The organism is Arthrobacter celericrescens, assembly GCF_003614925.1.
GTDB classification, from domain to species: domain Bacteria; phylum Actinomycetota; class Actinomycetes; order Actinomycetales; family Micrococcaceae; genus Arthrobacter; species Arthrobacter celericrescens.
In genome coordinates this window covers 1-45,801 of sequence record NZ_QYLP01000089.1, presented here as the reverse complement: position 1 = coordinate 45,801, position 45,801 = coordinate 1, and the positions used below count along the sequence as shown (strand labels likewise).

Genomic DNA, 45,801 nt, shown 5'->3' with positions numbered 1-45,801 from the left:
CCACTGCTCATCAGTCAGCTGCGCAAAACGAGACACCCAACAAGCATGCCAAAGAGCGCCGGGCCGAATTTAGAGACACGCCCTAGCAGGCCCTCGGGTCCTCGGATGTACGCCAGGCGGTAGACGTCTTGGTAATTCACGAGCTCCCGGACCAGCTCGTAGCCGGCGTCGCGGGCCCGGGCAATGACGGCGTCGACATCGTCCACTTGGTAGCAGACATGGCTGAAGCCGAAGGAGTTCACCGGCTTGTCCATTTCCCCTACGGGTTCCGGCGAGATGAACCGGGTGAGCTCCAGCTTGGTGCCGCCGCCCGGCGGCTTCACCATCGCCATGTCGACGCGCGTTCCGTCGAGGCCGTTGACCCTGTCCGCCCAGGGCCCGCCGATCTCCGAACGCCCCTCCACTTCGAAGCCCAGAGCCTGGAAGAAGGCCAGGGCCTTGTCGAGATCCTGCACGGTGACACCTACGTGGTCCATCCGGAAATCAGTCATGCGATCAGCCTACGCGCGGGCGGCAAGAGCCGCGCCGTGGAATCCGGGCCGTGCCGCCCACGTAGAATTGTCCGGTGATGCAATCCCCCCTTCCCGTGCGCGACGGCGTGAACGCCACCCGCCTGCGCCTTCCGGACGAAGGGCCGTGGAGCACGGCAATGGACTACATGATGCACCGCTGGGGCCACATCGACCCCAGCGGCATTGAGGACCGCTTCGACGCCGGCGAGATCGTGGGCGAAGGCGGAGTACCCCTGAGCCGGCACACGAAGCTCGAGGACCACACCTTCATCTGGTACTACCGGACCCTCCCGCAGGAGACGCCGCTGCCGGTGGAGATCAACATCCTGCACCAGGACGAGCATCTGCTGGTGGTGGACAAGCCACACTTCCTGCCCACCACCCCGGGCGGCACCTACATCCAGGAAACCGCCCTGGTCCGCCTGCGGAACCAGCTGGGCCTGCCCGACCTTATCCCGATGCACCGCCTCGACCGCATGACCGCCGGCGTCCTGCTGCTCTCCACCAACCCGGAAACCCGCGGCAAGTACCAGGTGCTGTTCGAGAAGCGGCAGGTGCAGAAGGAGTACGAGTGCGTCTCCGCCGCCGCGCCCGCGCCGGGACATCCCGCCGTCGTCTTCCCCGCGCTGGTGCGCAACCGGATGGTGAAGTCGCGCGACTACCTGCTTGCCAAGGTGGTCGAGGGTGAGCCGAACACCGAGACGCGGATCGAGCAGCTGAAAGCGTTCGACGGCGGAGCGGCCGGCCGCCGCGCCCTGTACCGTTTGGAGCCGCACACCGGCAAGACGCACCAGCTGCGCGTGCACATGGCGTCGCTGGGTTTGGGGATCGTGAACGATGCGTTCTATCCCGAGCTCCTGGACAAGGCGCCGGACAACTACGACAAGCCGCTGCAGCTCCTGGCCCGCGGCATCCGCTTCGTGGACCCGATCAGCAAGCAGCCGGTGGAATACCGCAGCCGGCTGGAGCTCAGCGAGGCACGGTAGGCGGAGGAGGATTCCAATGGCCACCACTCGACTTGTCACCTTGGAAGACGCCCCGGTCTTCGCCAAGGTTCTTACCGAAAATCGCGACTTCCTCGCTCCGTGGGATCCGCTGCGCGACGACGAATTCTTCACTGCGGAGACCCAACACCGCCTCGTCAGTGAAGCCCTGCAGGCCTTTGATGCCGGCACCATGGTTCCGCTGGCAATCACCACCCCCGACGGCGGACTGGCAGGGCGGATCAACATCGGCGGCATCGTCAGAGGTGCTTTGAAGTCGGGTGGGATCGGGTACTGGGTGAGTCAGGAGCACAACGGACGCGGCCTGGCCACCATGGCCGTTGCCGAAATACCTCAACATCGCAGGCCGCTGGCAGGACCATCTGATGTTCCAGGTCCTTGCGGACTAAGCCCCGGCGCCCCTGCCCCGGGGCAGCCCGCGGGAATACCATTGGACTGCTGGGGCCATTTCATCGCTTTGCGGCCAGCGCCGCCCTGGATTCCAAGGAGGATCCATGAAGCACCACAGCCGTGAGCAGCTACCCGAACTTCCCGGCGACCACATGGCCTCGGCCTTCGCTTACACCGCCGCCGCGACCGGGGTGGCCGGCGTCGCCACCCTCGCCGCAATGTACGCGATTGAGGTCCCCAAGGGCGGCCCGTACGTCTTCGGCACCACCAACGATGCCCTCGGCGGCATCTTCAATCTCCTCGCCATCCCAGTGATCCTTCAGGTCCATCGCAGGCTCCCGGCCGGAAGCGGCAACGAAGCCTTGAAATGGGTGGTGGTAGCCGCCAGCGTGGCGGGCTCGGCCAGTTCCTTCCTGCTGGTCTTCCGGGTGCTCGAATTCGCGCCCTCCACCATCGCCTCGGTCTCGGCGATGGCTGTCCAGGCCCTGTGGTTCCTCCTGGCCCACCGACAGTTCCTGAAGCGCCAAGACTTCCCGCGGAGTCTCGGCCGCCTGGGCAAGTTCATCGGCGCCGCACTGCTGGTCGGCCTGCCCCTGTCCGGGCTGGGATACGTCCTGCCCGGCCCGGACGCGCTTCGTTGGACAGTCGCAGGCATCGGAATCGCGCTTGGCGCCACCGGCTGGGTGCTGTGGCCCTACTGGTACTTCCGTGCGGGCCGGGTTCTGGGACATGCCCACGAGATGACGACGACGGCGGGCACCACAGCGCCGCAGGCGGGGTGAGGTCCGCGACAGTCAGCCACGGTTCCGCCGCGCGACGATCGCACCGTGCGGCCGGTGTCCCGAGTCAGTCCGGGTGTGGCTCTCAACCAGGGAGAATCCTGCCGCGCCAAGCAGCTCTACGAGCTCGCCGACAGGCCAGGAGTAGGCATCTGTCACGGCATGGGGAAACCGGCGAAGCTCCGGCGATACGAAGAAGCCCACGAGTAGTCCGCCGCCGGGCGCGAGTGCGCGGGCGAACTCCCGCAGGACCACCGTCAAGTCCTCCGGCTCCAAATGGATCAGGGAGTACCACGCGAGGATGCCCGCCAAGCGGCCCTCGGAAACGCCAAGATTCCGCAGCGATCCTACACGGAACGGCACCTCGGGAAACCGCGCCCGTGCATGGGTGATGAACGCGCGAACCAGGTCAATCCCCTCAACCTCCGCCCCGTTATCCGCCATGTAACCGCTCCAGTGCCCTGGGCCGCAGCCGGCATCGAGAACGGGCCCGTCGATAGTCCGGGCCCACTCACCGATGAGCCGACGGTCCTCGGCATGTGCAGCCTCGACGGAGCCGAACAGGTCCACATACTCGGGAGCCCGCTCTCCGTAGGCGTCCCGCACGACCGGATCTACCCCCACGCAGGACCGCCTTCCCGCACCTGCCGGAAGACCTCCACCATCTCCGTGCTGAACAGCACGAACTCCACCACTTCCACCCCGACGTCCTCGCCGCGTTCCTCGCGCGAGGCAGCAAAGGCGGTCACGGCGTCGAACGCTGTTTCGGCGACCTCACGGGCGTCCCAGCCGTAGATTCCGGCGCTGACCGCGGGGAACGCCACCGACGCCGCCCCCAGCGAGTCAGCAACCAAAAGGCTCTCCCGGAAGCAGGACGCGAGCAGCGCGGGATCGGTCTGCCCGGCGTGCCGGTTCGGGCCCACGGTATGGATCACCCAGCGCGCGGGGAGCCGGAACCCGGGGGTCGCGACGGCGGCGCCCACCGGCAGCCCGTCCGGCAGTTCCGTGCGCCGCAGTTCTTTGCAGGCCGCCAGGAGTTCCGGCCCGGCGGCGCGGTGGATGGCGCCGTCCACTCCCCCGCCGCCGAGCAGCGACGAGTTGGCGGCGTTGACGATGGCGTCCACGGTGCGAGTAGTGATGTCGCCCTGTACAAGTTCAATCCGCATGGTCCCAGTCTTGCACCGCAAGCCACGAAGCGAACCGGCAGCAGATGACCTTTGCGCGCGGATTTAAGGTCAACAGCTGCCAGTTCGCGCGGGGCCAGCGCCCCGGAAGTGCGGTAATTTGTGCGCATGGACTTGAGCACGGCCGAGGGCTGGGGCGCCGCGATCTATCTCTGGATCATCCCCATGGTCCTGGGCGACGCCGTGTTCCCGCCCGTGCCGTCGGAGATGGCGGTCATCACCGGGGGCGCGCTGGCCGCCCAGGGAACGGTCAACCCCTGGCTGGTCGGCCTCGTGGCCGCGAGTGCCTCCTGGCTGGGCGACATCGTGGTGTTCCAGCTCTTCAAGCGCCGCCTCAGCCACGTGCTGGACCGCTGGAAGTGGGGCCGCCGGGTGCACCGGGGCATCCACGAAGCCATCGCCAAGGCCGGCCGCTCCTCCACCTACGGTGCGATCATCGGCGCCCGTTTCATCCCCGGAGGACGGCTCGCGACGTCGGCCGCTGCCGGGATTGCCGACGTCTCCGCCCGCGGGTTCAGCCTGTGTGCCGCGCTCGGCGGCGTGCTATGGGCGGTCTGGCAGACGGGGCTGGGCTACTTCGCTGGTTCCACCACCAAGCTGCCGTTCTGGGCGAGTTCACTGATCGGCGTCGGCGCGGGCCTCGTGATCGGCCTCCTGGTCGGCGTGATCGTCACGCGCAGGCGCGGCAACCGCTCGCCCGTGGACGAACCGCTGGACACTCCCCCGGACCCCTAGAAGGGAACCCTAGAAGGCCGGCTTCCAGACCTCGACGCCGTCCGCGCCCACCGCGATCACCTCGCGCCAGCGGTCGAACACCGAGCAGGGGTGGGAGATGCCGAGGTCCACCGTGTCCCCGACCTCGAAGCCCTCGGCGTCGTCGACGATCGCGTGGTGGTCGAACAGCTTGGTGAGGGTGGCTGCCGAAGCCGCCCCGCCGGAAAGCAGCGCCCCGCCGCGGTGGTGTGCCACGATCACCGGCAGCCCGGCGTCGTACGCAAGTTCGCGCTTGCCGGCATTCAGGATCACGCGGCCCGGCTCGGGCGCGGACACCACCAGCGCGCGAACCACCGCGGCGGCCTCCAGGCCGGGCACCGGGGAGACGCCGGCGTAGGTGCCGTGGTCGTGCACCACGTAGCAGCCAGAACGCAGCACGTTCACGGCGCCGGCCGGCAGGAACATCGCGGCGCGGTCCTGGAACGCGGAGCCGCCCACCGTGAACACCGGCTGCTCCACTTCATACTCAAGCGACTCGAAGACATCCCGCGCCAGGCGGCAGTGCGAGTCGACCACGGCCAGGTTCTCCTCCGTGCGCACGTTCGGAGCCACGCCCTCGTACGCGCTGACACCGGCCAGCAGCAGCCCGTCGGCTGCGGACACCAGCGCCGCCAGCGGCCCGGCCTCGTCCGCCGTGCGGATACCGGTGCGCCCGCCGGTGATCCCGACGTCGATGAGCACCCGGAGCGTCCGGCCCGCCCCCTCGAAGGCGTCCGCCGCCGCGGCAACTCCCGCGGCCGAGTCCACCAGCGCGTAAATCTCCAGTTCCGGCGACTCCGTGAGCATGGAGCGCAGCTGTTCGAGGTGGCTGCGGAACAGCACCTCGTTGGCGATCAGGATCCGGGTGGCGCCCCATTCCACGGCCTGCGCGGCCTGGGCAGTGGTGGCCACGGTGACGCCCCAGCAACCGGGCAGCTGCCGGCGCACGATCTCCTCGGTCATGGTGGTCTTGATGTGCGGGGCCAGGACCATCCCGTGGTCGCGGGTCCAGGCCTCCTTGATGGCGATGTTGCGCTCGATCGCGCCCACGTCGAGGAGCATCTGGGGCAGGGTGTCCAGCACGAGGGCAGGGTCAAGGAAGGTCATGGCGTTCGCTCTTTCTCAGACGGGCATCCACTTGCCGCGGCTGCGGCGCAGCACGGACAGGGAAGCGGTCATCGCAACGCGTTCGACGGCGTCGCGCATCATCTCAGCCGAGAGGCGGGCTTCGCTGTTCTCGCCCTGGTAGTCGCGCGCCTCCACGAGGAAGCGCAGGACGATCTGCGGAACCCCGCCCACAATGCCCAGCTGGTCTGATTCCACATGGTGCCGCGTCTCCAAAGCCTCGACGGCCGAGGCCATGACGGACTCAGGCTCATTGCCGGGCCGCAACCCGGTGATCTTCAACTTGGCTTGGAAAGACGGCACCCATCAACCCTAGCGGCACTTACCCCGTGTTCCGCAGGCCGGCAGCTACGCCGTTGACGGTGATGAGCATGGCGCGCTGCAGGCGTTCGTCGATCTCGGCCCCGGAGATGGAGGCTTCGCGGACGCGGCGCAGCAACTCCACCTGCAGGTAGCTGATGGGGTCCAGGTACTGGTCGCGGATTTCGAGCGAGCGCTTGAGCGTGGGCTGGGCTTCGAGCAGCTCGGACTCGCCGGTGAGCCGCTCCACCTCGGCCACGGTGAGCTCGTACTCGGCGCGGATGGCCTTGAACAGGTGGTGCAGTTCGGCCGGGACCAAGGAGGAGACGTAGTGGCCGGCGATGTCCATGTCCGTCTTGGCCAGCGTCATCTCCACGTTCGAGATCACCGAGCGGAAGAAGTGCCAGCCGTCCATCATCTCGGCGAGTTCGGCGCCGCGGCCGGCGTCGCGGGCGGCCTTCAGGCCGGAGCCCACGCCGAACCAGCCCGGCACGATCTGGCGCGACTGGGTCCAGCCGAACACCCACGGGATGGCGCGCAGGCCGCCCAGCCCCGCGCCGGAGTCGGGGCGCTTGGACGGGCGCGAGCCGATGTTCAGCGAGCCGAGCTGCTCCACCGGCGTCGAGGCCAGGAAGTAGGCGGGCAGCTCGGGGTCGTCGATCAGGGAGCGGTAGCGGTCGAACGCGGCGTCGGAGATGGTCTCCATGACCTCGCCGTAGCGTTCGCGCTGGTCCTCGGAGGTGCGCGGGGTGCGGTGCAGCGCGGAGCCCTGCATGACGGCGGCCAGCGACAGCTCCAGGTTCTCCCGCGCCAGTTCCGGCAGGGAGTACTTGTCCGAGATGACTTCGCCCTGTTCGGTGAACTTGATGGCGCCTTCGAGGACGCCGTTGGGCTGGGCCATGATGGCGTCGTAGGTGGGTCCACCGCCGCGGCCCACGGAACCGCCACGGCCGTGGAACAGCCGGACGCTCACGCCGTGCTTTGCGGCGACGTCGCGCAGCTTGCGCTGGGTCTTGTGGATCTCCCACTGGCTGGTGATCACGCCGGACTCCTTATTGGAATCCGAGTAACCCAGCATGATTTCCTGCACGTCCCCGCGCAGGCGCACCAGTTCGCGGTACGAGGGGTCCGAGAGCAACTGGTCCACGATTTCGGCCGAGGCCCGCAGTTCCTCCACGGTTTCCAGCAGCGGCGCGAAGCCGATCTTTGCGTGCGGAGCGACTCCGAACAGGTCCACGAGGCCGGCTTCACGGGCCAGCACTGCGGCCGCGAGCACGTCGTCCGCGCCGCGGGTCATGGAGATGATGTAGGTCTCGACGACGTCCGGGCCGTAGGTCTGCAAGGCCTGGCGGATGCTGCGGAAGACGTCGTACGTGCCGTCCGCGGCGCCGTCGAGCTTGATCGGGTGGCCGGACAGCGGACGGCGGGACGCCAGCTCGACGCTCAGTCGCTTGAAGCGCTCCTCCCGGCTGAGCTCCGCGTACGGGCCCTCGGTGCCGAGCCGGTCGATGAGCTGCCCGACGGCGTCGTGGTGGTGGTCTGCATGCTCGCGGATGTCCAGGGTGGCCAGGTGCAGGCCGAAGGAGGCGAGGGTGCGGCGGGCCCGGGCCAGCGCGCCGTCCGCAACGAGCGACGCCGAGTGCTTCCTGAGCGAGGTTTCCAGCAGTTCGAGTTCGCCGAGCATCTCGGAGGTGGTGGCGTAATCGCGGCCGGGCTCGTGGTAGCTGCCGGAGGCCACACGGCGGCCGGTGTTGATCAGCTTGGCCTTGATGCAGGTCAATTTGAGTCGGTACGGCTCCTGGGCGTTGAGTTCCAGGACGCGCTTGTCCAAGCCGGGAAGCTTCTTGAGGTCGACGGCGATCGAGTCCAGGAGCTCCTGCTCGGCACCCACCAACGCGGTGGAGTTGGACAGCACGGAGATGAGCTCGTCCACCAGGGAGATGCTGAGGCGGACTGCGTGCTGGTTCTGCAGCTGCAGGATTTCGCGGGTGACGGCGGCGGTGACGTTGGGGTTGCCGTCGCGGTCGCCGCCGATCCAGGAACCGAAGCGCAGCGGGGCGCCCTGCGCGGGCAGGGTGACGCCGTGCTCGGCGAGCAGTTCGGAGAGGTCCGTGAGCATTTCCGGCATGGCGTCGCCGAGGATGCTGTTGAGGTAGTAGATCGCGTTGCGGGCCTCGTCCACCGGCGTGGGGCGGACCTGGCGCAGTTCGTCGGTCTGCCACATCTGGTCGATGATTTCGGAGAGCTGGCGGTCCTGGCGGCGGCGGGCGGAGGTGCCGTCCGCCGTGGGCTCGGCCAGGACGTCCGAGAGCTTGCGGATCTTGTCCAGTACCGAGCGGCGCGAGGCTTCGGTGGGGTGGGCGGTGAAGATGGGGCGCACGTCCAGGCCGTTGACGACGTCCTGCAGCACGCCGGGGCCGGCCTCGCCGGCGATGTCGGCCACGGCCTGGGCCAGCCAGCCGTCCTTTTCCTTGCGGGTACGCAGCCCGCGGACGCGGTGGACCTGCTCGGCGGCGTTGGCGAGGTGGAAGTAGAACGCGAAGGCGCGGACCAGTTCCGTGGCTTCGTCCAGCGGCAGGGAGGCGAGCAGTTCGCGGACCTGGGCGACGACGTCGTGCGCGCTCCAGGGACCGGTGGCGTCGGCACCGCCGCGGGCGGCTTCCTTGGATTCCTTGGTGAGCAAACGGACCTGCTCCACGAGGGCAAGCAGCTCCGGGCCGTGCTGGCGGACCAGCGATTCGCCGAGGAGCGTGGACACCCGGCGGACGTCCGCCCGGAGTTCCGCGGCGAGATCGGCGCTTGAATGTGCAGTGTCAACCATAAGAAAAACAACCTCTGGACATGGTGGTGGCCCGTACACTGCGCTGGATACTGTGAGCCGGATTACTGGTTCCAGAAAATCCTACCCGCAGGGCCTGCGGCCCGCCGCATTGTTTCTTACTAAGGCAGCTTGCTATCGGGTTTCGGCAGCCTCACCTTTCCACCGATGAGGTCCACGCCGTGCCCGCCCGGACCTTCCGAGTAGACCTCGTGCCGTTGCTGTTTCATTTCCTCCCGTGCGGCCGCGGCCTCGACCTTCGTCGGCGCGCCGGTGGCCGGATCGATCATGCCCAGCACACTCCCGAACGTGCCGGTGGCGCCCTTCGCCATGCCGCCGCGCGACACCATCCGGGTTCCGGCCCAGATCGCCGCCAACACCACGCCCACGCAGACCAGCACGGTCACCACCGCATCAATCCCCATGAAGCGAGCGTACGCCGGGGCCGGACCGCAGCACCACGGCTCTGTTCCCCGGCCCCCGGGAATGCCGCCGGCCGGTGCAGGGTTGTAGGCAGCAGACAGCACCGCAGAACCGGAGGAACAATGACCGCAGCAGCGCCCGCCATTGATGCCCAGATCGAACGTTGGCAGCGCTTCCGCAGCAGCCGCAACACGGCCCTCGCACGTCCGCACGGCTGGCTGACCCTCACGTCGTTCCAGTGGCTGGAGTCCCAGCCGTCCGCCGTCGAGCTCGTTCCGGGGCTGTGGTCAACCGACGGTACGACGGCGACCCTCACCGCACATGCGGCCGACGGGCTCACGCTCGTGGAGACCGGCGAGCCGGTGGACGGCACCATCACGGCCGTCCTGCAGGACGAGGAGTCCCTGATGTGGGTGCAGTACGGCGGCCCGGACGGCACCGACGTGATGGTGGAGCTGGCGATGCGCGCGGACAAGTACGCCATCCGCACCCGGGATGACTCCTCGCCCGTGCTGACGGAGTTCGACGGCGTCCCCACCTACGACTACAACCCGGACTGGGTGGTCACCGGCCGTTACGAGGCCTACCCGGAACCGGTGGACGTGCCGATCGGCACCGCGAATCCCCTGGTGGACGGCGTGCACCGCTCGGTGGGCGAGATCGTGTTCCGGATGCCGGGCCTGCCGCACGAGGTCCGCCTGCACGCCGAGGAGGAGAAGCTGGGCGCCCTCAACGTGACCTTCCACGACGAGACGAACGGCAACACCACGGACGAATGGCGCAAGGTCTTCGTGCCGCGCCCCCGCCCGGACGGTTCCGTGGTGGTCGACTTCAACCGTGCCATCAACTACCCGAGCGCCTTCACGCCGTACGGCACCTGCCCCATGCCGGTGTCCGGGAACTCGATCGACGTGGCCGTGGAAGCGGGCGAAAAGCTGCCGTCCGGGCGGGTGATCTGAGGCCCCTATCCTTGGAGGGTGACGCTACAGGAATCCCTTCTCGGCTACGCGGCGCTCGCCGCCCTCATCACCATCATTCCGGGCACGGACACCGCGCTGGTGCTGCGGTATTCGATCGCCCAGGGCCGCCGCCATGCTTACATGGCGGCCTTCGGGATGATCGCCGGCGCCTTCGTATGGGGCGCCGCCGCAGCCACCGGGGTTTCGGCCCTGCTCACCGTCTCCACCGTTGCCTACGACGTGCTGCGCCTGGGCGGCGCCGCGTACATGCTGTGGCTGGGCATCGGGCTCTGGCGCGCCTCCCTGAAGAAGTCCGACGCCGACCTCCCGCCGGGCGCCCTCCCTCACCTGAGCCTGGAGCCGCTGCGCCGCACCTGGCTGAAGGGCTTCGTGTCCAACCTGCTCAACCCGAAGTACGGCATGTTCTGCATCGCGGTCATCCCGCAGTTCCTGGTGCCCGAGGTGCCCGCCGTCTGGATGGGTCTGCTGCTCTCCGTGGTGAGCAACATCGAGGCCGTCATGTGGTTCGTGGCCATCATCTCGGCGGCCCAGTTCTTCCGGAAGTGGCTGCAGGGCGCATCGTTCCGCCGCTGGATCGACCGCGTCACCGGCACCGTGCTGGGAACCTTCGGCGTGGTGGCCGTCGTGGAGACGTTCGCCCCGCGGCACTCCTGAGGTTCCTCGGCGCCTGAGCTTCTCAGGCATCGGACCCGGCGCTACACGATCGCCGACACCCCCGTCACGTTGCGGCCCACGATCAGCGAGTTGATCTCGAAGGATCCCTCGTACGTGTAAATAGCCTCGGCGTCGGCGAAGATCTTCGCCATGCGGTAGTCGGTGACGATCCCGTTGCCGCCCAGGATGGACCGGCCCATCGCCACCGTTTCGCGCATCCGGGCACTGCAGTAAGACTTGGCCAGCGCCACCTGCGCCATGCTCGCTCCGCCGTGCCGTTCCCCCTTCGCGTCAACGTAGGCGTCCTCCTGGAGCTGGGCGATCCGGGCCATCATGCCCATGCTTGCGACCGCGTTGCCGAGCATGTCCACCAGTTGCTGCTGGATCAGCTGGAACTTCGCCAGCGGCCTGCCGAACTGCAGGCGTTCCAGCGCGTACTGCCGCGCGACGTCGAACGCCGCCAACTGCTGGCCCACCGCCTGCCAGGCCACCATGAGGCGCGAACCACGCAGCAGGTAGTTGGTGTCCGTGAAGCTGTTGATCCCGGCGAAGCGGTCCGACTCGGCGATCCGCACGTCCGTGAACGTGATGTTGGCGTTCTGCACCGTGCGCAGGGCGATCTTGTTCTCGATCCGGCTCCGCGCCACCCCCGGCAGGTTTCCGTCCACGATGAAGGCCCTGATCACCTTGCGGCCGGCTTCGAGTTCGGACTCGTCCAGAGCCCAGACCAGCATGTGGTCGCAGAACGTCCCGTTCCCGATCCAGCGCTTGGCGCCGTTCAGCACCCACTGGTCGCCAACCCGCCGCGCGGTGGTTTGCAGACCGCCGGCCACATCCGATCCGTGCTCCGGTTCGGTCAGCGCGAAGGCGCCGGTGGTGCGGAGGTTGGAGGCGTCGTCGAGGTAGCGGTCCTGCTGCTCTTTGGAACCGAACTCGAAAAGCGATTCCACGAAGAGGTCGTGGTGGACCATGAAGAAGGTGGCGATCGACGTGTCCACGCGGGTCATTTCGGCGATCACCAGGCCGGCGAAGAGGTTACTGTAGCCGCGGTGGGTGGGGGTGCTGAGCCGGAGCCCGCCGAGCTTGGGCAGCAGCTGCGCGGGGAACTCGGCCTTGTCCCACCAGTCCTTGGCGTAGGGGGCCACCTCACCGGCCAGGAACTCGCGCACCTCCTGGAGTTTGCGCTGTTCCTGGACGCTGAGCAGCGACCCGAAGTCGAAGAAATCGGCCGTGGGCAGCTCGGCTGCGTCCGGGGTGCTTCCCGGCACGGTGTCCGGGCTCATTTCGGCGCCATCCGGATGGCGCCGTCAAGGCGGATGGTTTCGCCGTTGAGCATGGCGTTCTCCACGATGTGCGCCACCAGGCTGGCGTATTCGGCGGGGCGGCCAAGCCGTGCGGGGTGCGGGACCTGCTGGCCCAGGGAGTCCTGGGCGTCCTGCGGCAGCCCGGCGAGCATGGGTGTTTCGAAAATGCCCGGGGCGATGGCCATGACCCGGATCAGGGAGCGCGCCAGTTCCCGCGCCACCGGAAGCGTCATGGCGGCCACCGCACCCTTGGACGCCGCGTAGGCGGGCTGGCCGATCTGGCCGTCGAACGCGGCCACGGAGGCGGTGTTGATGATGACGCCGCGCTCGGACCCGCCGAGTTCGGTGGTCACGGGCTCGGTGGCGGCCATCGCTGCCGCAGCCAGCCGGATGACGTTGAAGGTGCCCACGAGGTTGATCTGGACGACCCGGGTGAAGCTTTCCAGCGGCAGCACGCCGTCGCGACCCAGCACCTTGCCGGGGGTGGCGACGCCGGCGCAGTTCACCACGATGCGCAGCGGGCCGAGAGTCGCGGCAGCGTCGACGGCGGCCTGCACCTGCTCCTCGTCGGTAACGTCCGCGGGGACGAAGACAGCCTTTGGATTGGACGCGGAAGCGGAGCCGGATGCGTTCAGTTCCGCGGTAAAAGCCTCGCCCGCCGGGGACGGAAGGTCGAGCAGCACCACGGAAGCTCCGGCGTCGAACAGTCTCCTGGCCGTTGCGGCCCCCAAACCTGACGCCCCGCCGGTGACCAGTGCCACCGTTCCCCTGATGTCCATCCGTCCTCCTTGATGCCAGCCATTGCGTTAATGCATGTTAACTGAATCACATGGATTGCGCAGCGTTTTGCAGGCCGGATGACTACCCTTTGACCATGCCCACCGAAGACACCCAGGACCTGGTAGCCCGCGCCGACACCGCCGCCCGTTCCGTCACCCGGGCCTTCGGCAAGAGGCTCCTTTGCCTCCCCGGAACCCACCTCGGCGCGTCCGTCCGGCCGCAGAATTCCTTCCGGGCCCTCTTGGAGCCGTGGAATTACTGGTGGCAGGCGCAGTACGTGGACTGCCTGGTGGATGCCGGGCGCCGTGAGCTCACCTCGGGCGTGAAGTTCGACGGCGTCTCCCGCCCGAGTGCCGGCCGTCTGGCCTCGCGGCTGGTCACCACCGTCCGGCTGCGGAATTTCCTGCGCTTCGAGAACGACTATTTCGACGACATGGCCTGGCTCGCCCTGGCCACCCTGCGCCTGGACGGCCTTGCCGAAGCTACCCGGAGCCCCTGCCGACGCCGGAACGCCCGGGTCCGCGAAAGCCTCACCCTCCAGTTCGACTCCGCCTCCACCGACGACCTCGGCGGCGGCACCTTCTGGAACACCAAGCGTGACTTCAAGAACACCCCGGCCACGGCCCCCGTCGCCCTGTTCTACGCCCGCACCGGCCGCCCCGAAAGCGCCCAACGGCTCCTGGACTGGCTCAAGGCCCGCCTCCTCGACCCGGAAACCGGCCTCTACCTGGACGGCCTGCGCATCAACGGCACGGACACCGCACTCGTGGCCGACATCTATACCTACAACCAGGGCCCGGTGCTCGGCGCCATGCTGGAACTCGGCGGCAAAGAGAACCTCCAGAGGGCGTCCGCGCTCGTCGAAGCCGTCTCCCGGCGCCTGACCCTGGACCGAACCAACGTTGTGAAATGCCACGGCGACGGCGACGGCGGCCTCTTCACCGGAATCCTGCTCCGATACCTGGCCCTCGCCGCAGCCGACGCCCGGCTCCCCCGAAATGCAAAGGACACGGCACGCGCGATGGTGTTCGACACAGCGGATGCTTTCTGGACCGGGCGGACCGAATCCGCGCACGGAACGCTGATCTTCTCCAGTAACCCCGTGCGGCCCGCCGCGGAGACGTATCCGCTGGGCTCCGCCGTCGAGCTTTCCACCCAGCTGCAGGCGTGGATGGCGCTCGAGGCGGCAACCAGCCTGAAGTAGCTAGCCGCGCGGCGGCGTGTCCGGCATCTTCTTCTGCGGGTAGGGCGCCTCGTGCCGGGCCAGCATGTCCACGAAGCCGGCGATCTTCCGGGCCCGCGTCTCGGCGCGTTTGACGGAGGTGGTCCGGTAGATGAGGGCGAAGCGGTTGGTGCCGGTGAGGACGTCGAACATGGCCTGCGCCTCCGGGACGGCGGCGATCGCCGCGGCTAGGTCATCGGGAACCTCCGCGCCTGCCTGCCCCGTGTAGGCCCGGTCCCAGCGGCCGTCGGCTTTGGCGGCGTCGACGGCGGCCCGGCCGGCGTCGTGCATCTTCCCGGCGGCTTCCAGCCGGGCGATGTGGCCGGTGTTCCGCTCCGACCAGGGGCTGCGCGGGCCCCGGCGGGTCATCCGCTGGAACATGCTCTCCGCGTCCCGCCGCCTCGCCTGCCCGTCGATCCAGCCGAAGCAGAGGGCCTCGTCCAAGGCGGCGTCGTAGTCGAGCTCGGTGACGTTGCCGCCCTTCTTGTGCAGCACCAGCCAGACGCCGGGGCTGCTGCTGTGGTTCGCCTCCAGCCAGGCCCGCCATTCCGCAGCGTCCTTGACCAGCAGTTCTTCGAGTTCAACGGCCATGTGCCCATTCTGCCGCCGACCGCCGACATCCGGGCAGGTGACATCCGGGCGCGTAGGCTGGAGCCATGCTGCGAGTCCGACCCATCGTTTTCACGTCCCGCCCCGAGGCCTGGGAACCCCTGCTGGCTGCCCTGGGCATGATCAAGACCGTGGACGACGGCGGCCGCCGGGAGTTCGACGCCGGCTCCGGGCGCCTCGCCCTGCAGCAGGTTTCGCCGGGCGCGGCGGAGGACGGCAGCACCGTGTTCGGCGTCGAGATCGGCGACCCGGCGGAGTTCGCCCGCCGCACCGTGGCCGACGGCACCCGGGCCGACGTCGTCGACACCCCGCACGGGGCCACCGTGCAGGTCACTGCGGAGGACGGTTTCAGCTTCTTCGCGGACAAAGCCGCCCACGGCGCCGTGTGCGCGGACGCCGATACGGCGCTGGCCGTCGTCGGGGTCTGGCTGACGCCCGGCGTCGAACGGGCCGCGCAGGAACTGCGCAACATTGGCGCCCGGCCCCGCCGGGAAACCCCGGACGGGGCGGACTTCAACGCCAAGAACGGCGGCGTCCTGGCCGTGCGGGCCGGTGACCGGCCGGCGGGCGGCGGCCTCGAGTGCGAGTACGACGGCGAATTGGACGGCTTGCGGGAAAGGCTCGCCTCGGCCGGGGTTGCGGTCCGTTCGGAGGACGGCGTGCTGCTGCTCGCGACCCCGGACGGCGGCGAACTGGTGGTGCGGCGGGCCTGAGCCTTGGACTTGGTCGCCCCTGTTTGTACGTGGATAAATTGTCGTAGCCCCTTGCTTGAATTAGTGCATGGAGAACAGCACGGGGTTTGCCCAGGCAGCGGGGAAGCAGGTCCGTCCTGTCGATGCGCTGGCCGATCTCGTGTCCTCGCTGGAGTCGCTGGAGCGAGTGCAGTCGCGTTTGCACGCGGTGCGTGAAGGGCTGCTGGTTATGGCCTCGCAGTTGGCGGAGGCGATGGAGGACGACGGCGGCGGGCCGGGTTCCGGGTGGCGGGCGCCTGCGAGGGAGCTGGCTCAGCGGTCGGTGGCCGCGGAGATCGCGGCGGCGACTCGGATGAGTGATCGGACGGTGCAGCGGCAGATAGGCCAGGCCGTGGAGCTGGCCGCCCGGTTCCCAGCAACGTACCAGGCGCTTTCCGATGGTCGGATCAGCCTGGCCCACGCCCGGGTGATCCAGGAAGCCGGGGCCACTCTGATGGATGACGACGCCCGGGGCCGTTACGAGGCTGCGGTGGTGGGCTGCGCCGAGCAGCAGGCACCCGGGCGGGTGCGGCGCCTGGCGGTGCGGGAAGCAGAGAAAGCCCAGGCCGAGCCCTTGGTCGCCCGGCACGAACGGGCTGTCGCCGGCCGCTGCGTCCGGGTCATACCGCTGCCGGACGGGATGGCGGAACTCGCCGCGACCTTGCCCGCGGCGGTGGCCTACGGGATCCACGACCGGCTCACGCAGATGGCCAAGACGCACATTGAGCTGGCGGCCGTTGAACACGCTGCCTCCGGCGGAATCAGTGAAGGCGGTGCCACCGCAGAGCCAGGCACCGGCGCCGGGGAAATCCGTTGCATGGACCAGCTGCGTGCCGACCTTTTAGCTGACCTGTTGTTGTGTGGTGCGCCGACCGGGCACGACACCCCGGACGGGCTGCTTTCAGCCATCACCGCCCGGGTTGATGTCACCGTCCCCATCCTGACTTTGATCAACGAGGCGGGCCCGGGCCACCGCGAACCAACGTCGAAGGGCAGCGGACAGGCCTCAGCACACGGGTCGGAGACTGCGGGCAACCGTGCGCAGGAGAACGCCGTCGGGAATGCCCGGATCGCCGCCGAGCTGGATGGGCGCCACCCGATCGACCCCGACACCGCCAGGATCCTTGCCGGACGAGCCTCGGGCTGGAACCGGGTCCTTACCGACCCCATCTCCGGTGCCGTGCTTGCGGTGGACCGGTACCGCCCCGGGGAGGACCTCAAGCGACTTCTTACTGCCCGCGATGCCAGGTGCCGATTCCCCGGCTGCGGCATACCCGCGCGCGACCTGGATCTGGACCACACCCACGACGCGGCACTGGGCGGTGCCACCGACGCCGGGAATCTTTCCGGGCTATGCCGGCGCCACCACGTGCTCAAACACCACAGCCGATGGACTACCAGGCAAACGGGAAACGGAAACCTGGAATGGACCAGTCCCACCGGCCGGAGCTACACCGACCGGCCGCCCACGCCGCCGGCAACCACCGCACGGACCGGAAAATCACCCGCTTCCTGGCCACCCCGGGAGTGGTCTCCCAGGGGGTCCAAGCCGCCGCCCTTCTAACACGGAACGGGATCACCACGAGGGCCGCGTTACTCCTCCAGCGCCCCGTCGCAGAGCCGGCCAACCACCTCGGTGAGCATTTCCAGGCCCGCCACGATGTCCTCGTCCGTGGTGTATTCGTGTTCGTTGTGCGAGATGCCGTCCACGCTCGGGACGAACAGCATCACCGTAGGAACCAGGTCCTTCATGTTGGTGGAGTCGTGCCCGGCGAGGGTCATCACTTCCTTGTGCGGCAGGCCGAGGTCCGCGGCGGCCTTGGCGGCGAGCTCCACGCCTTCGGGCTGGTACGGGGTCACGGGCCAGGAGTGGGAGGTGCGCTGCTCCACCTGCACGCTCGCGGCCTTCTCGGCTTCGGCCACTCGGCGGTGCAGCATGGCGTCGGCTTCGGCCAGGGCGTCCTCGTCGGCGCTGCGCAGGTCCAGGAGCAACTGCACCCGGCTGGGCACCACCACGGGGGAGTTCGGGTAGACGTCCAGCTGGCCCACGGAGGTGTGGACTTTGCCGGGGAAAGCGTCCGCGATCTCGCGGGCGGCCACCACCAGCAGGGACGCACCGAGGAGCGCGTCGTGCCGGTCGGCGATCACGGTGGAGCCGGTGTGCGCCTGTTCGCCGTGCACCACGAATTCGTACTTGTTCGCCGCCCAGTTGGAATGCACCAGGCCGATCGTCACGCCGTCACGTTCCATGGAGCGGCCCTGCTCGATGTGGATTTCCGCGCAGTAGGCGGCATCCGGGCCTTCCCAGTCGGAAAGGAAACCGTGCGCGCCCAGCGCCTCGCCCACGGAGACGCCGTGCGGGTCGGTCACGGCCAGGGCGTCGGCGAGCGCCAGCTTGCCTGTGTAGACGGAGGAGCCCATCATGGACGGCTTGAAGCGGCTGCCTTCCTCGTTGAACCAGTTCACCACCGCCACGTTGTACTTCGGTGCGGTGCGCTCGTTGCTGTCCCAGGCGGCGGCGAGCCGGAACGCGGCGTGCGCCGCGGCGAGGACGCCGTACGCGCCGTCGTACCTTCCGGCGGTGGGCTGGGAGTCCATGTGCGATCCGACCACCACGAACGGGGCGCCGGGCACGCGTTCCAGCAGGCCCCACTGGTTCCCGATCCGGTCGAAGCGGACCGTGAAGCCGCGGGCCTCGAGGACAGTGCGGAACCAGTTGCGCTGCTCGGCGTCGGCCTGGCTGGCGGCCTGCCGGTCCACGCCGCCGTTGGCGGTGGCGCCGAAGCCGCTCATGGTGCGGAAATCGGCCAGGAAGTCGTCGCCAGTGGGCGCGGTGCGGGTGGTCATGATTGCAGTTCCTTAATTCGTGAGTAGCTGGGGGCACCGCCGAGCAGCGTCGCTTCAACGGTCAGGTCGGTCAGGTCGGAGGCTTCCAGGGGGCTGCCGGAAAGCACGACGGCGTCGGCCAGCTTTCCGGGGCTGAGGGCACCTTTGGAGGCGGCGGCGCCGGTGGCTGCCGCGGCGCTGGTGGTGTAGAGGCCGAGGGCCTGGTGGCGGCTGAGGCGTTCATCCGGGTTGCCGAAGACCCGCCCCGAACCGGTGCGCCGGTCCACGTAGGCCTGCATCCCGCGGAGCACGTCGCCGTCGGCCACGGGCCGGTCGGAGCTGCCGGCCACCATGGTGCCGGAGTCGAGGAACGACGCCGCCCGGTAGGCCCAGGCGGAACGTTCCTCGCCCAGCGAGGCGGCCATGTTGTCCCCGCCCTCGGCGAAGAAGCTCGACTGCGGGGTCACGGCGATGCCGGCCTCGGCGAGACGCGGCAGCTGGTCCGGGCGGACCACGGAGGCGTGCTCGATCCGGTTGGGCAGGGCGTTGCGGCCGTACCGGGACTGGAGCTCCTCGAACAGGTCCAGGGCCAGGTCGATCGCGCGGTCTCCGATGGCGTGTGCGGCCACGGCCCAGCCGGAGCGGTACGCGGCTTCGATGCGTTCGCGCAGCTGGGCCGGGTCTTCCTGGAAGTACCCATGCGAACCATGCGGGTGGTGGCAGTACGGTTCGGTGACGGCGGCGGTCCGGCTCAGGAGGGAGCCGTCCAGGAACACCTTCACCGGGCCCAGGGACAACAGTTCCGAGCCGAAGCCGGAGTGGATCCCCAGGTCAAGGCCCGTTCCCAGGCCGTCCGTGGCGTGGCCGTGGACCGGCTTCAGGGCATCCAGCACCGGCATGAGCTGCGCCCGGGCCTTGAGGGTCCCGGCCGCGGCGGCGCGCTGGAATGCGGCCAGTTCCACGGGGCTCTGGCCGATCCAGCCAGCGCCGATCCCGGCATCGGTGAAGCTGGTGATGCCCTGGGATGCGTAGATCCCGGTGGCCTCTTCCACGGCCCGCTGGAGCCGGGACAGCGGCCTGGGCTGGAACGCCTGCTGGAAGACTTCCTGGGCCGTCTCTTCCACGACGCCGGTGGGCAGACCCTGCCAGTCGCGCACGATCCGGCCGCCCACGGGGTCGGGCGAACCCGGTTCGAAACGGCCCACCGTCTTCAAGGCGGCCGTGTTCACGAGGGCCTGGTGGCCGGAGTTGTGCCGCAGGAACAAGGGCACCGCACTGGTGGCGGCGTCCAGTTCGGCCAGCGAGGGGAACTGCCCGCCGAAGCGGTCGTGGTTGAACCCGGAGGAAATCAACCAGCCGTCGTCGCCGGCTGCCGCCGCGGGCGCCGCGGCGGCCAGGACCGCAAGCACCTCCGCGGGCGTGGTGCAGCCGTCCACGGACGGTTCCAGCAGCCCGAGCCCGAACCACGGGGTGTGGCAGTGGGCGTCGATGAAGCCGGGCACCAAGGTCCGTCCGCCGAGGTCGACGGCGTGCCGGGCACCCAGGCCGGCAATGTCGCCGTCGAGCCCCACCACCCGGCCGTGCAGCACACCCAGGGAGTGCGCCGACGGCCGGGCCGGGTCCATCGTGATGATGTCCGCATTGTGCAGGACGAGGTCCAGGTCCACAGGTTCTCCAGTCGCTTCAGGTCAGCAGTCGCGCCAGGCCGGGGTCAGGCCTTGAGGCCCTGCTGCTTGATGCTCAGCGCGGGGATGGCGAAGCCGGCGACGGCGGTGAGCAGCGAGATGCCGATCAGCAGCCAGGCGCTGGGGACCCAGGAGTTGCCGCTGGCGGCGAGGGTCGCCGTCGCGATCATCGGGACGAAACCGCTGAGCAGGCCGGCGAGGTTGGAGGAAATGGCGACGCCGGTGTAGCGGGTGCGGGTGGGGAACAGCCCGGTGAGGACAGCGCCGGACACCGCATAGGGGATGGAGAGGGCGCAGACACCAACGGTCACGCCCAGGACCACCAGGAACGGGACCGCGGACTGCACGGCCAGGAAGACCGGGAAGGCCAGGACCGCGGAGAGGAGCCCGCCGAAAATGACGACCTTGCTGGCGCCGAAGCGCTCGGCCATGCGGCCGCCGCCGATCAGGATGAAGACCTCGAAGACCGCGGCGATCAGGGTGGCGGCGAGCAGGAGGTTGCGGTCGAGCTTCAGGACGGTGGCACCGTAGAAGACCACGAAGGTGGTGACAAGGTAGAACCCGCCCACGCCCAGCATGGCCGTGGCCGCACCGACGAGGACCTGCTTCCAGGAGGTGCCCAGCACGCCGCGGATGGGAGCATGTTCGGTTTCGCCTTCCTCCATCAGGGCTTCGAACTCGGGCGATTCGGACAGCCGGGAACGGATCCACAGGGAGACCAGCAGCAGCGGGATGGCCAGGAGGAACGGGATGCGCCAGCCCCAGTCGTCGAAGCTGTCCTTGCTCAGCAGGAAGGCGAGCAGGGCGAAGCCGCCGGAGGACAGGATGGTGCCGATGGGCGAGCCGAGCTGCGGCATGGCGCCGTAGCGGCCGCGCTTTTCCACGGGGGCGTTCTCCACCGCGATGATCATGGCGCCGGACCATTCGCCGCCGACGGCGAGACCTTGGACGATGCGCAGCAGGATCAGCAGGACAGGGGCCGCGACGCCGATGGCGGCGTAGTTGGGCAGCAGGCCGATGAGGCCCGTAACGACGCCGATGCCGACGATCGTGATCATCAGGATCTTCTTGCGGCCCACCCTGTCGCCGAGTGCGCCGAAGATCAGGCCGCCCACGGGGCGGGCTACGAAGCCCACGGCCAGGGTGCCGAAGGAGAAGATGCCGGCCAGGATGGGGTCCTTGGTGGCGAAGAACTGGATGTTGAACACCAGCGCCGAGGCGGTGGTGAAAAGGAAGAAGTCGTACCACTCGAGGGCGGTTCCGACCAGGGCGCCGAGGGCCACGCGTTTAGTGACCTTCTCGTCGATGACCGGGGTGGCGGAGGAAATACTCATTGGGGGGCTCCAGGAAGCTCAAGGCCTGTGACTGAAGTCTCAGGCAGGTTCTCACTCCATGTTTGCAGTTTGTTTACCCAAAATCTCTAGGGATTCATCGCGGAAATGCCCGAATAGAATGTGTGAATGCACAATGAATCCCGTTGGACTCCTGGTGAAGGATGGGACGGGCTCCTGACGCGGCTGGCCGCGCAGGTGCCCCGCATGGCTGCCGGCTTCGTGGAGAGGATCTCGGCGATCCCGGAGTACGCCAGCGGCGGCGTGACCACGGAGGAACTGCTCACGACGGCGAAGCAGACCTTCGAGCAGCTGGTGGCGGCGCTGCGCAACGGCCGGACCGAACTCGACGGCGAACTCGCCAGCGCCGCACGGGCACTCGGGGGCCGGCGCGCACGGGCGGGCATTCCGCCCGAGTCCCTGATGTCCGCCGTCCGCCTCGATTTCCCCGTGATCTGGACCGAACTGCTGGCCCTGGTGGACCCTGCGGACGGCGCCGCGCTGAACTCCCGCGTGGAGGAAGTCTGGAACGTCGTGGACCAGTACGCCACCCAGACCCGGAACGGCTACCTCGACGAGCGGGTCCGCATGGCGCATGAAGAAGCCGTGGTGGAACGGGACTTCATTGCCCAGGTCTTCGCGCCGGGCGGCCAGGGACCCGAGAGCCTGCAACGGATCGGCGCCGCCCTGGGACTGGATCCCGAAGCGGCGCTCTCTCTCGCGGCGGCCCGGGGCGAGGCCGGCGCCGTCCTGAGGACCCTCGGGGTGGCCCCGGCGGTGCGGTCGAGGGTGTACATCTACGAATCCGGGGACCTGGTGTACGGCTTCTGGAAGATTCCGGCCGGCGGCTCCCCGCTGCCGCCGGGGCTTTCGAGGATCCCGTGCGGACTGGTTCCCTCGGTGCGCGGACTTGCCGGCATCCGGGACGCCGCGCTGGAAGCCGAGGCCCTGGCCCGGGTGGCGCACGAGGGCGACGACGGCCCCCTCGACACCGAGTCCGCGTGGCCACGGGTGGCCCGGCGGCTCCTGGAGGACGCCCGGCTCCCCCTCCGGGCCGCCGTCGACCGCTCCCTCGAAGCCTGCCGCCCGAGCGAGCGGGAGCGGCTGGAGGAGACGGCCCGCTCGATCCTGGCCACGGGGAACGTCACCGCGACGGCGGCGGCCCTCTTCTGCCACCGCAACACGATCCTGAACCGCATGGCGAGGTTCCAGGAGGTGACCGGCATCGACCTGTCGGTCCCGGAGCAGGCTGCCCGCCTCGTGGTCGCTTGGGCGTGAGGCCGCACTACGAAAACTCATGCCGGAACGGCATGGGCATGATCCAAGTTAGGTCTTAGACAGCATGCCGGGCCTCTGGGGATAGTGAGGTATCCCACTCCCCGAACCCTCTGGAGCCCTCCATGACCTCTCCTGTCCCTCCGTCAACGGTGCTTCCCGGCACGGTCCGGGAACAACGTCTGGACCAGAAGAAGATGAACAAGATCGCGTTCGCCAGCGTCATCGGCACCACGGTCGAGTGGTACGACCTGTTCGTCTTCGGAACCGCCTCCGCCCTGGTCTTCAACAAGATCTTCTTCCCCAGCTTCGACCCCATCGTGGGCACCATGCTCGCCTTCGGCACCTTCGCGTCCGCCTACGTGGCCCGCATGGTCGGGGCCATCGTGTTCGGGCACTTCGGTGACCGGCTGGGCCGCAAGTCCATGCTCCTGGTTTCCCTGCTCACCATGGGCGCGGCCACCTTCGCCATCGGCCTGCTGCCGGACTACGGCGCGATCGGCGTCATGGCCCCGCTCCTGCTGCTCCTGCTCCGTGTGATCCAGGGCCTGGCCCTCGGCGGCGAATGGGGCGGCGCCGTGCTGATGACCGTTGAGCATGCTCCCGCCAACCGCCGCGGCTTCTTCGGTTCGCTGGTCCAGGTGGGGGTTCCCGCCGGAACGCTGATCGCCAATGTCGCGTTCCTGATCGTGGCCTCCGCGGTCAGCGAGGACGCCCTGCACAGCTGGGGTTGGCGCATCCCGTTCCTGGCCTCCGTGTTGCTGGTGGCCGTGGGGATCTACATCCGGCTGAACATCGAGGAAACCCCGTCCTTCCAGGCGGTCAAGGAGCAGGGCGCCAAGGCCAAGATCCCCTTCGCGGCCCTCATGGCCAAGTACTGGAAGCAGGTGATCCTGGGCGGCGTGGCCACCCTCTCCACTGGCAGCACCTTCACCCTGCTGGTGGCCTCCGGCGTGTCCTACGGCAAGAAGACGCTGGGCCACTCCGAAACCCTCATGCTTTGGGTGGTCCTGGCCGCCTGCGCCCTCGGCCTGTTCCTCATCCCGTTCTTCGGCCGCCTCTCCGACAAGTACGGCCGCAAGCCGATCATCTACGCCGGCGTCGCCGCCGAAGCCGTCCTGGCCTTCCCGATGTTCTGGCTCATGGACACCAAGTCCGTGGCCTTGCTCTTCGTGGCCTACCTGGCCATGATGACCGCGTTCTGCGCCAACTACGGCCCCATCGCCACCTTCCTTGCGGAGCTCTTCGGTTCGAAGGTCCGCTACTCGGGCCTGTCCGTGGCCTACATGCTCTCCGGCCTGCTGGGCTCGGCCGCCACCCCGTTCATCACCACTTGGCTGCTGGGCCTGACCGGCCAGAGCTCCTCGATCGCCTGGTACATCCTGGCCGCCGCGGGACTCTCCCTCGTGGCCCTGTTCATCCTGGGTGAGACCCGTTACGGCAACATCGACGCCGTCGATGAGGCCCCGGCCGCGAAGCAGGAGGCCTGATGCAGCGCGTCACCGGGGCACCCGGGCTCGCACCCGCCGTCGGGCCGTTCTCCCAGGCGGTCGCGGCCAACGGCTTCGTCTTCGTCACCGGGCAGCTGCCCTCGGGCCCCGGCGGGCTGGACGACCAGCCTGAGGACTTCGAGGCTCAGGTCCGGCGGACCCTGGAAAACCTGCGCTCCGTGCTGGAGGAGGCCGGGTCCGGGCTGGAACACGTGGTCAAGTGCAACGGCTACCTGACCGCCGAGGAACAGTTGGAACCCTACAACCGGGTCTACGCCGAGTTCTTCGGCGACCACCGGCCCGCCCGCACCACGGTGTGCGTGAGCCTGTGGGGCGTCGCGCTGGAGATCGACTGCGTGGCCGTTCTGGCACCCGGAGGCCGGGCGTGACCGCGACCCTGACCAACGAGCTCCTCGACCGATTGTCCCGGGTCAGCGTCCCAACCCTGGGTCACTTCCTGGAGGACGGCTTCCTTCCGCCCGCGATCCGCCGTGTGGCAGGGCAGGGAACAGTGGCGGGCCGGGTCCGGACCGTGCGGATCGCGGGACAGGACGCACTCGCCATGAACCGGGCCATCCTGGGCCTTCGCCCCGGGGATTTCCTGGTGGTGGACATGTCCGGCGACCACAGGCACGCCCCGCTCGGCGCCGTCACGGCGGCCGCGATCGTCGCGCGCGGCGCCGTCGGCGTGGTGGTGGATGGGGCCGTGACGGACCTTGCCGACCTGCGGGCCTCCGGCCTGAGCATCCACGCCCGCGGCACCAGCTGCCTCACCACCAAGCGGCACGGCGGCACCGGCTCAGCTACCGGCGTCGTGCTCGATCTTGCGGGCGTGCCGGTCACCGACGGCGGGCTGGTGCTCGCGGACGACAACGGCGTTGCGGTTTTCGCGCCCGAAGTGCTGGCCGACGTGCTGCCGCTGGCCGAAGCGTCCGACGCCGCGGAGCCGGAACTGCTCGCACGGATCCGTTCCGGGGAGGCACTGGATGGCCTGCTGGCCACGTGAGCGGCAGGCTGGGGCAAGATGGGCTTCATGAACCTTCGCCGCCTGCAGTACTTCCTGGCCGTCGTCGACCACGGCACGGTCACCGGGGCTGCGGACAAGCTGCACATGGCCCAGCCCGCGCTGAGCCGGCAGATCAAGACCCTGGAGCGGGAGCTCAAGCTTGAGCTCTTCGAACCCCAGGGCAGCCGCCTTGCCCTGACGGCGGCGGGCCTGGCCCTGGTGCCCGCCGCCCGCCGCCTGGTGGTGGAGGCGCTCGACTTCGAAAACGCGGCCACCCTGCTGCGCACCGGGAAGGTGGAACGCCTGACGGTCGCAGCCACCAGCGCCTCCCTCCGGACCTTCCTGGCGCCGTTCATCGCCACCATGACACCGGCGGATCCGCAGCTGGTGGCCCGCGAGACCAGCCATTTCGAGATGACGGAGTCCCTCCGGCAGGGCTGCGATTTCGCCGTTTCGCCGCAGGCCCCCGACGGCGCGCTCCGGCATGTCCCGCTGGGCCGGGTGCCCGTGCGTGCCTATGTGCCGCGGGACCATGAATGGGCGCGCGACGGCGTCCGGCAACTGCCGCTGTCCGCGTTCGCCGGCGTGCCCGCCATCCTCACCTCGCACCACAGCGTGAGCCGCTTCCTCCTCGACGACGCCCTGAGCAGGCACGATGTGACCTTCAGCAGCGTCACCGAATGCGACGACGGTCAAAGCATCATGGCCCTCGCCGTGGCCGGGCACGGCGTCGGATTCTCCACCGAGCGCCCCCTCTACGGCGCCCACCCCATCCTGGTGCTGGACGAGGACGTCTACGGGGCCCGGCCGCTGGGCCTGTCCCTGCATGTGGCCTGGCTTCCGGGGCACTACGCCGAAGCCGTCATCGAGGAGCTCGCCCTGCGCATCCGGGAGTTCCTGACTGCCGAGGAGATCACCCTGGGTGCGTGAGTCCCTTCCCCCGTCGATTGCTCCGTATCTGTCGTTTTGGACCCTCAAAACGACAGATACGGAGCAATCGATGCTTAAGTACGCCGAGCCTATGCCAAACAGGTATGAGAACCCTGCGAAACAAGTATTGGACGGCATGGTTTGCGCCTCCAGATACTGGTTGGGAACAAGCAATCCCCCAGTGATGTGGAGCAGAACCCGTGAGCCCCAAACCCCAGCACGCCGGCCAGGCGATCGTCGATTCGCTTGCCCTGCACGGCGTCAAGCGCGTCTTCGCTGTCCCCGGCGAAAGCTACCTCGCCGTCCTGGACGGCCTGCACGGTGCGGACATCGAAACCGTGGTGGTCCGCCAGGAGGGCGGTGCCAGCTACATGGCCGAGGCCCACGGCAAGATCACCGGCGAGCCGGGCGTGGCCATGGTGACCCGCGGCCCGGGCGCCGCAAACGCCTTCATCGCCCTGCACACCGCTTGGCAGGATGGCACCCCGATGGTCCTGTTCGTTGGCTTGGTGCCGGTCGCTGACCGCATGCGGGAGTCCTTCCAGGAGTTCGACCCCAACGCCTGGTTCGGCACGCAGGCGAAGCGCGTCTTCGTGCTGGACGAGCCCGGCCGCGCCTCGGAAGTCGTGGCGGAGGCCTTCTTCGCCGCGAAGTCCGGCCGCCCCGGACCCGTGGTGGTCGGCCTCCCGGAGGACGTCATCACCAAGGTCTTCGAAGGCCCCCTGACCCGGCCCATCCCGGTGGCCGAAGGCGCCGTTTCCCCCGCGGAGCTGGCCACCCTCCTGGACGCCCTGCGCGGCGCGGAGAAGCCGCTCCTTTTCGTCGGCGGCCAGCGCTGGACCCCGCAGGCCGCCGCCACCATCACCGCCTTCGCCGAGCGCAACGGCCTGCCGGTCGCGCAGGACTGGCACGCGTCTGACCGCATCCCGTTCTCCTCGCCCGTCAACCTGGGTTCCCTCGGCTACAGCCGCAACGACACCGTGGCGCGCATGTTCGAGGAGGCGGACGTCGTCGTCGCGGTCGGGGCTGTGCCCGGCGACGTCGCCACGGACGGGTTCACGCTCCGCCAGCGTCCCGACGCCGTCAACCACCTCGTCTCGATCGACTCCACCCTGCGCGGCCGTTCCGGCGCCGTCAGTTCCCACGTCCTGGCCTCCCCGGTGGCCCTCGCGGACGCCATTGGTGCCCTCGGCGACGCCGCTGAGCTGGGCCGCAAGGGCGACTGGGCCGGCTGGACGTCTGCCGGGCACGCGGCGCACCTGGCGTACGCGGAAATCGCGGACGACGCCGCCCTGCCGCCCACCGCCGAAGGCACCGCGCACATGAGCACGGTCATGCGGGAACTGGTCGCGCGGCTGCCGCACGACGCCGTCAACACCCTCGGCGCCGGCAACCACACCCTGTGGGCGCAGCGCTTCTTCCCCACCGAGGTGTTCCCCTCCCAGCTGGCCACCCGCAACGGTTCCATGGGCTATTCCATCCCGGCCGCCGTCGCCTCCGTCCTGGCGAACCCGGGACGCCTGGCCGTGGCGGTCTGCGGCGACGGCGAGTTCCTCATGAACGGCCAGGAACTGGCCACCGCCGCCCAGTACGGGGCGCCGGTCCTCTCGATCGTGCTCGACAACAGCCAGTACTCCACCATCCGCGCCCATCAGGAAAAGCACTTCCCGGGACGGGTAAGCGGCACGCAGCTGGCGAACCCGGACTTCGCGGCCCTCTCCCGGGCCTTCGGCGGTCACGGCGAAACCGTGCGCAGCGACAAGGAGGCGGCGGACGCCGTCGAACGCGCCCTGGACGCCGTGCTGACCCGCCGGGTGAGCGCCCTCATCCACGTGGTGGCCGACCAGGCCCTCCTGGAACCGTAATTCAGCGCGCCGTGATACCGAGAACCCTGAGCACCGTAACCCCCTCACGAAACGGAACCAGCATGTACAAGGTGACCAACCCCGCCACCGGAACGGTGGAAGCCGTCTACCCGTCCGCCACCGACGCCCAGATCGAGGAAGCCGCAGCGCGCGCCGAGGCCGCCCGCGGCCCGCTCAAGGCGCTGAGCCCGGCGGAGCGTTCCGCGCTGCTGCACCGGGTGGCCGGGCTGCACGCCGAACGCCGCGAGGAACTGGCGTCCATCATCACCCGCGAAATGGGCAAGCCGATCGCCCAGTCCCGCGGCGAGGTGGACATCGTGGTGTCCATCTACCGCTACTACGCGGACAACGGCCCCGGCTTCCTGGCCGAGGAGCCCATCGACGCCGTCGCCGGCGGCCGCACCGTGGTCCGCAAGGAACCCCTGGGCGTGCTGCTGGGCATCATGCCGTGGAACTTCCCCTATTACCAGGTGGCCCGCTTCGCTGCGCCCAACCTGATGCTCGGCAACCCGGTGCTGCTCAAGCACGCGCCGCAGTGCCCCGAGTCCGCGCTGGCCATGGAGGAGATCTTCCGCGACGCCGGCGCCCCGGACGGCGCGTACGTGAACCTCTTCGCCAGCAATGAGCAGGTGGCGGCCCTGATCGCGGACCCCCGCGTCCAGGGCGTGTCCCTCACGGGGTCCGAGCGGGCCGGTGCGGCGGTGGCCGCGGCCGCCGGCGCGGAGCTGAAGAAGGTGGTGCTGGAGCTGGGCGGCTCGGACCCGTTCATCGTGCTCGACGGCGGCAACCTGGACCAGGTGGTGAAGCTCGCCGTGGGCAGCCGGACCTTCAACGCGGGGCAGGCCTGCAACGCGGCCAAGCGCTTCATCGTGGTGGACGAGGTGTACGACGAGTTCGTGGACCGCTTCGTTGCGGCGACCGCCGCACTTGAGCCGGGCGACCCGGCCGAAGAGGGCACTGTCCTTGGCCCCCTGTCCTCCGCGGCGGCCGCAGAGTCCCTGCAGGTCCAGGTGGACCGCGCAGTGCTGCAGGGCGCCGAGATACTGCTCGACGGCGGGCGGCAGGACCGGCCCGGCGCCTACTTCAAGCCGATGGTCCTGGCAGGTGTCACCGAGTCCATGGACGCGTACCGGCAGGAACTCTTCGGCCCCGTGGCCATGGTGTTCCGGGTGCGCGACGAGGACGAGGCCGTCCAGGTGGCCAACGGCACCCCCTTCGGCCTGGGCGCGTCCGTGCACTCCGTGGACGAGGACCGTGCCGCCGCCTTGGCGGACCGGATCGAAGCCGGCATGGTCCACATCAACGAGGCCGGCGGCAGCTCGGCGGAACTGCCGTTCGGCGGCGTCAAGAGGTCCGGCGTCGGGCGCGAACTGGGCCGTTACGGCATGGACGAATTCGTGAACCGGAAGCTGGTCCGCGTCCGAGAAACGGCCCGCGCGTGACGACGGCGGCCCACACCATCGCCGTCGGGCTGGAACGGCTCCTCGGCTCCGGAAAGGTCTCCACTGACCCCGCCCTGTTGGCCGGATACAGCCGGGACCAGGCGCCGCACCCGCCCGAGGCTTCAGCCCTCGCGGTGGTGTTCGCCGAATCCACGGCCGACGTCCAGGCGGTGGTCCGGGCCTGTGCCGCGGCGGGCATCCGGGTGGTTGCCCGCGGCGCCGGGTCCGGCCTCTCCGGCGGCGCCCACGCCGTCACCGAGAGCGTCATCCTCAGCCTGGAGCGCATGGACCGGATCCTGGAGCTGCGCGCCGGGGACGAGGTGGCGGTCGTCGAACCCGGCGTGGTGAACGCGGACCTCAACGCGGCCGCCGCGGAGCACGGCCTCATGTACGCCCCGGACCCCGCCAGCTTCACCTTCGCCACGATCGGCGGGAACATCGCCACCAACGCCGGGGGCCTGCGCTGCGCCAAGTACGGCGTCACCCGCGACTCCGTCCTGGCCCTGGACGTGGTGCTGGCCGACGGCGAGCTCGTCCGGCTGGGCCATTCCACCTTCAAGGGCGTGGCCGGGTATGACCTCGTGGCGCTGCTGGTCGGCTCCGAGGGGACGCTGGGGATCGTGGTGGGCGCCACCGTGCGCCTGCGCCACTTGCCCGTGAAGGTCTGCACCATCGCGGCCTTCTTCCCGGACCTGGCCTCCGCCGCGGCCGGCGTCCTCGCCGTCGGCCGGGCCCGGGTGCAGCCGGCCATCATGGAACTCATGGACCACGGCTCCATCGCCGACGCCGACGCCCTGAACGGAACGGACCTCGCCAGCCGCTGCACCGTCCTGCTGCTCATCCAGACGGACGGCTTCGGCGCGGAGGCGGAGGCCGCCGTCGTCCGTGAAGTCCTGGCCGCGGAAGGCGGCACGCTCTCCGCGCCCGGCGACCCGGCGGCGGAGCTCTTCGTCCAGCTGCGGCGCAACAGCCGCGGCTCGGGCACGGAGAACGAGCTCCGGGTGGGCGAGGACGTGGCCGTGCCGCGGTCCCGCCTGGTGGACTACGCCCGGGAGCTGGAGCGGATCGGCCGCGAGTACGGCGTCTTCATGAAGATGGTGGCGCACGCCGGAGACGGCAACCTGCACCCGATGTTCTGGGCGGAGCCCGACGACGGCGGCCGGGACGAAGCCGTGGCGCGGCTGCGCGGGGCCTTGGACGAGTCGGTGCGGGTGGCCCTCTCGATGGGCGGCACCATCACGGGCGAGCACGGCATCGGAACCTTCAAACTGCCGTGGCTCGGCTGGGAACACTCCGAGCGGGTCCGGGAACTGGCCCGCGGCATCAAGGACGTCTTCGATCCGCACGGCGTCCTGAACCCCGGCAAGGCCATCTGACCGTTCCGGCCCGAACCGCCTCTTGACCATCCGGCGCGACGGTGACGTAATGAAAATGTCCACGGTGCGGCACGTCCGGATCCCTGTGGCGCCCCGTGGCAGCCGTGGCGAAGGATGCCATGCGGGCAGCAGAGGAGGACATCGTGGGCATACTGGATTCCATTACAAAGGGGATGCCGGTGGTTGACGGCTCGGGGCAAGTCATCGGCCGGGTCGAGGAAATCGTTCCGCCCAACGAAAAGGCGGAAATATTCGAAGAAGCCGTGGTCGGCTCCGAGCCGGACTTGCTCACGCTCGGGCTGAACTCCGTCTTCGGCCGCGAGCCGAAAGTCCCCGAGCTGATGGCGCGGCGGCTGTTCCACGCCGGCTACATCAAGATCGATGCCCGCGGTTTCCTGGCCAGCGACACCTACGCGGCCGCGGACAGCATCAGCCGCGTCGAGGAGGGGAAGGCGTACCTAAGCCTGACCCGGCACGAACTGTCCACCCAGGTCTAGGGCCTCGCCGTCCCGGCCCTTCTCTGCTGACCCGCGGCCCTGAACCCCGCCGTTTGGGCAGGGCCCGAGCCAAACGCGGCCCGCCGGGCGGCGGATACGGTAGAACTTAACCATGAACCTGCGCACCCCCGACCCCAACCCCGGCTGGCTGTCCCCCGAGGACCTGTTCGAGGCGCGCGGCCGCCTCCCCATGGTCTATGTGGAAGCGGTCCCGGTCCGGCTGGATCCGCTGGGCTTCGTCAACGAGGTGGGCACGCTCCTGCAGGGCGACGCCGACGGCAACATGGTGCGCTACCTCGTCTCCGGCCGCGTGCTGTACCGCGAGACTATCCGGGCCGCGCTGCTGCGCCACATCGAAAAAGACCTGGGCCCGCTGGCCTTCCCGCAGCTGCCCATCAGCCCGGTGCCGTTCACCGTGGCCGAGTACTTCCCCGCCCCCTCCCAGACCGGGTTCACGGACGACCGCCAGCACGCGGTGTCCCTGGTCTACGTGATTCCGGTGACCGGCGAATGCGATCCCCGCCAGGACGCGCTCGAACTGACCTGGATGACCCCGGAGGAAGTGCTCAGCGAAGAAGTCCAGCAGGAGTTCGACGGCGGCCGCGGCAACCTGGTGCGCCAGGCCCTCGCCTTCGCCGGGGTCGGACTGTAACCGGGATCCGGGACCCTTCCCGCTTTCCACATAGCCGGAATGCCTCCCGCGCCCGGGCCCGCCCGTTCTATAGACTGGTGGGCGGACCCCAAGCAAAGGATTTTTGGCGATGACCCACAGCCCGGCCGATCAGCAGTACCGTGAAAAGCAGGCTGGGGCCCTGCAGACCGGTGACTATCTCTTCCCCCCGGGCAACGGCCCCGCGGAGAAAATCACCGGCATCGAGCTCGAACACGACGACTTCGGCGTGCCCGCCCTCGTCCTCGTGACCACGGCGGCCGGCGGCCGCGTCCGCATCGCCTACTCCTCCGCTGTCCCCGTGGGCGAACCCGGCAGTCCGGCTACCGCGGCCGCCGGCAGCGCTTCCGGTGACTCGCCCGACGCCGGTGACCCGGGCTCCGGCGGCGAGGCACCCGCCGGACCTCCCGCGGCGGAGTCCGCACCCGGCGTCGTCGTCCCGCCGCTTCCTGCGGCTCCGCCGTCGGCGAACGCCCCGACGGCGGCCCAGCTGGCGCTGATCCCGGCACCGTCCGGCACCCCGGAGTCCGTGATCGCGGCCGCGGCCGAGGTCCACCCGGGACGGAACGGCGTCGCGGTGCTGAGCGAGCGCCTGGTCAAGGGCGTCAACATGAAGTCGGGCAGCTGCCTGCGGGACATCAGCGACCTCGCGCACGACCTCTACATCCAGCTCCGCGACCCGGACAACGCGCTCGCCGTCGCCGACCTGTTGAACGTGCTGCCCTTCGACGGCAACCGGGACCGCTGGCAGTCAGTGGAGCGTGCCCTGGCGCTGTCCAGCTTCATTTGCCGCGAACTCGGGCAGGAGGAGCGGGCCGAGGTCTACGCCCAGCTGCTCCAGGCCCCGGATTCCCTGGAGACCGACCCGTTCCGGGCCAGGATCGCCGCGCGGGTGCGGCAGCGGGCGCTCAACGAGCCGAACCTGTACGACAAGGAAATCTTCCGCTCCATCGACAACGGCAACCACGACGCCGAACGCGAATGGCGGCTCCTGCGCTTCGAATCGCTGCTCTTCCTGCGCGCCCACGGCGGCTCGGAAACCCTGCGGACCAGCGAACTGGACCACCGCCTGGCCAACGAGCTCGAGGCGGTCCGCGCCTAGCGTTGTCAAGGCTGTTGCCGCCACCGGATCGGGAGTAGATTCGGGGCCATGACGAACAATCTGAGCGTTGTTGTAAATGCCGACGCGCAGCAAGTTTGGACCATGCTGCGCGAACCATCGCGGGTAGCCCAGTGGCACGGCTGGGAAAGCGACGAACTCAGCGATGAAATCAACCAGATCTACTTCAGTTCCAAGGTGGTCGAAGGCCCGGACCACACGAGCCTCACGGTGGACGGCGGGGACGAATTCGAGCTGCATCCGGTCACCGGCGGCACCGAAGTACGGGTCACCCGGGCCGCGCTGGACCACGATTCGGAATGGGCCGACTTCGACGAGGACATCACCCAGGGTTGGCTGACGTTCCTGCACCAGTTGCGCTTCGCGCTGGAGCGGCACCCCCACGGCCACCGGCGCACCCATGTAGTCAACCTGCCGGGCGGCGGATCGGCCATCGAGAAGCTGGGCCTGAACGAACTGCCCAAACCGGGCGAAGAATACGAACTGACCCTGCCCACGGGAGAGGCGATCTTCGGCAAGGTCTGGTTCCGCACCCGCCACCAGGTGGGGGTCACCGTGCACGGCTACGCCGAGCACGGCGAGGGGCTGCTGATCGTGGCCGAACAGCAGCCGATCCCGGAGAAGAGGCCCGACGGCGGCGCGATGGTGATCGCGTCAACCTACGACCTCGGGGCGCACCAGCTTGACTCGGTCCGCTCCCATTGGGACGGCTGGAAGGCTGAGAAGTACCCCACAGAGGTGCCCGCGCACTGACACTTCCCGGCAATCGGCTGGCAGACTGTAACGGTGCCAGCCGATTTCGTCCTGCCTGAAACCCCGTCCGAGTCCTTGCTTGCTCCCTTCGCGAAGCACCAGTCAGCGTTCTCGTTCACGGTCGGCACGCGCCTCTCCGAAAGCTGCGCACCGTCACCGGAGCAGCGCGACGCCAACGGCGGCGAATTCCTCGGCCGCACCGGAACCATCACCACACCGCACGGGACCATCCAGACACCGGCGTTCATCGCCGTCGGGACCAAAGCCACGGTGAAGGCCGTGCTGCCCGAGTCCATCCGCGGCTTCGGCGCGCAGGCCGTGCTGGCCAACGCCTACCACCTGTACCTGCAGCCGGGCCCGGAGATTTTGGACGCCGCCGGCGGCCTGGGCGCGTTCATGAACTGGGACGGGCCAACTTTCACGGACTCCGGCGGCTTCCAGGTGATGAGCCTGGGCTCGGGGTTCAAGAAGGTCATCGACATGAAGTCCGTGGACGCCGCCGGCCCGGACGACGCCGTGGCACCCGGCAAGGAACGCCTGGCCCACGTGGATGAGGAGGGCGTCTGGTTCAAGAGCCACCTCAACGGAGACAAGCACCGCTTCTCGCCGGAGATTTCCATGCAGGTGCAGCACCAGATCGGCGCGGACATCATGTTCGCCTTCGACGAGCTGACCACCCTGCAGAATTCCCGCGCCTACCAGGAAGAGTCCCTGGAACGCACCCGCCGCTGGGCCGAGCGCTGCGTGGTTGAGCATCGGCGGCTCACGCTGTCCCGCGCGGGCAAGCCGTACCAGGCCCTGTTCGGCGTGATCCAGGGCGCCCAGTACGAGGACCTGCGCCGCAAGGCGTGCCGAGACCTCGGTGCCATGGACTTCGACGGCTTCGGGATCGGCGGCGCCCTGGAGAAGGAGAACCTGGGCACGATCGTGCGCTGGTGCAACGAGGAACTGCCGGAGAACAAGCCGCGGCACCTGCTGGGCATCTCCGAGCCGGACGACATCTTCACGGCCATCGAAAACGGCGCGGACACCTTCGACTGCGTCTCCCCCACCCGGGTGGCCCGCAACTCCGCCTTCTACACGGCGGACGGCCGCTTCAACCTGTCCGGCGCGAAGTACAAGGCGGACTTCGGGCCGCTGCAGGACGGCTGCGACTGCTACACCTGCCAGAACTACAGCCGCGCCTACATCCACCACCTGTTCAAGGCCAAGGAAATGCTCTCGGCCACGCTGATCTCCATCCACAACGAACGCTTCGTAGTGAGGATGGTGGACGACGCCCGCCACTCCATCGAATCCGGCGACTTCTTCGAGTTCAAGGCCGAGACCCTGGCAAGGTACTACCACTGAGTGCTCACTCGTGGCGGGTTCTTCCCGGAATAGGCCGCCACGAGTGAGCCCTCAACGGGGGAATCAAGCGGCCCCGTAACTCGGTTCGCGCTTCTTCACCCAGCGGATCACCAGCGAGGTTACCGGCACGAAGAGGAACTCGACGGCGGTCTTGTAGACGAAGCCCACCACCACGTAGTTGGTGAACGTGCCGAAGTCCGCGATGCCGATCACCGACGCCGCGATGCTGCAGAAGATGAGGGTGTCCACGAATTCCCCGGCACCCGAGGACCCCATGAGCCGGGCCCACAGGGACTTTTCGCCGCTGCGTTCCTTCATCTTCACGAGGACCCAGGAGTTGATGGTCTGTCCGGCGAAGAAGCCCAGGAGCGAGGCGAGCACGAGAAGCGGCACGGGGCCGAGCGCTCCTTCAATGGCGGCCTGCTTGGCTGTGCCGTACTCGTCACCGAAACCCGGCAGGACGATGATGATCCAGTAACAGAGGGACGCGAAGACTGAGAGCGCGAAGGTGGTGATGATCGCCTTCCGGGCAGCCTTGAAGCCGTACACCTCGCTCACCACGTCACCGAGGATGTAGGCCAGCGGGAACAGGAAGAAGCCGCCGTCAGTGACGATCGGGCCCAGGACCACGCCCTTGGATGCGCCGATGTTCGACAGGATCAGCACCACGGCCATGACCGCCAGCATGATGGCGAAATACGGGGAACCGATCGAGGCGAAGCGCGGCGAGGCTTTTGCTTGAATGCTCGGGGCAGGGCTGTTCAAGGAGGAATTGCCGGAAGGCGAGGTCACTGGATATCCGTTCGTAGTGGTTCGCGCAGGCACCGGTCGACGTCACGGCGCCCCGCTGTATTAGCACTGGACGTCCCAAGGTTACTGTGCGCCCCGGGATGTGGCACAAAAGGATCCGGCCCTAAGGTCCGCCGCCAAAACGGCGGACCGTTCCTCCCGAATCCTCGCGGGCGTATCCTTTGGGGAAGGGGTAAGAAGTGCAAGTTGCAGAGTGTCGCACTGCCCCGCGATCGGGTGAACATGATGGAAAAGACACCTTCCCGGGCCGATGATCCTTGGCGCCAGTCCCCGAACCACATGGTCAACAGTTACGTCACGCTCCTGAAACAGGTTCGGCACGACGGCTTTCTACGGCGCCGGCGGGGCTTCTACATCGCCCTGTTCATCACCTTGCTGGCCGCGTGGTCCGGCACCTGGGTCGGGTTGATTCTCCTGGAGGACACGTGGTTCCAACTGCTGACTGCAGCTGGTATGGGAGTGGTGCTGACCCAATTTGGATTCCTGGCGCATGAGGCCGCGCACCGTCAGATCTTCGCATCAAAGATCATGAATGAATGGTCTGCGCGACTGATCGGCACCGGGCTGGTGGGAATCAGCTACGCCATGTGGACGCAGAAACACACCCGCCACCACAACCACCCCAACATGATCGACAAGGATCCGGATATCCGCACCGGAGCGATCGCTTTCCATCCGCAGACCGCGGCTACCCGGTACGGTTTCATGGTTCGGGTGACGCGCAGGCAAGGGTGGCTGCTTTTCCCGTTGCTGCTTTTCCTTGGTTTGAGTCTTCACGTCGACTCGCTCAAGTACCTTTTCCGCCGCGGGAGCGTGGATCACCGCTGGGTCGAGATCCCGCTCATCGTGATGCGGCTGCTGGTGGTTCCCGTGTTGGTCTTCTTGATGCTGCCCCTGGGCATGGCGTTCGCGTTCCTGGGCGTCCAAGTGGGTGTCTTCGGGTTCTATATGGGCGCTTCGTTCGCTCCGAACCACAAGGGCATGCCCATCCTGGCGGCATCCAGCAGGGCAGACTTCCTCCAGCGGCAGGTACTCACCGGACGCAACATCTCCGGCGGCTGGTTCATGGACGCCCTCATGGGGGGGCTGAACCGTCAGATAGAGCACCACCTGTTCCCGGATATGCCGCGCCCGTACCTCCGCCGCGCCTCGGCGCTCGTGCGTTCCACCTGCAGGCAGCTCGGAATCCCCTACACCGAAACAAGCCTCATCGGCTCCTACGTGATCGTGGTTCGCTACCTGAACTCCGTCGGCCTCTTCGCCGGCGGTCCCTTCGAATGTCCCGCGGCCGGCAGCTCCAGACCACGCTAAGCCCGGCAAGACAGTATCCGCCACGTTGCAGCAAAGGACCGACTGCACTGAGAGGAAAGTGATCAATCATGGCATCGGAACCGGTCACGCCTGGACGGAGGCCACCGAAGCGGACACCTCCAAAGGGATCGCCGCCAGAGACTGCCATTCCTGGTTCTTCCGAGGCAAGGCCCAAACCAACCCGATTCGGAGTGGTCTGGGTGGCCGTCGTCACCGCGCTGATCCTGCTGGTGTTGCTGATCATCTTTATCCTGCAGAACCAGGAGCCCGCCAGGATAATGTTCCTCGGCCTCGAGGGCAGCCTCTCCGTGGGAATGGCCTTGTTCATCGCAAGCGTCACCGGAGGGATACTCGTAGCCATCGCCGGCGCAGCACGGATCATCCAGCTCCGCTCCAACGCCCGCAAAGTGCGGATGCTCCACAAACGGGGCTAAGCCCTGTTCATGGAGCCAGCCTTGGAAACACCCTCGGTGCTGAGGCAGTTCCTTAACCCGCGAAAGTTGCACGTACTGGCAGGAGAAGATGAGCAATGAACACTAACGTTTCAACGCAGGGGCAAACGAAGGACGATTCGCCGGGATCAACACTGCGGCTCACATCGGTGGTGGCCGTGTCCCGGGAAGTGTATGGGCATGAGGTTCCGCCAAGGTACACCGTTTCGGCGGTTTTTTCCCGGCGGGTCAATCCGGCTGAGGCCCGCTCGATTCAAGGTCCGACCACGCACGAGCGGCTGGCGGAGCTGGGCTACGGTCACATCAGCCTCGTGATCGATGACCGTCGGCTGGAGATCGTAAACACCAGCCTGGAAGAGCTGAAGTCCGGCTTGGCTTCCGTGCTTGGCTCCCTTGTCCGGGAAATCAGTGATCAGATGCGACTTGAGCAGGAGCAACGCGACGACGCAGCCCTATTGAAGAGCAAGGCTGACGATGCCAGACGGAAGGAAATCGAGGCATTGGCGCACGAGATTTCCTTTGACTAAGTCCGTTCGCTGGGCTGGCGTCCTGGGCCGACGACGGGGCGGGTGGCCTACCCTAGCGTGAGCAAGGCTTGGTACCGGGCCTCGATCAGTACGGATGTGTTGGCGTCGATCTGCAGGATTTCACCGTCGATCTGGAGCGGAATCGGATCAAGAGTGACGAATTCGTATCGGCTGACGCTTTGTTGCGCACCCAGGCCGATCGTGACTGCCCGGAGAGCCATCAGGACAATCCGCCACTTGCGGGCATGCGGCAGCATGATGACCTCGAACCTTCCGTCGTTGGATTCGGCCGTCTGGCTGATCCTGCCGTATTTGGCCATGTGAGGGATGTTGGCCAAAACCAGGCTATCGAAACTGGCGCGGGCGCCATCCATGCGGCCGATCTCCACGGGCCTCAGTCCGGAAAAGGAACGAATCACCGAGACCAGCTCCCTGAAGCTTCCCTTGCTCCCTTCCTTCATACCAATGGCCATCGCCGGCGTCAGTCCAAATCCGATATACGAGTGGGCATACCTCGACCATGCCTCAGGCCCTTCCCCCACGAACAACCGCAGAAGATCGATCCGGCGCAGTTCGCCGGCAACGATTGCCTCGATCAGCGGCATCTGGCGGGTACTACGGCGGTGATCGTTGGCATTGCCGCCGGCCATGACAGCGCAAACTGCACTGCCACCGGCATCCATCACGCCATTGATTACCTCGTTATACCCGCCATCGCCACTGACTGAGACGATCAAGGGACGGCCTGAGGAAGCTGTTTCGCGTGCCAGCACCCTCCCATGCCCGGCGAAGGCCGTCTCCTCAAGGCTGAGCGGCATCCCGGGCAGCCTGCGAGCCAGCTCCTCGCACAGCGCTCCGGCCAGATGTCCCGAACCACGGCCACTGGCGGGATTGAATATCACGACGATCCGGTCAAACCGCACCGGACGGGAAGTGCCGGACGGTGCTTCACCGCCAAGGTTCCGGCCCACGGGCAAACCTGCGGCCGGTGATCTGATCCGGCGTGATCTCGACAAAGACATACTTGATCGTGGGGATCCAGGAATGCAGCGGCAGCTTCGCCGCCACGTCAATGTCAATATCCCGGTCCAATGCACGCGCGGTTCCCTTGACGACGACGCTCCAAGCCGTATCTGCGGTGTAGCCGTCGGTCTCAAGCGCCACATAACGGTTGATTGTCAGGCTGACGAGTTTGCTGCCCTGGGCCGTTCTGAAGAGAACCACTCCGTCATGAGCCAGATAGTTGATAGGGAAGATTTCCGGCTGGTCTCCGACACTGACAGCCAAACGGCCAAGTTCTGACCCGGCCAGCAGATCCCATGACTCGGCCGCGTCCAAAATGACCACCGGGTGCTCCTGATCAGCTTGCATCATGTCTCCGTTCTGCGGGCTGGAATGGTCCACAAGCGATTTGCTTGAGCTGCACGCTTGAACGTTACGGCGCAGTTCATTGTCTCCCTGTTCGCCCAGCCGGGGAAGAGCGGCGTATGCCTATTCTGAAGGGCGTCCAAAACACACAAATATCTCTGACCAACTCCACGGCGGGACGCGCGGCATTCGAAGAGTAGACTTGGTACATGTCGGGACGTCGCGACGAAACATCCGGTTCCCCGAGCAATGAGCCCGGCCCTAAAAATGCGCCCGTGAAGACCATTGATGAGACCTCCGGTCACATCAATGAGGACGCTGTGGAAATCTGGGACAACGAAGGCGGCCATGACCGTACAGCAACCGCTGAACGACCTAAGGGTGGCGCCCTCCCCTAAGTGGTCCGGCTTCGGACCCCTAATTGAAGCCGCCGCCGTACCCACGTTTTCGCGGATCTGACAGCGCATCCCAGAGAAACTTTGGCGCAGCCATGACCACCACCCAGTCCCAGCCCGTTCAATCCGCCAGCCTCCTTAGCCTCAGCGGCGTACTCGCTTCGGCCCTGCCGCATGACCTCGGCACCGCGAAGGGCCCCGCCCTCTACACCGTCCCGGCGGTTTTCTCCCGTCGGCCGGAGCCCAGGGAATTGGACCTTCTTCACGGCATTGACGTGTCCCGGCGCCTCGACGAATCCGGTTACGGTGACGTCGAACTGCTCGTCTCGGACCGGCGGCTCCTTATAACCAACACCAACCTGGAGGAGCTCAAGGCCGGCTTGGCACGCCTTGTGGGCACCATTCTCCGCGAAATTTCCGAACAGGCTTTGCTTGAACGGATCAGCCGGGCAGAGGAACTGGATGCCTTGAGCCTTATCGAGGAACACCGCCTCGAAGCGCTGCGCTCATCTGCCGCGGAAATCCACTTCGACTGACTATCGGCCGGTAGTCCGCGCTGCGGCCACCATCGAAAACACGGGGGATAAGAGCGTGAATGAGTACGAAGCTTCACTCATCATCAAGTCCGGTGCGGAACAGCTGCGCCTTGCGTCGTCTGATCCGCGTTCGGATGAAGGCTATGCCGCGGTCAAGGCCAATCTCTCAGAGGCATTGGAGAGGATCGCGGAAGCCCTTTCGAACTTTGAAGCCGGACTGGGGGTGCCGAGTCGCTCTCCTGGCTGGGTTCGGGACCTTCACCAGGTGGCGGACGACCTGGGGCAAGGGAGCCCGGACAACGGCACCGTAGAGTAGCGCTCGGACCCCACTCAGGCGTTGACCAGGTCCTTCTTGTCGTCGTCGCCGTCGCGGACGCCGTCGCTGCGGCCGGAACGCGCACCGAAGGCCTCGCCCTGCTCCGCGTCCAGGTGCGTGGACTTCTTGTTCTTCAGGGCGAAGACGTAGACCAGCAGGGACAGGAAGATCGCCACGGTCACGTAGGTGAAGAAGAGGTCCTCGCGGCCGGTCTTCTGGAACGCGGCCCCGATCAGCGGAACCGTGCCGCCGAAGAGCGAGTTGGCGATCGCGTAGCCCAGGCCGACGCCGAGGGCGCGGATGGACGCCGGGAAGAGTTCGGCCTTCACCAGGGCGTTGATGGAGGTGTAGCCGCCGACAATCAGCAGCCCGCCCATCATCAGCAGGAACGCCGTGAACGGATCCTTGGTGCCGGCCAGGGTGGAAAGCAGCGGCCAGGTGAAGAGCACGCCGGTCACGCCGAACCACACGAGCAGCGGCTTGCGGCCGATCTTGTCCGAGATGAGGCCGTAGACCGGCTGGAGCAGCATGAAGATGAACAGGGCCCAGAAGTTGATGACCGAGGTGTCCGTCTTGGCGATGCCGGAGGTATCGTTCATGAACTTCAGGATGAAGTTGGTGTAGGTGTAGAAGGCCATGGTGCCGCCCATGGTGACGCCAATGCAGACCAGCAGCGGCTTCCAGTGCCTGGTGAACAGCAGCTTCATGGTCCCGGGCTGGGCTTCGCCCTCCACCCGGACATGCGCGGCACGGATCTGGTCGGCCGAGACCGTCTCCTCCATGGAGCGGCGCAGCCAAAGAACCACGAGCGCTGCCACGCCGCCGATCGCGAACGGAACGCGCCAGCCCCATTCGGTGAGGGCGTCCTTGCCGATGGTGTTCTGCAGGATCACCAGCACCAGCAGGGCGAGCATCTGGCCGCCCACCAGGGTGACGTACTGGAAGCTGGAGAAGAAGCCACGGCGCTTGGCGGTGGCGGCCTCGGACATGTAGGTGGCGCTGGTGCCGTATTCGCCGCCCACCGAGAAGCCCTGCAGCACCCGGATGAAGATCAGCAGGACCAGGGCCCAGATGCCGATTTCCTGGGTGGTGGGCAGGATGGCTATGCCGAAGGAACCGATGGACATCATGGTCACGCTGAGGGTCAGCGCGGCCTTGCGCCCCTTTCGGTCGGCGTAGCGGCCGAAGAACCAGCTGCCGATCGGACGCATCAGGAACGACGTCGAGAAGACCGCCATTGCTTCGAGGCCCGCCTGCAGCTCGTCCTTGGAGTTGAAGAAGTGGGCCTGGAAGTAGGCGGCGAAGACCGTGTAGACGTACAGGTCGTACCACTCCACCAGGTTGCCCGCGGAGCCTTTGAGGATGTTGCCAACGGCGCGGCGGGTTTGTGCCGATTCGTTCTGGGCCGACTCGTTCTGCGCCGATTCGCCTAAGGGCGCTGTGTGCTGGGTGCTCATCGATGAACCTTCCTTGCCTGGCGCCGCCATCGGCAACCGTTACTGCATAAGTCCATCCGCCAAGCTAGTGCGTGATTCCGGGCACATCCAACGCCGGAGGGCATTTCCTAACACTTCCTTAGGAATCGCCGGCAGCCCGGGCGTCCAGCGTCCCGGCAGCGAAAACGCAGCGGAAGGGGTAAGGTCCAAACGGAGCGCCCTGCGGAAGAATCCGCGGGAAACCACCCGAATACAGAGGACCCAGGGCAATGCACGTGCTGATCGTCGAGGACGACGATGCGATGGCATCGGCACTGGTCGCGGCCGTCCTTTCCGCCGGGCACAAGCCGCATCGCGTGGCGCGCGGCTCCGACGCGCTCCTGGTCCACCGGGACTACGAAGTGATCCTCATGGACCTGGGCCTGCCGGACATCGACGGCCTCGAGCTGCTCCGCAAGCTCCGTCAGGTGACCGACTCCCCCATCCTGATCCTCACGGCCCGGGACGACGAACGCAGCGTGGTCCTGGGCCTGCGCCTGGGCGCCGACGACTACCTTGTGAAACCGGTGAAGCTCGTCGAACTCCTGGCCCGCATCGAAGCCGTCACCAGGCGGGTCGCCCGGGCGGCCGGCACCCGTCCGCATTCCCTGGTCATCGGGGAACTCGACGTCGACCTCGACCGCCGCGTCGCCGTCGTCGGCTCCCGCGAACTACAGCTGACCGCCACGGAGTTCGACCTCCTGGCACTGCTCGCCCGGAACGCCGGCTCGGTGGTAACCCGGGAACAGATCCTCGACGCGCTCTGGGGCGACGCCTTCCTCGCCTCATCCCGCTCGCTGGACGTGCACCTGACCGGGCTGCGCTCCAAACTGGGGCTGCCGGGCTTCATCATCAACGTCCGCGGCGTGGGCTACCGGATCGAGGCGGAACCGGCGTGAGGCTGCGGGTTCTGGGCACCCTGGGAGTGCTGGCCGCGCTCCTGGTGGTAGTGGTCGCCGCGGCGATCCTGAGCTCGGCGAGCCGCGAACTCGCCCAGGAGGTGCAGATCAACCGGGTGTCGGCGCTCAACCGCTTCGCCCAGCTCGCCTACGACGCCGCCCTCGACGGCGATTCCAGCCAACTCGAGGACGACATGGACCGCTACTCGGCCCTGTACGGCGAGGGTGTCCTCATCCGCCTGCCGTCCGGAACGCTGCAGTCCGGCGGCCTCGGCGAGGACCGGGCGGAGGTGCGCAACGCCGTCGGGCAGGCCAGCCTGAACCTCAGCCACACCACCCTGCCGCCGGTGCAAGCCTTCGGCTCGGGCCCGGCGTACATTTCCCGCTCCTTCGGGCCGGCGAGCCAGGTGCTCGGCGAGGCCGTGCTGGAGGTGAAGCTCGACGCCGCCCGGCAGCAGCTGCGCGAACGGTACCTCCTGGTGGGCTTGGGCGCGGTGGTGCTTTGGTTGCTGCTCCTGCTCGGCGCCGCCCGGGTGACAGCCTGGGTGCTGCGTCCGGTGCATCGCCTGAACTCGGCCGCGCAGGAACTCGCCGCCCGTGGGAAGACCGAGCGGCTGCCCGAGGCGGGACCGCCGGAACTGCGGGAGCTGAGCCGCAGCTTCAGCCGGATGGCGCAGACCGTCAGCGAAAGCATGGAGTCGCAGCGGCTGCTGATCGCCGACACTTCGCACCAGTTGCGCAATCCCGTTGGCGCCCTGCGGCTGCGCCTGGACCTCCTGCAGCTCAAGCTCCGCTCAGCCGAGGAGCAGGCCGCCGCGGCGGACGTCACCGCCGAACTGGAACGGGTGGAGAAAATCCTCGACGGCGTGCTGCGGCTCGCGTCCGCCGAACACCGGGCCTCGGAAGGCGCCGCTTCCGCCGGGCCGGACGCGGAGGTCCCCGATATCGATCCCTTCGCGGTGCTCCAGGAAGAGACGGACCGGGCGCGGCCCGCCGCGGAAGCCGCCGGCGTCGTCCTGCGCCTGCACCCCGGCCCCGGACTGGACCGCCCAGCGCTCCGGCTGCGCTGCAAGCCCGCCGAACTGGCGCACATGGTGGACGAACTGCTCGCCAACGCCATCAAATACGCCCCCGGGTCAACGGTCACGGTGGCCTTGAACAGGCGGGACGGTGCGGTCTCGATCGAGGTGTCCGACGGCGGCCCCGGCCTGAGTGCCGAAGACCGGGCTGCTGCCACCTCGCGTTTCTGGCGGTCGCCGGAGCACCTGGGCGTCCGCGGCACCGGGCTGGGCATGACGATAGTGGACCGGCTGGCGAAGGCCAACGGCGGCCGGCTGGTGCTGGAGGAGAACTCCGGCGGCGGGCTCCGTGCGCGGCTTGAGTTCCCGGGGGCGGCATCACATTCAGGGGCCGGCGATGGCTGAGCCAACAACGCCTGAACGACGAGCGGACATGTCCCGCCGGGCCGCGCTGCGAACTGCGCTCAGGGTCGGCCTCTCCGCAGGGCTGGCCTTACCCGCGCTCGCGGCCTGCACCCCGGGCGGCGGACTGCAAAAGATCACGGTGGCCGGCGGCGAAAGCGGCGGCTTCTACCTCGAGTTCGCCACGTTGCTGGCCGGTGCCCTGCGGCGGGAAGGCGTGGCCGGAGAGGCGGAACCGCTCGTCACCGGAGGAAGCCTGGAAAACCTGGAACTGCTCCGCGCAGGGAAGGCGACGTTCGCGGTCGCCCTGGCCGACGCCGCCGCCCAAACCGCCCCTGCAGCGGACACCGCGGAGGCGATGGCCGCCGTCGGGAAGGTCTACGAGAACTACGTGCACTGCATCGTGCGCCAGGACAACGGGATCCGGAGCCTTGGCGAGCTCGCCGGCAGGACGGTAGGCACGGGCGAGACCCGTTCGGGGACGTCGTTGACGGCGCGCAGGATCCTGGAAACCTTCGGGGCAGGCGCCGGGCGGGAGGCGTTTTCGAAGCACCCGCCCGCGGAACGGAGCCTGGGGCTGAACACGGGTCTGGCGGCGCTGCGGGCGGGAACGGTGGACGCTCTGTTCTGGTCCGGGGGCGTACCCACTGCGGCGATATCGGCACTGAACGAAGACCTCGGCCTGTCCTTCCTGGACCTCTCGGCGCTCATCCGTCCGATGCGCTCCCGCTATGGACCCTTCTACGACCGCGTGCTCATCCCGCAAAACAGCTACGCCGGTGCCCCCGGGGTGTGGACCGTGGGCGTTGCCAACCTCCTGCTCTGCCGGCAGGACCTGGGCAGCCGCACCGTGGAGCGGACCGTGGAGCTGCTCGTGAACCACGCTGCCGGCCTTGTCCCGCAGACCAGCGCCGGAGTGCAGTTCCTTAGCCCGGACACCCTGATCAACACGGCGGGCATCCCCCTGCACCCGGCGGCGGAGCGCGCGTACCGTAGGCTGCACGGCTGAAACCGGGCGGCGCGCGCTAGCTGTACTCGGCCATGACGTTGGTGACAGAAGTCTTGAAGTGAGGAGGACCTCCGGGGCTTAGTGGAGGTATCTGACAT

The 45,801-nt window shown here is 68.0% G+C and carries 48 protein-coding genes; 31 read left to right on the top strand and 17 right to left on the bottom strand.

Going from position 1 to position 45,801, the window contains the following annotated elements:
• Nucleotides 1-14: 14 nt before the first annotated feature.
• Nucleotides 15-491 (bottom strand): VOC family protein, encoded by a 477-nt coding sequence (locus D3654_RS15425; RefSeq protein WP_120522349.1) that lies wholly within the window; start codon nucleotides 489-491, stop codon nucleotides 15-17.
• 77 nt (nucleotides 492-568) lie between these two features.
• Here D3654_RS15425 and D3654_RS15420 point away from each other — a divergent pair, with 77 nt between their 5' ends.
• From D3654_RS15420 to D3654_RS15410, 3 genes are read left to right on the top strand one after another with little or no spacing between them, the layout of a single operon-like run.
• Nucleotides 569-1,498, top strand: coding sequence for an RluA family pseudouridine synthase (locus D3654_RS15420; protein ID WP_120522356.1), 930 nt, complete (start codon nucleotides 569-571; stop codon nucleotides 1,496-1,498).
• A gap of 16 nt (nucleotides 1,499-1,514) precedes the next feature.
• Nucleotides 1,515-2,030, top strand: coding sequence for a GNAT family N-acetyltransferase (locus D3654_RS15415; RefSeq protein ID WP_205571825.1), 516 nt, complete (start codon nucleotides 1,515-1,517; stop codon nucleotides 2,028-2,030).
• Nucleotides 2,011-2,688, top strand: coding sequence for a hypothetical protein (locus tag D3654_RS15410; protein ID WP_120522348.1), 678 nt, complete (start codon nucleotides 2,011-2,013; stop codon nucleotides 2,686-2,688). Before D3654_RS15415 ends, D3654_RS15410 begins: the two co-directional genes overlap by 20 nt.
• Before the next feature lie 12 nt (nucleotides 2,689-2,700).
• Here D3654_RS15410 and D3654_RS15405 read toward each other — a convergent pair whose 3' ends face one another.
• Together D3654_RS15405 and D3654_RS15400 are read right to left on the bottom strand one after the other, a co-directional pair.
• The gene (locus D3654_RS15405) at nucleotides 2,701-3,309 is read right to left on the bottom strand and encodes a class I SAM-dependent methyltransferase (RefSeq protein ID WP_120522347.1); all 609 of its coding nucleotides are present in this window, start codon (nucleotides 3,307-3,309) and stop codon (nucleotides 2,701-2,703) included.
• Entirely contained in the window at nucleotides 3,300-3,851 is a 552-nt protein-coding gene (locus D3654_RS15400; protein ID WP_120522346.1) for an O-acetyl-ADP-ribose deacetylase, read from the bottom strand. The genes D3654_RS15405 and D3654_RS15400 overlap by 10 nt, the downstream gene beginning before the upstream one ends.
• Nucleotides 3,852-3,977: 126 nt before the next feature.
• Here D3654_RS15400 and D3654_RS15395 point away from each other — a divergent pair, with 126 nt between their 5' ends.
• Entirely contained in the window at nucleotides 3,978-4,604 is a 627-nt protein-coding gene (locus tag D3654_RS15395; protein WP_120522345.1) for a DedA family protein, read from the top strand.
• A 9-nt stretch (nucleotides 4,605-4,613) separates the two neighbouring features.
• Here D3654_RS15395 and D3654_RS15390 read toward each other — a convergent pair whose 3' ends face one another.
• The 4 genes from D3654_RS15390 to D3654_RS15375 all read right to left on the bottom strand — a co-directional run bounded on the left by D3654_RS15390 (nucleotide 4,614) and on the right by D3654_RS15375 (nucleotide 9,290).
• On the bottom strand, nucleotides 4,614-5,729 hold the full coding sequence (locus D3654_RS15390; protein WP_120522344.1) for an alanine racemase: 1,116 nt from the start codon (nucleotides 5,727-5,729) through the stop codon (nucleotides 4,614-4,616).
• 15 nt (nucleotides 5,730-5,744) lie between these two features.
• Nucleotides 5,745-6,050: a hypothetical protein gene (locus tag D3654_RS15385; RefSeq protein ID WP_120522343.1), complete on the bottom strand. Its 306-nt coding sequence runs from the start codon at nucleotides 6,048-6,050 to the stop codon at nucleotides 5,745-5,747.
• A gap of 19 nt (nucleotides 6,051-6,069) precedes the next feature.
• A complete protein-coding gene (gene ppc / locus D3654_RS15380; protein WP_120522342.1) occupies nucleotides 6,070-8,868 on the bottom strand; it encodes a phosphoenolpyruvate carboxylase in 2,799 nt (932 codons plus the stop codon).
• A gap of 119 nt (nucleotides 8,869-8,987) precedes the next feature.
• Complete coding sequence (locus D3654_RS15375; RefSeq protein WP_162943757.1) at nucleotides 8,988-9,290, bottom strand: hypothetical protein; 303 nt, start codon at nucleotides 9,288-9,290, stop codon at nucleotides 8,988-8,990.
• A 120-nt stretch (nucleotides 9,291-9,410) separates the two neighbouring features.
• Here D3654_RS15375 and D3654_RS15370 point away from each other — a divergent pair, with 120 nt between their 5' ends.
• A complete protein-coding gene (locus D3654_RS15370; RefSeq protein ID WP_120522340.1) occupies nucleotides 9,411-10,247 on the top strand; it encodes a DUF1684 domain-containing protein in 837 nt (278 codons plus the stop codon).
• An 18-nt stretch (nucleotides 10,248-10,265) separates the two neighbouring features.
• A complete protein-coding gene (locus D3654_RS15365) occupies nucleotides 10,266-10,922 on the top strand; it encodes a LysE family translocator (RefSeq protein WP_120522339.1) in 657 nt (218 codons plus the stop codon).
• 41 nt (nucleotides 10,923-10,963) lie between these two features.
• Here the strand turns inward: D3654_RS15365 and D3654_RS15360 are convergent, their stop codons facing one another.
• Both D3654_RS15360 and D3654_RS15355 read right to left on the bottom strand, forming a co-directional pair.
• Nucleotides 10,964-12,205, bottom strand: coding sequence for an acyl-CoA dehydrogenase family protein (locus D3654_RS15360; RefSeq protein ID WP_120522338.1), 1,242 nt, complete (start codon nucleotides 12,203-12,205; stop codon nucleotides 10,964-10,966).
• Nucleotides 12,202-13,005 carry an SDR family NAD(P)-dependent oxidoreductase gene (locus D3654_RS15355; RefSeq protein WP_120522337.1) on the bottom strand — a complete coding sequence of 268 codons (804 nt, stop codon included), beginning with the start codon at nucleotides 13,003-13,005 and terminating at the stop codon, nucleotides 12,202-12,204. Before D3654_RS15355 ends, D3654_RS15360 begins: the two co-directional genes overlap by 4 nt.
• Before the next feature lie 95 nt (nucleotides 13,006-13,100).
• On the opposite strand from D3654_RS15355, the gene D3654_RS15350 reads away from it, so the two are divergent.
• Nucleotides 13,101-14,210, top strand: coding sequence for a glycoside hydrolase family 76 protein (locus tag D3654_RS15350; RefSeq protein ID WP_120522355.1), 1,110 nt, complete (start codon nucleotides 13,101-13,103; stop codon nucleotides 14,208-14,210).
• Here D3654_RS15350 and D3654_RS15345 read toward each other — a convergent pair whose 3' ends face one another.
• Nucleotides 14,211-14,819 (bottom strand): YdeI/OmpD-associated family protein, encoded by a 609-nt coding sequence (locus D3654_RS15345; protein WP_120522336.1) that lies wholly within the window; start codon nucleotides 14,817-14,819, stop codon nucleotides 14,211-14,213.
• A 65-nt stretch (nucleotides 14,820-14,884) separates the two neighbouring features.
• Here D3654_RS15345 and D3654_RS15340 point away from each other — a divergent pair, with 65 nt between their 5' ends.
• Nucleotides 14,885-15,550, top strand: a complete 666-nt coding sequence (locus tag D3654_RS15340) for a VOC family protein (RefSeq protein WP_120522335.1) — start codon at nucleotides 14,885-14,887, stop codon at nucleotides 15,548-15,550.
• 67 nt (nucleotides 15,551-15,617) lie between these two features.
• The gene (locus tag D3654_RS15335; RefSeq protein ID WP_120522334.1) at nucleotides 15,618-17,132 is read left to right on the top strand and encodes an HNH endonuclease signature motif containing protein; all 1,515 of its coding nucleotides are present in this window, start codon (nucleotides 15,618-15,620) and stop codon (nucleotides 17,130-17,132) included.
• Nucleotides 17,133-17,161: 29 nt separating this feature from the next.
• Here the strand turns inward: D3654_RS15335 and D3654_RS15330 are convergent, their stop codons facing one another.
• The 3 genes from D3654_RS15330 to D3654_RS15320 are packed head-to-tail and all read right to left on the bottom strand — an operon-like array spanning nucleotide 17,162 to nucleotide 21,413.
• Entirely contained in the window at nucleotides 17,162-18,415 is a 1,254-nt protein-coding gene (locus D3654_RS15330; protein ID WP_120522333.1) for a M20 family metallo-hydrolase, read from the bottom strand.
• Complete coding sequence (locus tag D3654_RS15325) at nucleotides 18,412-20,061, bottom strand: amidohydrolase (RefSeq protein ID WP_120522332.1); 1,650 nt, start codon at nucleotides 20,059-20,061, stop codon at nucleotides 18,412-18,414. The genes D3654_RS15330 and D3654_RS15325 overlap by 4 nt, the downstream gene beginning before the upstream one ends.
• Nucleotides 20,062-20,105: 44 nt before the next feature.
• Entirely contained in the window at nucleotides 20,106-21,413 is a 1,308-nt protein-coding gene (locus tag D3654_RS15320; protein ID WP_120522331.1) for an MFS transporter, read from the bottom strand.
• Nucleotides 21,414-21,539: 126 nt separating this feature from the next.
• On the opposite strand from D3654_RS15320, the gene D3654_RS15315 reads away from it, so the two are divergent.
• The 13 genes from D3654_RS15315 (at nucleotide 21,540) to tgt (ending at nucleotide 35,184) form a co-directional block, all read left to right on the top strand.
• Entirely contained in the window at nucleotides 21,540-22,688 is a 1,149-nt protein-coding gene (locus tag D3654_RS15315) for an RsbRD N-terminal domain-containing protein (protein ID WP_120522330.1), read from the top strand.
• Nucleotides 22,689-22,810: 122 nt separating this feature from the next.
• Nucleotides 22,811-24,175, top strand: a complete 1,365-nt coding sequence (locus D3654_RS15310; protein ID WP_245413268.1) for an MFS transporter — start codon at nucleotides 22,811-22,813, stop codon at nucleotides 24,173-24,175.
• Entirely contained in the window at nucleotides 24,175-24,564 is a 390-nt protein-coding gene (locus tag D3654_RS15305; RefSeq protein WP_120522329.1) for a RidA family protein, read from the top strand. The genes D3654_RS15310 and D3654_RS15305 overlap by 1 nt, the downstream gene beginning before the upstream one ends.
• On the top strand, nucleotides 24,561-25,181 hold the full coding sequence (locus D3654_RS15300) for an RraA family protein (protein ID WP_245413267.1): 621 nt from the start codon (nucleotides 24,561-24,563) through the stop codon (nucleotides 25,179-25,181). The genes D3654_RS15305 and D3654_RS15300 overlap by 4 nt, the downstream gene beginning before the upstream one ends.
• A 27-nt stretch (nucleotides 25,182-25,208) precedes the next feature.
• Nucleotides 25,209-26,111 (top strand): LysR family transcriptional regulator, encoded by a 903-nt coding sequence (locus D3654_RS15295; protein WP_162943756.1) that lies wholly within the window; start codon nucleotides 25,209-25,211, stop codon nucleotides 26,109-26,111.
• 200 nt (nucleotides 26,112-26,311) lie between these two features.
• The gene (locus D3654_RS15290; protein WP_120522327.1) at nucleotides 26,312-27,976 is read left to right on the top strand and encodes a thiamine pyrophosphate-dependent enzyme; all 1,665 of its coding nucleotides are present in this window, start codon (nucleotides 26,312-26,314) and stop codon (nucleotides 27,974-27,976) included.
• Between the two features lie 62 nt (nucleotides 27,977-28,038).
• Nucleotides 28,039-29,418: an NAD-dependent succinate-semialdehyde dehydrogenase gene (locus D3654_RS15285; protein WP_120522326.1), complete on the top strand. Its 1,380-nt coding sequence runs from the start codon at nucleotides 28,039-28,041 to the stop codon at nucleotides 29,416-29,418.
• Entirely contained in the window at nucleotides 29,415-30,794 is a 1,380-nt protein-coding gene (locus tag D3654_RS15280) for an FAD-binding oxidoreductase (RefSeq protein ID WP_245413266.1), read from the top strand. Before D3654_RS15285 ends, D3654_RS15280 begins: the two co-directional genes overlap by 4 nt.
• Nucleotides 30,795-30,913: 119 nt before the next feature.
• Nucleotides 30,914-31,291 carry a hypothetical protein gene (locus D3654_RS15275; protein ID WP_120522325.1) on the top strand — a complete coding sequence of 126 codons (378 nt, stop codon included), beginning with the start codon at nucleotides 30,914-30,916 and terminating at the stop codon, nucleotides 31,289-31,291.
• Nucleotides 31,292-31,403: 112 nt separating this feature from the next.
• Nucleotides 31,404-31,943: an NUDIX hydrolase family protein gene (locus D3654_RS15270; protein ID WP_115789494.1), complete on the top strand. Its 540-nt coding sequence runs from the start codon at nucleotides 31,404-31,406 to the stop codon at nucleotides 31,941-31,943.
• A gap of 109 nt (nucleotides 31,944-32,052) precedes the next feature.
• The gene (locus tag D3654_RS15265; protein ID WP_120522324.1) at nucleotides 32,053-33,063 is read left to right on the top strand and encodes a DUF6707 family protein; all 1,011 of its coding nucleotides are present in this window, start codon (nucleotides 32,053-32,055) and stop codon (nucleotides 33,061-33,063) included.
• A 48-nt stretch (nucleotides 33,064-33,111) separates the two neighbouring features.
• Nucleotides 33,112-33,834 (top strand): SRPBCC family protein, encoded by a 723-nt coding sequence (locus D3654_RS15260; protein WP_120522323.1) that lies wholly within the window; start codon nucleotides 33,112-33,114, stop codon nucleotides 33,832-33,834.
• Nucleotides 33,835-33,885: 51 nt separating this feature from the next.
• Nucleotides 33,886-35,184 (top strand): tRNA guanosine(34) transglycosylase Tgt, encoded by a 1,299-nt coding sequence (gene tgt / locus D3654_RS15255; RefSeq protein WP_120522351.1) that lies wholly within the window; start codon nucleotides 33,886-33,888, stop codon nucleotides 35,182-35,184.
• 63 nt (nucleotides 35,185-35,247) lie between these two features.
• On the opposite strand, the gene D3654_RS15250 is transcribed toward tgt, so the two are convergent.
• Complete coding sequence (locus tag D3654_RS15250) at nucleotides 35,248-35,976, bottom strand: queuosine precursor transporter (protein WP_074590367.1); 729 nt, start codon at nucleotides 35,974-35,976, stop codon at nucleotides 35,248-35,250.
• Between the two features lie 240 nt (nucleotides 35,977-36,216).
• Here D3654_RS15250 and D3654_RS15245 point away from each other — a divergent pair, with 240 nt between their 5' ends.
• The 3 genes from D3654_RS15245 (at nucleotide 36,217) to D3654_RS15235 (ending at nucleotide 38,284) form a co-directional block, all read left to right on the top strand.
• Nucleotides 36,217-37,305, top strand: a complete 1,089-nt coding sequence (locus D3654_RS15245; RefSeq protein ID WP_425359427.1) for a fatty acid desaturase family protein — start codon at nucleotides 36,217-36,219, stop codon at nucleotides 37,303-37,305.
• Nucleotides 37,306-37,505: 200 nt separating this feature from the next.
• Entirely contained in the window at nucleotides 37,506-37,739 is a 234-nt protein-coding gene (locus tag D3654_RS15240; RefSeq protein WP_245413265.1) for a LapA family protein, read from the top strand.
• 95 nt (nucleotides 37,740-37,834) lie between these two features.
• The gene (locus D3654_RS15235; RefSeq protein ID WP_074590368.1) at nucleotides 37,835-38,284 is read left to right on the top strand and encodes a hypothetical protein; all 450 of its coding nucleotides are present in this window, start codon (nucleotides 37,835-37,837) and stop codon (nucleotides 38,282-38,284) included.
• Between the two features lie 47 nt (nucleotides 38,285-38,331).
• On the opposite strand, the gene D3654_RS15230 is transcribed toward D3654_RS15235, so the two are convergent.
• Both D3654_RS15230 and D3654_RS15225 read right to left on the bottom strand, forming a co-directional pair.
• Entirely contained in the window at nucleotides 38,332-39,255 is a 924-nt protein-coding gene (locus tag D3654_RS15230) for a diacylglycerol/lipid kinase family protein (RefSeq protein WP_245413264.1), read from the bottom strand.
• Nucleotides 39,233-39,658, bottom strand: a complete 426-nt coding sequence (locus D3654_RS15225) for a pyridoxamine 5'-phosphate oxidase family protein (RefSeq protein ID WP_245413263.1) — start codon at nucleotides 39,656-39,658, stop codon at nucleotides 39,233-39,235. The genes D3654_RS15230 and D3654_RS15225 overlap by 23 nt, the downstream gene beginning before the upstream one ends.
• 269 nt (nucleotides 39,659-39,927) lie before the next feature.
• Here D3654_RS15225 and D3654_RS20940 point away from each other — a divergent pair, with 269 nt between their 5' ends.
• From D3654_RS20940 to D3654_RS15215, 3 genes are all read left to right on the top strand, one after another.
• Nucleotides 39,928-40,050, top strand: a complete 123-nt coding sequence (locus tag D3654_RS20940; protein WP_257028205.1) for a hypothetical protein — start codon at nucleotides 39,928-39,930, stop codon at nucleotides 40,048-40,050.
• A gap of 92 nt (nucleotides 40,051-40,142) precedes the next feature.
• Nucleotides 40,143-40,583, top strand: a complete 441-nt coding sequence (locus tag D3654_RS15220; RefSeq protein WP_074590371.1) for a hypothetical protein — start codon at nucleotides 40,143-40,145, stop codon at nucleotides 40,581-40,583.
• Between the two features lie 55 nt (nucleotides 40,584-40,638).
• Nucleotides 40,639-40,899: a hypothetical protein gene (locus D3654_RS15215; protein ID WP_074590373.1), complete on the top strand. Its 261-nt coding sequence runs from the start codon at nucleotides 40,639-40,641 to the stop codon at nucleotides 40,897-40,899.
• 14 nt (nucleotides 40,900-40,913) lie between these two features.
• On the opposite strand, the gene D3654_RS15210 is transcribed toward D3654_RS15215, so the two are convergent.
• Nucleotides 40,914-42,356 (bottom strand): MFS transporter, encoded by a 1,443-nt coding sequence (locus D3654_RS15210; protein WP_074590374.1) that lies wholly within the window; start codon nucleotides 42,354-42,356, stop codon nucleotides 40,914-40,916.
• 248 nt (nucleotides 42,357-42,604) lie between these two features.
• On the opposite strand from D3654_RS15210, the gene D3654_RS15205 reads away from it, so the two are divergent.
• From D3654_RS15205 to D3654_RS15195, 3 genes are read left to right on the top strand one after another with little or no spacing between them, the layout of a single operon-like run.
• Nucleotides 42,605-43,273, top strand: coding sequence for a response regulator transcription factor (locus D3654_RS15205; protein ID WP_074590375.1), 669 nt, complete (start codon nucleotides 42,605-42,607; stop codon nucleotides 43,271-43,273).
• The gene (locus D3654_RS15200) at nucleotides 43,270-44,697 is read left to right on the top strand and encodes a sensor histidine kinase (RefSeq protein WP_120522321.1); all 1,428 of its coding nucleotides are present in this window, start codon (nucleotides 43,270-43,272) and stop codon (nucleotides 44,695-44,697) included. The genes D3654_RS15205 and D3654_RS15200 overlap by 4 nt, the downstream gene beginning before the upstream one ends.
• Nucleotides 44,690-45,703: a TAXI family TRAP transporter solute-binding subunit gene (locus D3654_RS15195; RefSeq protein WP_120522320.1), complete on the top strand. Its 1,014-nt coding sequence runs from the start codon at nucleotides 44,690-44,692 to the stop codon at nucleotides 45,701-45,703. Before D3654_RS15200 ends, D3654_RS15195 begins: the two co-directional genes overlap by 8 nt.
• Nucleotides 45,704-45,801: the final 98 nt, after the last annotated feature.

Excerpts from the sequence above, each read along its gene's own strand:
- D3654_RS15350 (WP_120522355.1), top strand. The coding sequence starts at position 13,101 with ATGCCCACCGAAGACACCCAGGACCTGGTAGCCCGCGCCGACACCGCC.
- D3654_RS15335 (WP_120522334.1), top strand. The coding sequence starts at position 15,618 with ATGGAGAACAGCACGGGGTTTGCCCAGGCAGCGGGGAAGCAGGTCCGT.
- D3654_RS15400 (WP_120522346.1), bottom strand. The coding sequence starts at position 3,851 with ATGCGGATTGAACTTGTACAGGGCGACATCACTACTCGCACCGTGGAC.
- D3654_RS15225 (WP_245413263.1), bottom strand. The coding sequence starts at position 39,658 with ATGATGCAAGCTGATCAGGAGCACCCGGTGGTCATTTTGGACGCGGCC.
- D3654_RS15205 (WP_074590375.1), top strand. The coding sequence starts at position 42,605 with ATGCACGTGCTGATCGTCGAGGACGACGATGCGATGGCATCGGCACTG.
- D3654_RS15410 (WP_120522348.1), top strand. The coding sequence starts at position 2,011 with ATGAAGCACCACAGCCGTGAGCAGCTACCCGAACTTCCCGGCGACCAC.
- D3654_RS15310 (WP_245413268.1), top strand. The coding sequence starts at position 22,811 with ATGACCTCTCCTGTCCCTCCGTCAACGGTGCTTCCCGGCACGGTCCGG.
- ppc (WP_120522342.1), bottom strand. The coding sequence starts at position 8,868 with ATGGTTGACACTGCACATTCAAGCGCCGATCTCGCCGCGGAACTCCGG.
- D3654_RS15305 (WP_120522329.1), top strand. The coding sequence starts at position 24,175 with ATGCAGCGCGTCACCGGGGCACCCGGGCTCGCACCCGCCGTCGGGCCG.
- D3654_RS15235 (WP_074590368.1), top strand. The coding sequence starts at position 37,835 with ATGAACACTAACGTTTCAACGCAGGGGCAAACGAAGGACGATTCGCCG.
- D3654_RS15245 (WP_425359427.1), top strand. The coding sequence starts at position 36,217 with ATGATGGAAAAGACACCTTCCCGGGCCGATGATCCTTGGCGCCAGTCC.
- D3654_RS15420 (WP_120522356.1), top strand. The coding sequence starts at position 569 with ATGCAATCCCCCCTTCCCGTGCGCGACGGCGTGAACGCCACCCGCCTG.
- D3654_RS15370 (WP_120522340.1), top strand. The coding sequence starts at position 9,411 with ATGACCGCAGCAGCGCCCGCCATTGATGCCCAGATCGAACGTTGGCAG.
- D3654_RS15270 (WP_115789494.1), top strand. The coding sequence starts at position 31,404 with ATGAACCTGCGCACCCCCGACCCCAACCCCGGCTGGCTGTCCCCCGAG.
- D3654_RS15360 (WP_120522338.1), bottom strand. The coding sequence starts at position 12,205 with ATGAGCCCGGACACCGTGCCGGGAAGCACCCCGGACGCAGCCGAGCTG.
- D3654_RS15265 (WP_120522324.1), top strand. The coding sequence starts at position 32,053 with ATGACCCACAGCCCGGCCGATCAGCAGTACCGTGAAAAGCAGGCTGGG.
- D3654_RS15210 (WP_074590374.1), bottom strand. The coding sequence starts at position 42,356 with ATGAGCACCCAGCACACAGCGCCCTTAGGCGAATCGGCGCAGAACGAG.
- D3654_RS15315 (WP_120522330.1), top strand. The coding sequence starts at position 21,540 with ATGCACAATGAATCCCGTTGGACTCCTGGTGAAGGATGGGACGGGCTC.
- D3654_RS15330 (WP_120522333.1), bottom strand. The coding sequence starts at position 18,415 with ATGACCACCCGCACCGCGCCCACTGGCGACGACTTCCTGGCCGATTTC.
- D3654_RS15260 (WP_120522323.1), top strand. The coding sequence starts at position 33,112 with ATGACGAACAATCTGAGCGTTGTTGTAAATGCCGACGCGCAGCAAGTT.
- D3654_RS15295 (WP_162943756.1), top strand. The coding sequence starts at position 25,209 with ATGAACCTTCGCCGCCTGCAGTACTTCCTGGCCGTCGTCGACCACGGC.
- D3654_RS15320 (WP_120522331.1), bottom strand. The coding sequence starts at position 21,413 with ATGAGTATTTCCTCCGCCACCCCGGTCATCGACGAGAAGGTCACTAAA.
- D3654_RS15375 (WP_162943757.1), bottom strand. The coding sequence starts at position 9,290 with ATGGGGATTGATGCGGTGGTGACCGTGCTGGTCTGCGTGGGCGTGGTG.
- D3654_RS15195 (WP_120522320.1), top strand. The coding sequence starts at position 44,690 with ATGGCTGAGCCAACAACGCCTGAACGACGAGCGGACATGTCCCGCCGG.
- D3654_RS15285 (WP_120522326.1), top strand. The coding sequence starts at position 28,039 with ATGTACAAGGTGACCAACCCCGCCACCGGAACGGTGGAAGCCGTCTAC.
- D3654_RS15345 (WP_120522336.1), bottom strand. The coding sequence starts at position 14,819 with ATGGCCGTTGAACTCGAAGAACTGCTGGTCAAGGACGCTGCGGAATGG.
- D3654_RS15275 (WP_120522325.1), top strand. The coding sequence starts at position 30,914 with ATGCGGGCAGCAGAGGAGGACATCGTGGGCATACTGGATTCCATTACA.
- D3654_RS15415 (WP_205571825.1), top strand. The coding sequence starts at position 1,515 with ATGGCCACCACTCGACTTGTCACCTTGGAAGACGCCCCGGTCTTCGCC.
- D3654_RS15425 (WP_120522349.1), bottom strand. The coding sequence starts at position 491 with ATGACTGATTTCCGGATGGACCACGTAGGTGTCACCGTGCAGGATCTC.
- D3654_RS15355 (WP_120522337.1), bottom strand. The coding sequence starts at position 13,005 with ATGGACATCAGGGGAACGGTGGCACTGGTCACCGGCGGGGCGTCAGGT.
- D3654_RS15220 (WP_074590371.1), top strand. The coding sequence starts at position 40,143 with ATGACCACCACCCAGTCCCAGCCCGTTCAATCCGCCAGCCTCCTTAGC.
- D3654_RS15390 (WP_120522344.1), bottom strand. The coding sequence starts at position 5,729 with ATGACCTTCCTTGACCCTGCCCTCGTGCTGGACACCCTGCCCCAGATG.
- D3654_RS15395 (WP_120522345.1), top strand. The coding sequence starts at position 3,978 with ATGGACTTGAGCACGGCCGAGGGCTGGGGCGCCGCGATCTATCTCTGG.
- D3654_RS15340 (WP_120522335.1), top strand. The coding sequence starts at position 14,885 with ATGCTGCGAGTCCGACCCATCGTTTTCACGTCCCGCCCCGAGGCCTGG.